Source organism: Streptomyces sp. NPDC026672, from assembly GCF_040638185.1.
GTDB lineage: Bacteria > Actinomycetota > Actinomycetes > Streptomycetales > Streptomycetaceae > Streptomyces.
Map to the genome: position 1 here is coordinate 103705 of NZ_JBEZXS010000014.1, position 55392 is coordinate 159096.

General features: G+C 74.0%; 53 protein-coding genes (1 of these 53 only partly in view). 22 read left to right on the forward strand and 31 right to left on the reverse strand.

Translation table 11 applies throughout. The features are described from left to right. Positions 1–123 precede the first annotated feature (123 nt). Positions 124–2265 carry a SpoIIE family protein phosphatase gene (locus AB0F77_RS18500; protein ID WP_361949156.1) on the reverse strand — a complete coding sequence of 714 codons (2142 nt, stop codon included), beginning with the start codon at positions 2263–2265 and terminating at the stop codon, positions 124–126. Between the two features lie 181 nt (positions 2266–2446). On the opposite strand from AB0F77_RS18500, the gene AB0F77_RS18505 reads away from it, so the two are divergent. Both AB0F77_RS18505 and AB0F77_RS18510 read left to right on the forward strand, forming a co-directional pair. Continuing rightward, positions 2447–4879 carry a SpoIIE family protein phosphatase gene (locus tag AB0F77_RS18505; RefSeq protein WP_361949159.1) on the forward strand — a complete coding sequence of 811 codons (2433 nt, stop codon included), beginning with the start codon at positions 2447–2449 and terminating at the stop codon, positions 4877–4879. Between the two features lie 79 nt (positions 4880–4958). Continuing rightward, the gene (locus tag AB0F77_RS18510) at positions 4959–5228 is read left to right on the forward strand and encodes a hypothetical protein (protein WP_361949162.1); all 270 of its coding nucleotides are present in this window, start codon (positions 4959–4961) and stop codon (positions 5226–5228) included. Between the two features lie 60 nt (positions 5229–5288). Here the strand turns inward: AB0F77_RS18510 and AB0F77_RS18515 are convergent, their stop codons facing one another. The 3 genes from AB0F77_RS18515 to AB0F77_RS18525 are packed head-to-tail and all read right to left on the reverse strand — an operon-like array spanning position 5289 to position 7737. Next, entirely contained in the window at positions 5289–5873 is a 585-nt protein-coding gene (locus AB0F77_RS18515; RefSeq protein WP_361949165.1) for an isochorismatase family protein, read from the reverse strand. Positions 5874–5878: 5 nt separating this feature from the next. Then, positions 5879–7258, reverse strand: a complete 1380-nt coding sequence (locus tag AB0F77_RS18520; RefSeq protein ID WP_361949389.1) for an MFS transporter — start codon at positions 7256–7258, stop codon at positions 5879–5881. A gap of 41 nt (positions 7259–7299) precedes the next feature. Further along, on the reverse strand, positions 7300–7737 hold the full coding sequence (locus AB0F77_RS18525; protein WP_361949168.1) for a MarR family transcriptional regulator: 438 nt from the start codon (positions 7735–7737) through the stop codon (positions 7300–7302). Between the two features lie 92 nt (positions 7738–7829). On the opposite strand from AB0F77_RS18525, the gene AB0F77_RS18530 reads away from it, so the two are divergent. Then, positions 7830–8324, forward strand: a complete 495-nt coding sequence (locus AB0F77_RS18530; protein WP_361949171.1) for a metallophosphoesterase — start codon at positions 7830–7832, stop codon at positions 8322–8324. Between the two features lie 21 nt (positions 8325–8345). On the opposite strand, the gene AB0F77_RS18535 is transcribed toward AB0F77_RS18530, so the two are convergent. The 9 genes from AB0F77_RS18535 to AB0F77_RS18575 form a co-directional block, all read right to left on the reverse strand. Beyond that, positions 8346–9137: an SRPBCC family protein gene (locus tag AB0F77_RS18535; protein ID WP_361949174.1), complete on the reverse strand. Its 792-nt coding sequence runs from the start codon at positions 9135–9137 to the stop codon at positions 8346–8348. Between the two features lie 36 nt (positions 9138–9173). Then, on the reverse strand, positions 9174–10280 hold the full coding sequence (locus AB0F77_RS18540) for an XdhC/CoxI family protein (protein ID WP_361949177.1): 1107 nt from the start codon (positions 10278–10280) through the stop codon (positions 9174–9176). Then, positions 10273–11403: a VWA domain-containing protein gene (locus tag AB0F77_RS18545; protein ID WP_361949180.1), complete on the reverse strand. Its 1131-nt coding sequence runs from the start codon at positions 11401–11403 to the stop codon at positions 10273–10275. The genes AB0F77_RS18540 and AB0F77_RS18545 overlap by 8 nt, the downstream gene beginning before the upstream one ends. Positions 11404–11502: 99 nt before the next feature. After that, positions 11503–12378, reverse strand: a complete 876-nt coding sequence (locus AB0F77_RS18550) for a MoxR family ATPase (protein ID WP_361949183.1) — start codon at positions 12376–12378, stop codon at positions 11503–11505. Positions 12379–12393: 15 nt separating this feature from the next. Beyond that, positions 12394–13248 (reverse strand): xanthine dehydrogenase family protein subunit M, encoded by an 855-nt coding sequence (locus AB0F77_RS18555; protein ID WP_361949186.1) that lies wholly within the window; start codon positions 13246–13248, stop codon positions 12394–12396. Continuing rightward, positions 13245–15623, reverse strand: coding sequence for a molybdopterin cofactor-binding domain-containing protein (locus tag AB0F77_RS18560; protein ID WP_361949189.1), 2379 nt, complete (start codon positions 15621–15623; stop codon positions 13245–13247). The genes AB0F77_RS18555 and AB0F77_RS18560 overlap by 4 nt, the downstream gene beginning before the upstream one ends. After that, on the reverse strand, positions 15620–16120 hold the full coding sequence (locus tag AB0F77_RS18565; RefSeq protein ID WP_361949192.1) for a (2Fe-2S)-binding protein: 501 nt from the start codon (positions 16118–16120) through the stop codon (positions 15620–15622). The genes AB0F77_RS18560 and AB0F77_RS18565 overlap by 4 nt, the downstream gene beginning before the upstream one ends. Before the next feature lie 221 nt (positions 16121–16341). After that, positions 16342–17589 (reverse strand): YncE family protein, encoded by a 1248-nt coding sequence (locus AB0F77_RS18570; protein ID WP_361949195.1) that lies wholly within the window; start codon positions 17587–17589, stop codon positions 16342–16344. A 194-nt stretch (positions 17590–17783) separates the two neighbouring features. Beyond that, the gene (locus tag AB0F77_RS18575; protein WP_361949198.1) at positions 17784–18149 is read right to left on the reverse strand and encodes a nuclear transport factor 2 family protein; all 366 of its coding nucleotides are present in this window, start codon (positions 18147–18149) and stop codon (positions 17784–17786) included. Positions 18150–18307: 158 nt separating this feature from the next. On the opposite strand from AB0F77_RS18575, the gene AB0F77_RS18580 reads away from it, so the two are divergent. After that, positions 18308–18601: a hypothetical protein gene (locus AB0F77_RS18580; protein ID WP_361949201.1), complete on the forward strand. Its 294-nt coding sequence runs from the start codon at positions 18308–18310 to the stop codon at positions 18599–18601. 70 nt (positions 18602–18671) lie between these two features. Here the strand turns inward: AB0F77_RS18580 and AB0F77_RS18585 are convergent, their stop codons facing one another. Next, entirely contained in the window at positions 18672–20429 is a 1758-nt protein-coding gene (locus tag AB0F77_RS18585; protein WP_361949204.1) for an ABC transporter ATP-binding protein, read from the reverse strand. 54 nt (positions 20430–20483) lie between these two features. On the opposite strand from AB0F77_RS18585, the gene AB0F77_RS18590 reads away from it, so the two are divergent. From AB0F77_RS18590 to AB0F77_RS18615, 6 genes are all read left to right on the forward strand, one after another. After that, positions 20484–20750 carry a metal-sensitive transcriptional regulator gene (locus AB0F77_RS18590; protein ID WP_361949207.1) on the forward strand — a complete coding sequence of 89 codons (267 nt, stop codon included), beginning with the start codon at positions 20484–20486 and terminating at the stop codon, positions 20748–20750. 119 nt (positions 20751–20869) lie between these two features. Further along, positions 20870–21955, forward strand: coding sequence for an S-(hydroxymethyl)mycothiol dehydrogenase (locus AB0F77_RS18595; RefSeq protein ID WP_361949210.1), 1086 nt, complete (start codon positions 20870–20872; stop codon positions 21953–21955). Continuing rightward, positions 21955–22584, forward strand: a complete 630-nt coding sequence (locus AB0F77_RS18600) for an MBL fold metallo-hydrolase (protein ID WP_361949213.1) — start codon at positions 21955–21957, stop codon at positions 22582–22584. Before AB0F77_RS18595 ends, AB0F77_RS18600 begins: the two co-directional genes overlap by 1 nt. A gap of 76 nt (positions 22585–22660) precedes the next feature. Then, positions 22661–23029: a DUF4180 domain-containing protein gene (locus tag AB0F77_RS18605; protein ID WP_361949216.1), complete on the forward strand. Its 369-nt coding sequence runs from the start codon at positions 22661–22663 to the stop codon at positions 23027–23029. Positions 23030–23104: 75 nt separating this feature from the next. Next, a complete protein-coding gene (locus tag AB0F77_RS18610) occupies positions 23105–24019 on the forward strand; it encodes an SDR family oxidoreductase (protein WP_361949219.1) in 915 nt (304 codons plus the stop codon). Positions 24020–24070: 51 nt separating this feature from the next. Next, positions 24071–24868 carry an SDR family NAD(P)-dependent oxidoreductase gene (locus tag AB0F77_RS18615; RefSeq protein WP_361949221.1) on the forward strand — a complete coding sequence of 266 codons (798 nt, stop codon included), beginning with the start codon at positions 24071–24073 and terminating at the stop codon, positions 24866–24868. Here AB0F77_RS18615 and AB0F77_RS18620 read toward each other — a convergent pair. Beyond that, entirely contained in the window at positions 24835–26247 is a 1413-nt protein-coding gene (locus AB0F77_RS18620; protein ID WP_361949224.1) for a pyridoxal-dependent decarboxylase, read from the reverse strand. The two genes, AB0F77_RS18615 and AB0F77_RS18620, sit on opposite strands and share 34 nt — an antisense overlap. A 194-nt stretch (positions 26248–26441) precedes the next feature. Here AB0F77_RS18620 and AB0F77_RS18625 point away from each other — a divergent pair, with 194 nt between their 5' ends. Next, positions 26442–27137: a L,D-transpeptidase family protein gene (locus AB0F77_RS18625; protein ID WP_361949227.1), complete on the forward strand. Its 696-nt coding sequence runs from the start codon at positions 26442–26444 to the stop codon at positions 27135–27137. Positions 27138–27166: 29 nt separating this feature from the next. On the opposite strand, the gene AB0F77_RS18630 is transcribed toward AB0F77_RS18625, so the two are convergent. After that, positions 27167–28369 carry a Gfo/Idh/MocA family oxidoreductase gene (locus AB0F77_RS18630; protein ID WP_361949230.1) on the reverse strand — a complete coding sequence of 401 codons (1203 nt, stop codon included), beginning with the start codon at positions 28367–28369 and terminating at the stop codon, positions 27167–27169. Between the two features lie 176 nt (positions 28370–28545). Between AB0F77_RS18630 and AB0F77_RS18635 the strand changes: the two genes are divergently transcribed. Together AB0F77_RS18635 and AB0F77_RS18640 are read left to right on the forward strand one after the other, a co-directional pair. Further along, entirely contained in the window at positions 28546–29703 is a 1158-nt protein-coding gene (locus AB0F77_RS18635) for an ROK family transcriptional regulator (RefSeq protein ID WP_361949233.1), read from the forward strand. Between the two features lie 100 nt (positions 29704–29803). Further along, on the forward strand, positions 29804–29989 hold the full coding sequence (locus tag AB0F77_RS18640; RefSeq protein ID WP_361949236.1) for a hypothetical protein: 186 nt from the start codon (positions 29804–29806) through the stop codon (positions 29987–29989). A 12-nt stretch (positions 29990–30001) separates the two neighbouring features. On the opposite strand, the gene AB0F77_RS18645 is transcribed toward AB0F77_RS18640, so the two are convergent. From AB0F77_RS18645 to AB0F77_RS18660, 4 genes are all read right to left on the reverse strand, one after another. Next, positions 30002–30688, reverse strand: a complete 687-nt coding sequence (locus AB0F77_RS18645) for a methyltransferase domain-containing protein (RefSeq protein WP_361949239.1) — start codon at positions 30686–30688, stop codon at positions 30002–30004. A 107-nt stretch (positions 30689–30795) separates the two neighbouring features. Next, positions 30796–32169, reverse strand: a complete 1374-nt coding sequence (locus tag AB0F77_RS18650; RefSeq protein ID WP_361949242.1) for a S1 family peptidase — start codon at positions 32167–32169, stop codon at positions 30796–30798. A gap of 134 nt (positions 32170–32303) precedes the next feature. Beyond that, entirely contained in the window at positions 32304–33134 is an 831-nt protein-coding gene (locus tag AB0F77_RS18655) for an SAM-dependent methyltransferase (RefSeq protein WP_361949245.1), read from the reverse strand. 129 nt (positions 33135–33263) lie between these two features. After that, positions 33264–34292 (reverse strand): hypothetical protein, encoded by a 1029-nt coding sequence (locus tag AB0F77_RS18660; RefSeq protein ID WP_361949248.1) that lies wholly within the window; start codon positions 34290–34292, stop codon positions 33264–33266. Positions 34293–34413: 121 nt separating this feature from the next. Between AB0F77_RS18660 and AB0F77_RS18665 the strand changes: the two genes are divergently transcribed. Beyond that, positions 34414–35172, forward strand: a complete 759-nt coding sequence (locus tag AB0F77_RS18665; RefSeq protein ID WP_361949251.1) for a type 1 glutamine amidotransferase domain-containing protein — start codon at positions 34414–34416, stop codon at positions 35170–35172. 90 nt (positions 35173–35262) lie between these two features. Further along, positions 35263–35649 carry a PPOX class F420-dependent oxidoreductase gene (locus AB0F77_RS18670; RefSeq protein ID WP_361949253.1) on the forward strand — a complete coding sequence of 129 codons (387 nt, stop codon included), beginning with the start codon at positions 35263–35265 and terminating at the stop codon, positions 35647–35649. 41 nt (positions 35650–35690) lie between these two features. Here AB0F77_RS18670 and AB0F77_RS18675 read toward each other — a convergent pair whose 3' ends face one another. Beyond that, entirely contained in the window at positions 35691–36053 is a 363-nt protein-coding gene (locus AB0F77_RS18675; protein ID WP_361949392.1) for an OB-fold domain-containing protein, read from the reverse strand. A 175-nt stretch (positions 36054–36228) separates the two neighbouring features. Further along, positions 36229–36978, reverse strand: a complete 750-nt coding sequence (locus tag AB0F77_RS18680; RefSeq protein ID WP_361949256.1) for a TetR family transcriptional regulator — start codon at positions 36976–36978, stop codon at positions 36229–36231. Between the two features lie 184 nt (positions 36979–37162). Between AB0F77_RS18680 and AB0F77_RS18685 the strand changes: the two genes are divergently transcribed. Further along, a complete protein-coding gene (locus AB0F77_RS18685; protein ID WP_361949259.1) occupies positions 37163–37999 on the forward strand; it encodes a hypothetical protein in 837 nt (278 codons plus the stop codon). A 92-nt stretch (positions 38000–38091) separates the two neighbouring features. Continuing rightward, positions 38092–38889: a peptidoglycan-binding domain-containing protein gene (locus tag AB0F77_RS18690; protein WP_361949262.1), complete on the forward strand. Its 798-nt coding sequence runs from the start codon at positions 38092–38094 to the stop codon at positions 38887–38889. A gap of 290 nt (positions 38890–39179) precedes the next feature. Here AB0F77_RS18690 and AB0F77_RS18695 read toward each other — a convergent pair whose 3' ends face one another. The 3 genes from AB0F77_RS18695 to AB0F77_RS18705 all read right to left on the reverse strand — a co-directional run bounded on the left by AB0F77_RS18695 (position 39180) and on the right by AB0F77_RS18705 (position 42386). Next, positions 39180–39551, reverse strand: coding sequence for a hypothetical protein (locus tag AB0F77_RS18695; RefSeq protein ID WP_361949265.1), 372 nt, complete (start codon positions 39549–39551; stop codon positions 39180–39182). 115 nt (positions 39552–39666) lie between these two features. Next, positions 39667–40590 carry a MurR/RpiR family transcriptional regulator gene (locus tag AB0F77_RS18700; RefSeq protein WP_361949395.1) on the reverse strand — a complete coding sequence of 308 codons (924 nt, stop codon included), beginning with the start codon at positions 40588–40590 and terminating at the stop codon, positions 39667–39669. A gap of 89 nt (positions 40591–40679) precedes the next feature. Then, positions 40680–42386 (reverse strand): phospholipid carrier-dependent glycosyltransferase, encoded by a 1707-nt coding sequence (locus AB0F77_RS18705; RefSeq protein WP_361949398.1) that lies wholly within the window; start codon positions 42384–42386, stop codon positions 40680–40682. Between the two features lie 277 nt (positions 42387–42663). On the opposite strand from AB0F77_RS18705, the gene AB0F77_RS18710 reads away from it, so the two are divergent. Both AB0F77_RS18710 and AB0F77_RS18715 read left to right on the forward strand, forming a co-directional pair. Continuing rightward, positions 42664–43404, forward strand: coding sequence for a beta-phosphoglucomutase family hydrolase (locus AB0F77_RS18710; protein ID WP_361949268.1), 741 nt, complete (start codon positions 42664–42666; stop codon positions 43402–43404). Next, a complete protein-coding gene (locus AB0F77_RS18715; protein ID WP_361949271.1) occupies positions 43401–45743 on the forward strand; it encodes a glycosyl hydrolase family 65 protein in 2343 nt (780 codons plus the stop codon). The genes AB0F77_RS18710 and AB0F77_RS18715 overlap by 4 nt, the downstream gene beginning before the upstream one ends. A gap of 40 nt (positions 45744–45783) precedes the next feature. Here AB0F77_RS18715 and AB0F77_RS18720 read toward each other — a convergent pair whose 3' ends face one another. Continuing rightward, on the reverse strand, positions 45784–46164 hold the full coding sequence (locus tag AB0F77_RS18720; RefSeq protein WP_361949275.1) for a BlaI/MecI/CopY family transcriptional regulator: 381 nt from the start codon (positions 46162–46164) through the stop codon (positions 45784–45786). A 166-nt stretch (positions 46165–46330) separates the two neighbouring features. On the opposite strand from AB0F77_RS18720, the gene AB0F77_RS18725 reads away from it, so the two are divergent. Beyond that, positions 46331–47809, forward strand: coding sequence for a hypothetical protein (locus tag AB0F77_RS18725; protein ID WP_361949278.1), 1479 nt, complete (start codon positions 46331–46333; stop codon positions 47807–47809). On the opposite strand, the gene AB0F77_RS18730 is transcribed toward AB0F77_RS18725, so the two are convergent. Beyond that, the gene (locus AB0F77_RS18730) at positions 47787–48479 is read right to left on the reverse strand and encodes a phosphatase PAP2 family protein (RefSeq protein ID WP_361949281.1); all 693 of its coding nucleotides are present in this window, start codon (positions 48477–48479) and stop codon (positions 47787–47789) included. The two genes, AB0F77_RS18725 and AB0F77_RS18730, sit on opposite strands and share 23 nt — an antisense overlap. Positions 48480–48752: 273 nt before the next feature. Here AB0F77_RS18730 and AB0F77_RS18735 point away from each other — a divergent pair, with 273 nt between their 5' ends. Next, positions 48753–49907, forward strand: coding sequence for a HoxN/HupN/NixA family nickel/cobalt transporter (locus tag AB0F77_RS18735; protein ID WP_361949284.1), 1155 nt, complete (start codon positions 48753–48755; stop codon positions 49905–49907). A gap of 47 nt (positions 49908–49954) precedes the next feature. On the opposite strand, the gene AB0F77_RS18740 is transcribed toward AB0F77_RS18735, so the two are convergent. The 4 genes from AB0F77_RS18740 to AB0F77_RS18755 form a co-directional block, all read right to left on the reverse strand. Beyond that, positions 49955–50914, reverse strand: coding sequence for a hypothetical protein (locus AB0F77_RS18740; protein WP_361949287.1), 960 nt, complete (start codon positions 50912–50914; stop codon positions 49955–49957). Positions 50915–50932: 18 nt separating this feature from the next. Next, positions 50933–52405: an APC family permease gene (locus AB0F77_RS18745; protein ID WP_361949290.1), complete on the reverse strand. Its 1473-nt coding sequence runs from the start codon at positions 52403–52405 to the stop codon at positions 50933–50935. Positions 52406–52743: 338 nt separating this feature from the next. Further along, positions 52744–54153, reverse strand: a complete 1410-nt coding sequence (sthA, locus tag AB0F77_RS18750) for a Si-specific NAD(P)(+) transhydrogenase (protein ID WP_361949293.1) — start codon at positions 54151–54153, stop codon at positions 52744–52746. A gap of 160 nt (positions 54154–54313) precedes the next feature. Continuing rightward, positions 54314–54523, reverse strand: a complete 210-nt coding sequence (locus AB0F77_RS18755) for a hypothetical protein (protein WP_361949296.1) — start codon at positions 54521–54523, stop codon at positions 54314–54316. A 178-nt stretch (positions 54524–54701) separates the two neighbouring features. Between AB0F77_RS18755 and AB0F77_RS18760 the strand changes: the two genes are divergently transcribed. Beyond that, positions 54702–55392 carry the start of a glycoside hydrolase family 15 protein gene (locus tag AB0F77_RS18760; protein ID WP_361949299.1) on the forward strand. 1157 nt of this gene lie beyond the right edge of the window, so only the first 691 of its 1848 coding nucleotides appear in the window; the start codon lies at positions 54702–54704; the stop codon falls past the right edge of the window.

Sequence of the window (55392 nt, forward strand, 5' to 3'; positions counted from 1 at the left end):
CCGCACCGGCGTCCCGGGGCCGTCGGCGGCTTCATGCCCCGTGTCGGGGTCGCAGCAGCAGGACGGCACCGGTGTCCCGTGCTGTCGGGGACCTCACGTCGCATGGCCGGGCCGGCGGCGGCCTCATGTCTCCGTGTGTGCCCGCAGTAGCAGGACCGCCACGTCGTCGACGCGGGCCCGTGCCGCCGCGCTGTGCCGGACCAGTTCGTCGGCCAGGTACTCCAGCGGCTGGTCCCCCATCGCCGTGAGCAGTTCGCCCAGGTCGGCCAGCGCGTCCTCGATGTCGACCCCGGGCGACTCCACGAGACCGTCGGTGTAGAGGGCCAGCACGGAACCGGGCGTGAACTCGACCTCCGTGGTCGGGTACACCGCCTCCGCGTCGATGCCCAGCAGGGGACCGCCGGCCAGGTCCAGGACCCGTACCCGCCCGTCCGGCCGGCGCAGCAGCGGCGGCGGATGCCCGGCCCGCGCCATCACGGCCCGCCCCCGCTCCGGGTCCAGCCGCAGATACAGACAGCTCGCGAACAGTTCGGCGCCCAGGTCCACGAGCAGCCGGTTGGTGCTGCTCATCACCTGCTCCGGCGCCTGCCCACCGGTCGTGAACGCCCGTACCCCGGTACGGATCTGGCCCATCAGCCCGGCCGCCGTCACGTTGTGCCCCTGCACGTCCCCGATCACCGCCGCCGGCAGCGGTCTGGTCGGCACCAGGTCGTAGAAGTCGCCGCCGATCTCCATGCCCTGAGTGGCCGGCAGATAGCGGGCGGCCGCGTCGATGCCGCGCAGCGGCGGCAGCGAGTGCGGCAGCAGCGCCGCCTGGAGCCCGTGCGCCAGCTGGGTCTTGGCGTCGTACAGCAGTGCCCGCTCCAGCGCCTGCGCGATCAGCCCGCCCAGACTCGTCAGCACCGCCCGCTCGTCCGCCGGGAAGACGTGCGGCTCCGCGTAGGCGAGCACACAGGTGCCCACCGGCCGCCCCGACGCGATCAGCGGCAGATACGCCCAGGCCGCGAAGCCGCTCGGCCGCTCGGAGCGCTCCGGGTACAGCCGCTGCAACTGCTGGAGCGAGTCGAAGAACGCCGGCACCCCGGTGGTCAGCACGTGCGTCCCCGGCGTCCGCTCGGTCAGCGGCAGCCCGTCGTACTGCTCCACGGCGTGCGGATCGGCGTACCCGCGGTGTCCCAGCACGTGCAGCCGGCCCGCCCGGGTCCCCAGCAGCACCAGCGCCCGGCTGCCGACGGCCGGGCACACCTCGTCCGCCACCAGCTGCACCACGTCCTGCACCCCGACCGCCTCGGTCAGTGCCCCCGCCAGGCTCAGCACCTGCGAGATCGTGACCAGCCGGGAGGCGCCCGAGCCGGTCTGCGGCGCCGTGCGGCCCATCTCCGCCACCGACCGCGCCCGGGTCACGCGCACGCTCAGCCCGGTCGGGCTCGGGTACAGCCGGAACGACAGCCAGTCCCCGGGCGGGCGCAGCGCCACGAACGACGTCACGTGCTGGCTCATCAGCGCCGCCCGGTACCGGTCCTCGTACATCGGGTCGTTCAGCCACGGCACCGACGCCCACAGCCGGGTGCCGAGCAGTTCGCCCGTCGCCGTGTCCAGCAGTTCGGCCGCCGCCGGGTTCACGAAGGCGACCCGGCCGTGCAGATCGAGGGAGACCAGTCCGTACGGCAGCCGCGCCACCATCCGCACCGCCTCCAGGGTGCCGAACGTGCCCGACACCTCCGGCACCGGCACGACCGGCAGATCGGGCTCCTGGCGCGGCGCGCGCGGGTCCTGTCCCTCCTGCTCCAGGCGCAGTGCCAGCCGGTGGCAGGCCGCCGTCAGCCGCGACCGCTCACGGTCCGCCAGCTCCGGCGGGTGCGAGCCCGGCCAGGTCACGAAGACCGCCCCGAACACCGTGTCCGCGGTGGCCACGGGGAGCGCGGCCAGTGCGAAGGGGTACGGCAGGACGACCGCGATGCGCGGGAAGCGGCGGGCCATCTCCTCCTCGCCGGCCACCCAGACCAGCCGCCGCTCGCGCAGCGCCGCCGCGACCGGGATCGGCGCGCTCAGCCCCACCCGCTCCCACGGCTGCACGAACTCCCGCGGCAGCCCGGCCGTCACCGCGAGCTCCAGCACCGGCTCGCCGGGCACCAGCAGGTACACCGCGCCGGAGTGCGCGTGCACGTCCTCCATCATCGCGGCCAGCGCCAGCGACAGCAGCGGCCGGCCGGCGCGGGCCCGCCCGGCGTTCGGCGCCCCGCCGGAGGACAGTCCGTCGGACATGCCGACCACCTCCTCGCCCGGCCGCGCCTCGCGCCCCAGGCCACAAGGCTCCCTCCCCGCGCCCCGGGCCGCACGGCGAGCGGTCCGGGGCAACCGGGCACCAAGGTCCGGAACGTCCGTACGGCACGCCGGTTCCACGGAATGGTCACAGGGGCTGCGTTTACGTCCCATAAGCGCTGTAATGGCGGACGTGGTCACAGAGGGCGCTGCGGTACGCGGAACACGAACGGAGCGTGCCGAAATCGCCCTCGAAACGCTCATGTCCGAGCCGTACGCGCCCGACCGGCCGCGCCGCGTCCTCGAACAGGCCCTCGTCCTCGCCGGTGCCTCCTTCGCCGGCTTCTACGGCCCGGACGACGACGGCACCCGGCTGAGCCTCACCCAGTCGGCCGGGCTCCCGCGCACCCTCTACGGCCTCCAGGAGGGCTACCCCGCGTCCGGCCGGTCCGCGCCCGCCGAGGCCCTGCGCGCCGGGGAGCCCCGGTGGCTCGGCCCCGACCGGGCCGCCGACCGCCCCGGGACCTGCCCGGACTTCTTCGTCGCCGCCCTCCCCGTGAGCCGGGGCGAGGGCTGTCTCGTCGCCGTCACCGAGAACCCGGCCGGTTTCGGCCCCGAGGACCGCCACTGCCTGGCCCTCGTCGCCGAGGCGCTCACCCGGCCCGCGCCCGCCGAGACCGGCGAGCCGGCCGCGGACGCCTTCAACCTCGCCATGGACACCGGCCGCATCACGGTCGGCGCCGACATCCTGGACCTGTTCGGGATCGGCCGCGACGCGTTCGACGGCAGGGTCGAGACCCTGCTCGGCCGCGCCGTGCCCGAGGACCTGCCCTCCCTGATGTCCGTCGTCGAGGCCGACCACATGTCCATCGGCGACCGCGAGCTGGAGTTCCGCATCGTCCAGCCCGGCGGCTCCCCGAAGTGGATCAGGCTGCGCGGCCGGCTGCTGCCCGGCGGCGAGGGCCGGCCCGACCGCCTCGTCGGCACGGTCGCCGACGTCTCCACGCTCCGCTCCGACGTCACCGACGTGGCCCGCGTCCAGCGCCTCGCCGCCGCGCTCGCCACCGCGGGCACCGTCAAGGACGTCAGCCAGGCCGTCGTCGCCGCCCTGCGCGAGCCCCTCCGGGCCGACCGTTTCGCCCTGGCCGAACTGGAGAACGAACGGCTCGTGGTCACCGTCCTCGACCCGCCGGAACCCGAGGCGTGGCCCGAGCTGTGGCGCACGGAGTGGCGCTCCGAGTGGCCCGACGCGCCCGTGCGGTCCATGCCCACCCTCGCCGCCGTCCTGCGTGAGGGCCGTGCCCGGATCTGGGCCGCCGGCACCGCCGCCCTCGAACCCGCCCTCGGCGAGGTCGGTCCCGGCGGCCTCGCCGTCCTGCCCCTGCCCGCGGGCGGCGGCATGGCCGGCGCCTGCCTGATCGGCTGGGACCACCCGCACGACTTCGGACCCGATGAGCGGGCCCTGCTCACCGCCGCCGCCGGCCTCGCCGGACAGGCCCTGATGCGCGCCCACGCCTTCGACGCCGAGCACGAACTCGTCGGCATGCTCCAGCGCACCCTGCTGCCCCGCCGGCTGCCCCGGCTGGCCGGGGGCGTCGCCGTCGCCCGCTATCTGCCGACCACCGCGGGACTGGAGGTCGGCGGCGACTGGTACGACGTGATCCCGCTGCCCGACCACCACGTCGCCCTCGTCATCGGCGACGTCCAGGGCCACAACGCGGGCGCCGCCACCCTGATGGGCCAGATGCGCACCGCCCTGCGCGCCTACGCCGCCGAGGGCCACCCGCCCGACGTGGTCGTCTCGCACGCCAACCGGCTGCTCATGGAGATGGAGACCGACCTCTTCGCCACCTGCTGCTACGTCGACGTCGACATGGAGGAGGGCACCGCCTGGTGCGTGCGCGCAGGCCACCCCCAACCGGTGCTGCGTCACCCGGACGGCGGCAGCGAGGTCGTCGAGACCGAGGGCGGCCCCCCGCTCGGTGTGGTCCTCCAGGCGGAGTTCCCCATGACGCCGCTGCGCCTCCAGCCCGGCGCCGTGCTCGCCCTCACCACGGACGGCCTCGTCGAGTCCGCCGGGTCCGACCTCGACGAGGGCATGGTACGGCTCGCCCGCGACCTGTCCGCCGCCGACCCCGCCGACCTCGGCCTGGTCGCCGACGCGCTGCTCACCGGCGCCCACCGCGGCGACGACGTCGCCCTCCTGCTCATGCGCTACGACGGCATGGCCGTCCGCCCGCTGCGCGAGAGCTGGACGGTGTGGCGGGTCCCGGAGGCCGTACGGCACGCCCGCCGTTTCACCCGCCGCACCCTGCGCTCCTGGGGCGTGCCCGAGGAGCACTCGGACGCCGTCCAGCTCGTCGTCTCCGAACTGGTCACCAACGCCCTCGTGCACACCGACGGCCAGGTCCGCCTGGACCTCACCCTGGTCAACCACCGCTTCCGGGTCGCCGTCGCCGACACCTCGCCCCGCAGTCCCGTCAAGCCGGCCAGCATCGGCTGGGAGGCCACCGGCGGCCGGGGCATCCTCCTCGTGGAGGCGATGTCGGCGACCTGGGGAACGGTGCCGGTCAGTGGCGGCAAGCAGGTCTGGGCCGACATCGTGCTCGGCGACTGACCGCCACTCGGGTGCGGGTGCGGCGGCCCTCCGGCAGGTCGAGCGGGAGCGCACCGCCACCGTGCCTAGGGTCCTTTCCGTGTCCCACACCATGGAAGAGCTCGTCGCCAAGCAGCACGCGGCGGACGCGGCCCACGCCCAGGTCCAGGAACTGCGCGACGCCTACGGCCCCCCGGCCGAGGCCCCGCTGACCGCCGCCCAGCGGGAGACCTACGAGACCGCCCTGCGCGCCTGGCGGGACCTGGACCGTGACCTCGGCTCCGCGCTCAGCGAGTACGCCCGCGACGAGGGTGTCTCCCGCACGGAGGTGGAGGCGGACGTGCGCCGGGCGGCGGCCGACGACGACTGACCCGACGGCGACGGCCCCCTCCGCGGAGTCCGTCCGTGGAGGGGGCCGTCGTCGAGCGGGTCAGGCGTGGGTCTTGGCGAGGAGTTCGAGGATCTCGGCGGTGGTACCGGTCTCGCCGAGCCGGGGGAAGATCCGGTCGACGCTGTTGGCGTGCGGTTCGGGCGCGAGGTCCGAGACCGCGTCGGTGGCCACGGTGACGTGGTAGCCGTGCTCGTGGGCGGCGCGGGCGGTGGACTCGACGCCGATGCTCGTGGCGATGCCCGTCAGGACGATCTGGGTGACACCGCGGCGGCGCAGCTGGACGTCGAGGTCGGTGCCGTGGAAGGCGCCCCAGTTGTGCTTGGTCACGTGGATGTCGCCCGGGTGGCCGGAGAGTTCGTCGACGATGACGTCCCAGCCCTCGGGGTAGGCGCCGCCGGCGCCCTCGTGCTCGGTGCGGCCCGGGACGCGGTCGGCCCAGTCGGGCGCGAAGGAGACGCGGACGAGGACGACGGGCAGGTCGCGGGCGCGGAAGGCGTCGGCCAGCGCCACGGAGCGGGCGACCACGTCGGCACCGCTGTGGGGCTGGGTGGGCGCCCCGGCGATGCCGTTCTGGAGGTCGATCACGACGAGGGCGGTACGGGGGTCGAGGGCGGTGAGCGCCATGGGGGTCAGGCCTTTCCAGGGGTGTTTCGGGAGGTGCTCCGGGCCGGGGCCCGGACGGTCGCCGGGGTGGTGTCCCGGGAGGTGGGCGAACCGAGGGAACGGTCCGGGAGGGTGGTCGCCAGCAGCAGGACCGAGCCGGCCGCCATGAACAGGGCCAGGCCGTGCAGCCCGGCCGTGTCGGCGCGGTGCGGGTAGAACGCGGCGGTGGCCGCGGAGGCGCCCAGCGCGCCGAGGTACATGAAGGTGCGCAGCAGCCCGGCGGCGGAGGCGATGCGCTCGGGCTCGGCCTGCCGGTACAGCGCGGTCTGGGTGGCGAGGCCGACGAGGCCCTGCGGGAGACCGGCGACGGCGCCCACCACGAGCAGCACCCACAGCGGACTCGCGGAGTCGACGAGCAGCAGCACGGCGCAGCCCGCCAGTTGCAGCAGGGAGCCGGCGACGAGCTTGCCGCGCACCGCCTCCCGGCGCCCGGTGAGCGCGGAGACGGTGAGCGCGCTCACCGACAGGGGGACCAGGACGAGCCCGGCGGTGGAGGCGTTCAGACCGCGTCCCTCCTCCAGCCACTGCGTGTACCCGTACATGAACGCGTAGGCGGTCGTGTAGGCGAGGAGCTGACGCAGATACGTGGCGAGGAGCGGGACGTTGCCGCCGAGCACCCGCAGGTCGACGAACGGGTCCGGCACCCGCAGCTCGCACGCGGCGAAGGCGGCGGCCGCGAGGACGGTGAGCACCGGCAGGTACCAGCGGTCGGCCCGGGGGCCCATGAGGAACAGCATCAGCGTGACGAGCACGGCCGTGAACAGCGCCATCCCGGGCAGGTCCACACCGCGCCCGCGGGCCGCCTCCCGCGGGGCGCCGCGCGGCAGCCACAGGGCGCCGAGGACCAGACAGGCCGCCGACAGGGGGACGTTGACGGTGAACACCGCGCGCCAGCCGCCGACGCCGATCAGCAGTCCGCCGAGCGCCGGGCCGACCACGGACACCGTCTGGCTCGCCACGGCCAGCGCGGTCAGCACGCCCGCCGGGCTGTCCCGGCCGGTGCGCTCGGCCTCGCTGCGGGTGAGCCGCATCGCCGCCGGATACGCGGCGGAGGTGCCGAGGCCGAGCAGCACCCGGGCCGCGATCAGCAGACCGAGGGAGGGGGCGAGCGCGCCCATGACGCCCGCGACGCCCACGAGCGCCGTACCGGCGAGGTAGAGCCTGCGCGGCCCGTACATGTCGACGAGCCGTCCGACGACGGGCTGGCCCACGGCGGTGGCGAGGTAGAGCGCCGACACCAGCCAGACCGTCTCGGCGGGCGGCGCCCCGAACGCCAGGCCGATGGGGACCAGGGCCACGGCGATCATCGAGGAGTTGACGGGGTTCAGCACGGAGCCGAGGACCATCGGCGCGATCAGCCGCCGGTCGAAGGCCGCGGGAGGGGACGTCACTGCTGCGACAGCCGTTCCATGAGCGCCAGTGCCCTGCGCACCGTCTCGCGCTCGTCCTCCGTGAAGCGGTCCTGGAAGGCGCGGGCCAGCCACTCCTCGCGGGCCTGCCGGTTGCCCTCGACGCGGGCCCGGCCGGCCTCGGTCAGGGTGACGAGCTGGCGGCGGCCGTCCTCGGGGTCCGGGGCGCGGCGGATGAGGCCGTGCTGGTCGAGGGCGGCGAGCGTGGTGGCCATCGACTGCGGGCGCACGCCCTCGGCGGAGGCCAGGGCGCTGGCCGTGGCGGCGCCGTGCTTGCCGACCAGGGTGAGGGCCGACTCCTGGGACGGGGTGAGGTCGGTGTCCTGCGACACCTCCCGTATGCGCCGCCGCAGCCTGCTGAACACGACCCGCAGATCGCGTGCGGCGCGGGCGGCGGAGTCGGATATCTCGTCCATGGCCGCCACCCTAGAACCCGCAGTCCAAACTGTCCAGTCCAGACTGATGAAGTTCACGGGCCGCACGGTGCCGCCTCCCCTACGCTGAACCCGTGCGCCTGCTGCTGACGTCCGACACCCACGTGCCCCGGCGCGCGAAGACGCTGCCCGCCCCGCTGCTCGCCGAACTCCCGCACGCCGACGTGGTGTTCCACGCCGGCGACTGGGTGGACACCGCCACCCTCGACCTGCTGGCGGAGCGCAGCCGCCGCCTGATCGCGGTGTACGGCAACAACGACGGCCCCGAGCTGCGCGCCCGCCTGCCCGAGGTGGCCCGCGCCGAGCTCGACGGGGTGCGCTTCGGCGTCGTCCACGAGACCGGGCCCGCCGGGGGACGCGAGGCCCGCTGCGCCGCCCGCTTCCCCGACCTCGACGTCCTGGTGTTCGGCCACAGCCACGTCCCCTGGGACACCACCGCGCCCGGCGGCCTGCGCCTGCTCAACCCCGGCTCCCCGACGGACCGCCGCCGCGAACCGCACCGCACCTACCTCACGGCGACCCTCACCGCCGGCCGGCTCACCGAGGTCACCCTCCACCGGCTGCCCTGAGCCGGGCCGCGCGCCGGGGTGCTACCGGCGCGAGCGGTGGTGGCCCGTCCTGCCGCGCCCCGTTCTCCCGCAGCCCGTCCACCCGTGGCCCGTCCGCCGGTGCCGCCTGGCCCGGGTGAACAGCAGGACCAGGACCGCCGCCGCTGCCGCCACGCCCGCCGCCCGCTTGGCCACCGGGACGCCGGCCGCCCGCAGCAGGTTCAGGGGCTCGGCCTCCGACGGCGCGGACGACACAGCCCCGGCCGCTCTCGCCCCGGCCGCCCCCGCACCTGCCGCCGCGGCTCCCGCCGTCCCGGCGCCCTGCGCCCCGGCCGCCCCCGCACCTGCCGCCTGCGCCCCGATCCCCTCCGCCCCGGCGTCCCGCGCCGCGGGTTCGGCCAGCCGCTCGGCCAGGCACGCCGCGAACTGCCCGATCAGCCGGTCGCCGACCTCGGCGATCACCCCGCGCCCGAACTGCGCCGGTCGCCCGGTCACCGTCAGGTCCGTGCGCACCGACACCGCCGTACCGCCGTCGCGTCCGGCCAGCGTGGCGGTGACCGTGGCACGGGCGGTGCCCTGGCCGCGCGTCTCCCGGCCGTTGGCGGCCAGCACCATCCGGTGCGCCGCCTCGTCCTGCTCCTCGAAGACCGCCGTGCCCCGGTAGGTCACGGTCACCGGCCCGACCTTCACCTTCACCGAACCGGTCACGGTCTTCCCGTCGAACTCCTCCACCGTCGCCCCCGGCAGACACGGCGCGACGCGCTCGATGTCGAGGAGCGCGGGCCAGGCGTCCTCCACCGGGACGGGGACGGTGAACTCGTGGTGCAGCTCCATGACGTGCTCCTCGTGGTGCTCGTGGTGCTCGGGGACTCAGGAAACGCCCGCCGGGTGGATGGCGCCGGCGGTCGCGGTGAGCGGTGCCCCGCTGCCTCCCCAGCGCAGGGCGACGATCTCGGCGGCCACCGACACGGCGACCTCCTCGGGCGTACGGGCGCCGAGGTCCAGCCCGAGCGGCGAGCGCAGCCGGGCCAGCTCGTCCTCGGTCAGCCCGGCCTCGGCCAGCCGCTCGCGGCGTTCGTCGTGGGTGCGCCGGCTGCCCATCGCCCCGATGTAGGCGGCGGGCCGGCGCAGCGCCTCCTCCAGCAGCGGCACGTCGAACTTCGGGTCGTGGGTGAGGACGCAGATCACCGTGCGTCCGTCGGTCGGGGTGCCCGCGAGATAGCGGTGCGGCCACTCGACGACGACCTCCGTGCCCGGCGGGAAGCGCTTCGGCGTGGTGAACACCGGGCGGGCGTCGCACACCGTCACCCGGTAGCCGAGGAAGCCGCCGATGCGGGCCACCGCGGCCGCGTAGTCGATCGCGCCGAACACCAGCATGCGCGGCGGCGGCGCGAAGGAGTGCAGGAACACGGTCACCGCGTCCTCCCGGCGCTCGCCGCGCGGGCCGTAGTGCCGCAGACCCGTGGCGCCCAGGGCGAGTTCGCCGCGCGCGTCGGCGGTGACCGCCGCGTCGAGGCCCGCCGTGCCGAGCGTCCCGGACACCCGCTCCGGCCACGCCGCGAGGCTCGCGCCGCGCGGCGCCGGACCGTCCACGACCGTCGCCACGGTCACCGGCTCGCCCGCCGCCACCGACGCCGCGACCGCGCCGAACGCGGGGTCCGCGCCCCGGGTGACCGGCCGCACCAGCACCGTGATCTCGCCGCCGCAGGTCAGCCCGACCGCGAACGCGTCCTCGTCGCTGTACCCGAACGTCTCGAGACGGGCTTCGCCGCTGTCCACGACCTCCCGCGCCAGCTCGAACACCGCGCCCTCGACGCAGCCCCCGGACACGCTCCCCAGCACCTCGTCGCCCGGCCCCACCGCCATCGCCGCGCCCGGCCCGCGCGGCGCGCTGCGGCTCACCGCGACGACCGTCGCCAGACCGAAGGGGTCACCGGCCGTGTACCAGCGATCGAGTCCCGGCAGGATCTCACGCACGTTCCGCTCCTTCCGTACCGGCGGCCACGGCTCCCGTGGCCCCGCGGACCACCGCCGCCAGCCGCTCCAGGGCCGCCAGGCTGTGTCCCTCGACGAACGCGTCCACGTACGGCAGCGCCGCCGCCATCCCCGCGGCCACCGGCGCGTAACCCGGCCGGGCCTTGCGGGGGTTGGACCACACCACCCGGTGCGCCAGGCCGTGCAGCCGGCGCATCTGGGCCGCGAGCAGCGCGGGGTCGCCGCGCTCCCAGCCGTCCGAGAGCAGCACCACCACCGCGCCGCGCGCCATGCCCCGCTGGCCCCACCGGTTCAGGAACTCCCGCAGCAGCTCCCCCAGCCGGGTGCCGCCGCGCCAGTCCGGTACGGCGGCGGCCAGCGCGGTCATCGCGAGGTCCGGGTCGCGTCGCGCCAGCTCACTTGTCACCCGGGTCAGCCGGGTGCCGACCGTGAACACCTCCGTACGGCCCGCCCGCGCGGCCGCGTGGGCGAACCGCAGCAGCGCGTCGGCGTACGGCGCCATGGAGCCGCTCACGTCGACGAGCAGCACCACCCGGCGCGGCGACTCCACCCGCGCCTGCCGCAGCAGCCGGGACGGCTCACCACCGCGCCGCAGCACCTCCCGCACGGTGCGCCGCGGATCGACCTCGCCGCGCCGGGCCGGACGGCGGCGGGCCGAACGCCGGGTCTGCCCGCGCAGCGCGAACGCGGCCAGCAGCCGGTTCAGCTGGTCCCGTTCGACCGCGTCCAGCTCCGCCACGTCCCGGTGGCGCAGCACCTCGGCGGTGCTGGCGAGCGAGGCCGTGGGGGGTCGCGGCGGCTCGTCCGCACCCGGGGTGGGCGTCCCGGCGGGCGCGTCCCGGGAGACCAGCCGCAGCCGGGGCGGGGGAGCGGCGGCCGGCGGCCTGCGGCGGGGTCCGGCCGTCGTTCCGAAGTAGGCGGTGAACACCCGGTCGTAGCGCTCCAGGTCGTCGTGCCCGCCGCACAGCGTGGCCCGCCCCGCCCAGTACACGTCCCCGCGCACCCCCGGGCGCAGCACGTCCACGGCCCGCAGGAACGCGTGCGCCCGCTCACTGCTCGCGTCGACCCCGGCCGCCCGCACCGCCCGCACGAACCCGACCAGCACACCGACCCCACCGACCCCGTCACCATGGACACGGCCGCCCCCGCCACCTGCCCCGCCCCCACCGCCCCCCTGTGCCGAACGGTCCGGGAGTGTCACGGTTCACGCCCCCCGGGCTGCCAGGATCGTGGCCAGGTCGAGGCCCCGGGCGCGGTCGGTGTCCTCGCGGTACTTGAGGACCGAGCCCAGGGTCGCCACCGCCAGCTCCGCGTCCACCTCGGTCGCGCCCAGCGCGTCCAGGGCCTGCGCCCAGTCGATCGTCTCGGCCACCCCGGGCGGCTTGACCAGGTCCGCCGCCCGCAGCGCCTGCACGAGCGCGGTGACCTGCTCGGCCAGCCGCTGCGACACCTCCGGCAGCCGGCGCCGCACGATGGCGAGTTCACGCCCGAAGGAGGGGTGGTCGAACCAGTGGTAGAGGCACCGCCGCTTCAGCGCGTCGTGCACCTCCCGGGTCCGGTTGGAGGTGAGGACGACCACCGGCGGCACCTCCGCCCGCAGCGTCCCCAGCTCCGGGATCGTCACCGAGTACTCCGACAGCAGCTCCAGCAGGAACGCCTCGAACTCGTCGTCGGCCCGGTCGATCTCGTCCACCAGCAGCACCGCAGGCCGCGTCTGCAGCGCCCGCAGCAGCGGCCGGGCGATGAGGAAGCGCCGGTCGTACAGCTCGCTCTCGAGACGGTCCGCGTCCGTCACCCCCGCGGCCTCGGCGGCCCGCAGGTGCAGCAGCTGGCGCGGGAAGTCCCAGTCGTACAGGGCCTGCGCCGCGTCGATGCCCTCGTGGCACTGCAGCCGGATCAGCGGGGCGCCGAGCGCCTCGGCGAGGGCGGTCGCGAGCGCGGTCTTGCCCACGCCCGCGTCGCCCTCGCAGAAGAGCGGCCGGTGCAGTCTCAGTGCCAGGAAGCAGGAGACGGCCAGTCCGTCGTCGACGAGGTACCCCGTCTCCTCCAGCCGGGCCCGCACCCGCTCCGGGTCGTCCATACCGGTGATCGGCGCTCACCCCATCCCGGCGGCGGACAGCACCGCCCGCCTGGTCAGCACCCGGGCCAGATGCGCCCGGTACTCCGGGGAGCCCGACATGTCCTGTCCCGGCCGGGTGCCCTCCGCGGCCTGTTCGCAGGCGTGCGCCACGGCCCGCGCGTCCCCGGCGCCGGCCAGCGCGCCCTCGGCCGCCGGGGCCCGCAGCGGGACCGCGCCCATGTTGGTGAGGCCGATCCGCGCCTCGGCGACGTGCCCGTTCTCGCGCCGCACGAGCGCGGCCACCCCGACCACCGCCCACGCCTGGGCGGCCCGCTGGAACTTCTCGTAGTGGAAGCCCCAGCCGTCCTTCTTCGGCAGCCGGACCTCCACCAGGAGCTCGTCGGGCGCCAGCGCGGTCTGGAGGTAGTCGACGAAGAACTCGCGCGCCGGGATCGTCCGCCGTCCGCCGGGCCCTGCCGCTACCAGCTCGCCGTCCAGGGCGAGCACCACGGCGGGCAGGTCCCCGGCCGGGTCGGCATGCGCGAGCGAGCCCGCGAGGGTGCCCCGGTGCCGCACGGCCGGGTCGGCGACCGTCTCGGTGGCCGCGGCCAGCAGCCCGGCGTACCGGCGCACCAGCGGGTCGTGGATCACGTCGTGGTGCGTGGTCAGCGCGCCGACGACAAGTGCGTCGCCCTCCTCGCGCACCCCGCGCAGCCCCTCGACCCGGCCGATGTCCACGACGAGTTCGGGGAAGGCCAGCCTGAGCCGCAGCAGCGGCAGCAGGCTCTGCCCGCCGGCCAGCACCTTGGCGTCCTCGCCCGCGTCCGCGAGCGCGCGCACCGCCTCGTCGACGGTGGCGGGACGGACGTAGTCGAATGCGGCGGGGATCATGCCGGGGCCTCCTCACCGGACCCGGCGGACCGCACGGCCCGCCAGACCCGCTCGGGCGTACAGGGCATCCGCACGTCGTGCACGCCCAGCGGCCTGAGCGCGTCCACGACGGCGTTCACCACGGCGGGCGTCGAGGCGATCGTGCCCGACTCGCCGACCCCCTTCACGCCCAGCGAGTTCGCGGCGGGCGTCTCGGTCCGGTCGGTCACGAAGTGCGGCAGGTCCGCCGCCGACGGCACGAGGTAGTCGGCCATGGTGCCGGAGACCAGGTTGCCCTCGTCGTCGTAGACGGCCTCCTCGTACAGCGCCTGGGCGATGCCCTGGGCGAGCCCGCCGTGCACCTGGCCCTCGACGATCATCGGGTTGACGACCCGGCCGACGTCGTCGACGCAGACGTACGACCTGATGCGCGTGGCCCCGGTCTCGGTGTCGACCTCGACGGCGCACAGGTGGGTCCCGTGCGGATAGGAGAAGTTCTCCGGGTCGACGACCTGTTCGGCGTTGATGGTGGGTTCCATGCCGTCGGGCAGGTCGTGCGAGGAGAACGCCTCGAACGCGATCTCCTGGATGGTCCTGCGCGCCTCGGGCGAGCCCTTCACGGAGAACACGCCGTCCGTGAACTCCAGGTCCTGCTCGCTCGCCTCCAGCAGGTGCGCGGCGACCTTCCGCGCCTTCTCGACCACCTTGCGCGCCGCCCGGTGCACGGCCTCGCCGCCCACGACCAGCGACCGCGAGCCGTAGGTGTCCATGCCCTGCGGGGACGAGCGGGTGTCACCGTGGACCACCTCGACGTCCTCGAACGGAACGCCCAGCGCGTCGGCGGCGATCTGGCTCCAGCAGGTCACGTGGCCCTGCCCGTGCGGGCTGGTGCCGGTGACCACCTCGACCTTGCCGGTGGGCAGCATGCGGATGCTCGCCGCCTCCCAGCCGCCCGCCGCGTACCTGAGGTCGCGCAGCACCCGGCTCGGTGCCAGACCGCACATCTCCGTGTACGTCGACACGCCGATACCGAGGCGCACGGTGTCCCCGCGCTCGTTGCGCCCCCGCTGCTCGGCGCGCAGGTCGTCGTAGCCGAACAGGGCGAGGGCCTTCTCGGTGGCCGCCTCGTAGTTGCCGCTGTCGTAGGTCAGCCCGGCGATCGAGGTGTACGGGAACTCCTCGTGCCCGATCCAGTTGCGGCGCCGCAACTCCACCGGGTCCAGGCCGAGTTCGGCGGCCAGTTCGTCCATGACGCGCTCGATGGCGTACGTCGCCTCGGGGCGTCCGGCGCCGCGGTAGGCGTCGGTGGGCGTGCGGGTGGTGAAGACGCCGGTGCAGTTGAACTCGTAGGCGTCCATCTTGTAGATCGCCGGGTACATGAAGGCGCCGAGGATGGGGATGCCCGGTGTGACGAGCATCAGGTACGCGCCCATGTCCGCGATCAGGTCCACCTTCAGGCCGAGCAGCCTGCCCTCGCGGGTGGCGGCGACCTCGATGTCCTGGATCATGCCGCGGCCGTGGTGGGTGGCGAGGTAGCCCTCGGAGCGGGACTCGGTCCACTTCACCGGGCGGCCGAGCCTGCGCGCGACGGTGAGGGCGATGGCCTCCTCGCCGTACACCTGGAGTTTGGAGCCGAAGCCGCCGCCCACGTCCGGGGCGATCACCCGCAGCTTGTGCTCGGGGACGCCGGTCACCGTGGCCAGCATGATCCGCAGGATGTGCGGGATCTGGGTGGCCGAGTAGACGGTGTACTCGCCGGAGGCGGCGAGCGGGGTGACGACGACCGCGCGGGGCTCCATGGCGTTCGGGATCAGCCGCTGCTGGTGGTAGCGCCGCTTGACCGTGACGTCCGCGCGCTCGCGCACCGTGTCGAAGCCCTCGCCGGTCGCCAGCGGCCACACGTAGCTGCGGTTGGTGCCCTTGTCGGAGTGGACCAGCGGGGCGTCGTCGGCGAGCGCGGCCTCCAGGTCGAGGACCGGGGGCAGCGGCTCGTAGTCGACCTCGATCGCCTCCAGGGCGTCGGCCGCCGCGTACCGGTCGCGGGCCACGACCACGGCGACCGGGTCGCCGGCGTAGCGCACCTCGTCGACGGCGATCGGCGGGTGGTCGGGCAGCACGATGTCCTCGGTCACCGGCCAGGCGCAGGGCAGCGACCCCATGCCGTCGGCGAGGTCGGCGCCGCTGAACGCCGCGACGACACCGGGGAGTGCGAGGGCCGGGGAGACGTCCACCCGGGTGACGCGGGCGTGGGCCATGGGGCTGCGCAGGATCGCCAGGTGCAGCAGCCCGGTGACCTGGATGTTGTCGGTCCAGTTGGTCTGTCCGGTGACGAGCCGGGCGTCCTCCTTGCGCAGCCGGGCGCGTCCGACCTCGCGTTCGACGGCCTGATCGGTCATGCCGTGACCTCCTCGGCGGCCGCGGGGGCCTCCTGCCCCTCCTGGCCGGAGGCGGCGAGGACCGCGCGCACGATGTTCTGGTAGCCGGTGCAGCGGCAGAGGTTGCCCTCCAGGGCGTGCCGCACCTCGTCGGAGGTCGGACGGGGGTTCTCGCGCAGCAGATCGCGCGCGGCCATGATCATCCCGGGGGTGCAGTAACCGCACTGGAGCGCGTGCCGCTCGTGGAAGGCGCGCTGGAGCGGCGACCACGCGCCGTCCCGGGCCAGCCCCTGGACGGTGGTCACCTCGGTGCCGTCCGCCTGGACGGCGAGGACGGAGCAGCTCTTGACGGTCGCGCCGTCGAGGTCGACGGTGCAGGCACCGCAACTGGAGGTGTCGCAGCCGATCGGGGTGCCGGTCAGACCGAGGCGGTCGCGCAGGTAGTGGGCCAGCAGGAGACGGGGTTCCACGTCGTCCTCGTACGTCGTGCCGTCCACGTTCACCTTGATACGGGTCATGTGCCCTCCAGACCGTGCGGGCGTGAGCGAGGGGAAAACAGCGACCGATCGTGATGTAGGTCACTCTATGACTCCACTCTGACGACGGCGAGTGCTGCGACATGGGTTCGTTGACGATTGACCCATCGCTGTCGGAAGCCCTCGAAACCCCGCCGGGAACGGTCCCCGAGGTGGGGGCGGGGCCGCTCCGGGTCGTCCGGGAGCGGCCCCGCACCCTGGGCTCAGCGCGCGGCCGGCGCGGTCCAGTCGGTGCGCACGTGGCCGAGGCGGACGCGTTGCGGGTGGTCGCCGACCGGGACCGACGCGACCTTGCGGCCGGTCGCGAAGTCGATGGCCGTGACCTGGTCGGCGCCGCTCTCCGAGACGACGCAGTCCTTGCCGTCGCCGCTGACCGTCGCCCAGTACGGCTTCGACGCGGGGACGAGCGGGCCCTCCTGGAGGGTGGCGCGGTCGACGACGGTGGCGTAGTCGTCCATGGTCCCCGCGACGCAGAGCTTCGCGCCGTCCGGGCTCATCGAGATCCCGTGGTGGCGCGAGTCGTTCACCCAGGTGGTGCGGTCCTCGCTGGTCGCCGGGTTCTTCGGCAGCGTCTTCGCCCGGGTGATCCGGTCGGTGGCGACGTCGTACTCCAGGAAGCCGTTGAAGAACGACACCTGGAAGTACAGCTTCGACTCGTCCGGGGAGAAGGCGGCCGGGCGCACCGCGTCCGAGAAGTCCCGCAGCCCGAACGCGTCCAGCCGGGCGCGCATGTCGATGACCTTGACCTGCCGGTACGTCGTCGCGTCCACGACCGTGATGCGCCGGTCGCCCTTGGTCCAGTCCCAGAACGGGTCGTCCAGCGCGGTGTTGACGTCGCCGATGGACATGTTCCAGATGTAGCGGCCGTCCTTGGTGAACACGTTCTCGTGCGGCTTGTCGCCGGTGGCGAACGAACCGAGCTGCCGCCCCGTGGTGATGTCCAGCACGTGCACGGTGTTGGAGGTCGAGGCGGAGACCGCGACCCGGGTGCCGTCCGGGGAGACGGCCATGTGGTCGGCGCGGTGACCGGACACCGGGAACCGCCAGTTGACGCGGCCGGTGGCCAGGTCGAGGGAGACGACGTCGGCGAAGCTCGGCCGGGAGACGACCACCGAGCGGCCGTCCGGCGTGGCGTACATGTCGTCCACGAACTGGTCGTGGCCCTCGCCGACGCTGTCGCGGATGGCCATGAAGTAGATCCACTTGATGGGGTCGGCGTTGATCTCGGCCATCCGCTGTTCCTTGTCCGGGACGACGTCGATCCGGCCGACCTTCGCGAAGTCGCCGGAGGACGCGATCACGTCGGCGGTGCCGTCCCAGTTGTTGCCGACGAACAGCACCTCGCGCAGGGCGGGGTCGGACGGGGCGGCGGTGGCGGTCGCGGGGGCGGCGACGGTCAGGACGAGGGCGGCGGCCACGGAGCGGAGGTGCCTGGTTCCGAGGGCAGGCATGACGGGCTCTCTCCTCTGGGGTGGGGTGTGGGCGAAAGCACGTGCCGGTGCAGCCGGGAACTCTGAACACGCTTGTGTTCAGAGGAACTTACTGAAAAGTAAGGAGAGAGAGCCTGCTCCACAAGACCGCGCGCACCACAAAATCGGCGGCCCGCGTCACCCGGAGGCGACCCGGACCGCCGCGGTCCCTCCCGTCATTCGTCCCAGGCCTGGATCATGATCTGCTCGGCGATCCTGCCGTCGCGCAACGTGATCATGGATTCGGCCAGCACCCGGACGCCGTCCGCGTACTCGCAGGACTCGCTGTACGCGGCCCGGTCGCCCTGGACGACGCACCGTTCCAGCTTGTGCGTCATGTCGCGGCTGTAGACGTCGTCCAGCATCGCCGCGATCTCCGGCCGGCCGTGCAGCACCTTCGGGTGACTGGGCTGGGTGTTGCGGTCGACGATGCGGATCTCCGCGTCGTCCGCGTAGAGCGACAGAAGGGTGTTCCCGGTGTTCCCCTCTATGCCCCGGCGCAGGGTCTCGATGGTGAAGGCGGAGCCCGTCGCGCTGCCCATGGTGACCTCCTTCGGGGCGCGCGGCCCGTCGGGGAGCGGACCGTGTCGGCCCCTGATTCGAGCCTCCTCCGGCCCGGCCGCCCCGGCAAACGCAGCCGGACGGGTGAGCGGCGCCGCCCGCCCGTGTCCCGCCGGCCCTCCGCGCCGTTGCTGAGGGCATGATCTCAACTCGACGTATCGTCGCCGCCGTGGGTCTCGCCGCGGGTGTCACCGGCCTCGCCGCCCCGCCGGCGAGCGCGGCCCCGGTCCAGCAGGGGGAGACCGGGAAGATCAGCCCGATCGCCGCGCTGGACTCGCTCGCCGCCAGTGACATCCCCGCGGAGCACCGCGGTGCGGTCCCGCGCGTATCCCAGCAGTTGCAGGGCCTCGGCGGCCTCCAGGAACTCGGTCGGCTGCACCAGCTGACCGACCTCGCCGCGCCCGCCACCCAGCTGCTGCCCGCCGTGCAGTGACCGGCGCGGACACCCGTCGCGCGAGGGCCGCCCGGAAGCCGGGCGGCCCTCGTCGTACGCCCCGCGGGCGTCAGCCCGCCGTCGCCAGGAACTGCGTCGCCGCCAACTCGGCGTACAGCGGGTCGTCGTGCACCAGCTCCCGGTGCGTGCCCACCGCCCGCACCCGGCCCGCGTCCATGACCACGATCCGGTCGGCCATCGTCACCGTGGACAGCCGGTGCGCCACCACCAGCACCGTCGTGGAACGGGCGACGTCCGCCACCGTGTCCCGCAGCGCCGCCTCGTTCACCGCGTCCAGCTGGGACGTCGCCTCGTCCAGGAGCAGCAGCCGGGGCCTGCGCAGCAGCGCGCGGGCGATCGCCACCCGCTGACGCTCACCGCCCGACAGCTTGGTCCCGCGATGCCCCACCAGCGTGTCCAGGCCCTGCGGCAGCCGGGCCACCAGCCCGTCCAGCCGGGTCGTCGCCACCACCCGCGTCACCGTGTCCTCGTCCGCCTCCGGGTTGCCGAGCAGCAGGTTGTCCCGCAACGAGCCCGACAGCACCGGGGCGTCCTGCTCCACGTACCCGATCGCCGCGCGCAGCCGGGGCAGTTCCCAGTCGGACAGCGGGCGGCCGTCGACCGTGATCACGCCGGAGTCGGGGTCGTAGAACCGCTCGATCAGCGAGAACACGGTCGTCTTGCCCGCCCCGGACGGGCCGACGAACGCCGTCATGCCGCGCGCCGGCACGTCGAAGCTGACCCCGTGGTGCACGTACGGCAGGTCGTCGGCGTACCGGAAGCGCACGTCCGCGAAGGCCAGCGCGGCCGGTTCGGCGTCGGCGGCGGGCAACGGCGCCGGATCGGCCGGGGGTTCGGCCGGCAGCCGCAGCGCCTCCTGGATGCGGGCCAGCGCGCCGGCGCCGGTCTGGTACTGGGTGAGCGCGCCGACGACCTGCTGGATCGGCGACATCAGATAGAACACGTACAGCAGGAACGCCACCAGCGTGCCGACGTCGATCGCGCCGGTCGCCACCCGCGCCCCGCCCACCGCGAGCACGGTGATGAACGCGATCTGCATGGCGAGACCGGCCGTATTGCCCGCCGCCGCCGACCACTTGGCGGCGCTCACGCTCTGCCGCCACGACTCCTCGGCCGCCTCGTGCAGTGTCCGCTCCTCGCGGTGCTCGGCGCCGGACGCCTTCACCGTGCGCAGCGCCCCGAGGATCCGCTCCAGCGAGGCGCCCATCACGCCGACCGCGTCCTGCGCCCGCCTGCTGGCCCGGTTGATGCGCGGCACGATCGCCCCGAACACCGTGCCCGCGCCCGCGATCACCGCCAGGGTGACCGCGAGGAGCACCGGATCGACCACACCCATCAGCACCACCGTGGCCACCAGCGTGAGCCCGCCCGTGCCGAGGGCCACCAGCGAGTCCGTGGTGACCTCGCGCAGCAGCGTGGTGTCCGAGGTGATCCGCGCCATCAGGTCACCGGGCTCGCTGCGGTCCACCGCCGTGATCTTCAGCCGCAGCAGATACGAGGACAGGTCCCGCCGGGCGCCGAGCACCACCGACTCCGCGGTGCGCCGCAGGACGTACGAACCCAGCGCGCCCACACCCGCGTTGGCGACCATCAGGCCCGCCATGACCAGCAGCGGCCCGGTGATCGACCGGTCGTGCGAGAGGTCCCCGATGAGCCGGCGGGCCACCAGCGGCAGCAGCAGCCCCGTCGCCCCGGTGAGCAGGGAGAGCAGCGCGCCCGTGAACAGGGCCGTGCGGTGCGGCCGTACGTATCCGAGGAACAGCCGCCACACGGGCGGTTCCGGTCTTTCCTTCGTCGCGTTGCCCACGGTGCTCCCAGTCCGTCCGTTACGATACCCCCGAGGGTATAGGGAGGAGTGGGCGTGGAGTTGCGGTTCGAGGGTGATGATCTCAGGTCCGTCCTGAACCGGCTGCGCCGGGCCCAGGGGCAGATCTCCGGCGTGATCAGGATGATCGAGGAGGGCCGCGACTGCGAGGACGTCGTCACCCAGCTCGCCGCCGCCTCCCGCGCCCTGGACCGGGCCGGATTCGCCATCATCGCCACCGGTCTCCAGCAGTGCCTGGTCGAGGGCGAGGACACGGACGCGATGAAGGCCCGTCTGGAGAAGCTCTTCCTGTCCCTGGCGTAGCCCGTCGGCGCCGCGGGCGCGCGGGGCGAAAGATCCACGACCTTCGCCGCGCTCCGTGCCGTCACCGCCCGCTCCCGCGTAGGGTCGGACGGCAGGCACAACGAGGAAGGGGCCAGGGTATGGCGCAGGAAGTACGCGGCGTGATCGCACCGGGCAAGGACCAGCAGGTACGCATCGAGACGATCGTCGTGCCGGATCCCGGGCCCGGAGAGGCCGTCGTCCAGGTCCAGGCCTGCGGCGTCTGCCACACCGACCTGCACTACAAGCAGGGCGGCATCACCGACGAGTTCCCCTTCCTGCTCGGCCACGAGGCCGCCGGCGTCGTGGAGTCCGTCGGCGAGGGCGTCACCGACGTCGCGCCCGGCGACTTCGTCATCCTCAACTGGCGTGCCGTGTGCGGGAACTGCCGCGCCTGTCTGCGCGGGCGCCCGTGGTACTGCTTCAACACCCACAACGCCCGGCAGAAGATGACGTTGACCGACGGTACGGTGCTCTCCCCGGCGCTCGGCATCGGCGCCTTCGCGGAGAAGACCCTCGTCGCCGCCGGCCAGTGCACCAAGGTCGACCCGGCCGCCTCGCCCGCCGTCGCGGGTCTGCTCGGCTGCGGGGTGATGGCCGGCATCGGCGCCGCGATCAACACCGGCAACGTCGGCCGCGGCGACTCCGTCGCCGTCATCGGCTGCGGCGGCGTCGGCGACGCGGCCATCGCCGGGTCGAACCTCGCGGGCGCGGCGAAGATCATCGCCATCGACATCGACGACCGCAAACTGGAGACCGCCCGCAAGATGGGCGCCACCCACACCGTCAACTCCCGGGAGACCGACCCGGTCGAGGCCGTGCGCGAACTGACCGGCGGCTTCGGCGCCGACGTCGTCATCGAGGCGGTCGGCCGCCCCGAGACGTACCACCAGGCGTTCTACGCCCGTGACCTCGCCGGCACCGTCGTCCTCGTCGGAGTCCCCACCCCCGAGATGAAGCTCGAACTCCCGCTGCTCGACGTCTTCGGCCGCGGTGGCTCCCTCAAGTCGTCCTGGTACGGCGACTGCCTGCCCTCCCGCGACTTCCCCCTGCTGATCGACCTGTACCTCCAGGGCCGCCTGGACCTCGGCGCGTTCGTCACCGAGACCATCCGGCTCGACGAGGTGGAGCAGGCCTTCGAGCGGATGCACCACGGCGACGTGCTGCGCTCGGTGGTGGTGCTCTGATGACCGCCCGCATCGAACGCCTCGTCACCTCGGGGCAGTTCACGCTCGACGGCGGCACCTGGGACGTCGACAACAACGTGTGGATCGTCGGCGACGACCACGAGGCCGTCGTCATCGACGCCGCCCACGACGCCGACGCCATCGCCGAGGCCGTCGGGGACCGCCGCCTCACGGCCATCGTGTGCACCCACGCCCACAACGACCACATCGACGCCGCGCCCGCGCTCGCCGACCGCACCGGCGCCACCATCTGGCTCCACCCCGACGACCTGCCGCTGTGGCGGCTCACCCACCCGGACCGCGACCCCGACCGCCATCTGACCGACGGACAGGTCATCGAGGCCGCCGGCTGCGACCTCACCGTCCTGCACACCCCGGGACACGCCCCCGGCGCCGTCTGCCTCTACGACCCGGGCCTCGCCACCGTCTTCACCGGCGACACCCTCTTCCAGGGCGGCCCCGGCGCCACCGGACGCTCCTACTCCCACTTCCCGACCATCGTCGACTCGATCCGCGACCGGCTGCTGACCCTGCCGCCCGGCACCAAGGTGCTCACCGGCCACGGCGACTCCACCACCATCGGCGCGGAGGCCCCCCACCTGGAGGAGTGGATCGCCCGCGGCCACTGAGCCGGAAGGATCCCGCGGCCACCGGGCCGGGAAAATGACGGGAGACCGTGCGGCCGTGCGCCTACGCTCTCCCGTCATGACCACGCACACCCTCGTGACCCTGCGGGACGTACGCGTCCTGCGCTGCGCCCCCGACGGCCCGCCGCTCGACGGCGAGAGCGCCGCCCTCGATCTGATCGGCGAGGCCCTCGGCGGGGAGGCACGGCTCGTCGCGGTGCCCGTGGAACGCCTCCCGGACGCCTTCTTCGAGCTGCGTTCCGGCGTCGCGGGCGCCGTCGTCCAGAAGTTCGCCACCTACCGGGTGCGCCTCGCCGTCCTCGGCGACATCTCCCGCCACACCGCCGCCAGTTCGGCGCTGCGCGACTTCGTGTACGAGTCCGACCGCGGCGACCAGCTCTGGTTCCTCGCCGGCATCGACGACCTGGAACGGCGACTCGCCGGATAAAGGCGACGGAAGACGTCCGGTTTTCCCGTCAGCCTGGACCCGACAGCACTGGGCGAGGGAAACGGGAGGCCGGACATGCCGGGTCCGCTGGAGGGCAGGGTCGCACTGGTCGCGGGGGCGACACGCGGCGCGGGACGAGGGATCGCGGTGGAGCTCGGCGCGGCCGGCGCCACCGTCTACGTCACCGGGCGCACCACCCGCGAGCGCCGCTCCGAGTACGACCGCCCCGAGACCGTCGAGGACACCGCCGACCTCGTCACCGCCGCCGGCGGCCGGGGGATCGCCGTCCCGACCGACCACCTCGACCCCGCCGCCGTACGGGCCCTCGTGGACCGGATCGCCGGCGAACAGGACCGGCTGGACGTCCTGGTGAACGACATCTGGGGCGCCGAGCACCTCTTCGCCTGGGACACCCCCGTCTGGGAGCACGACCTCGACGACGGGCTGCGGCTGCTGCGGCTCGCCGTCGAGACCCACGCGATCACCAGCCACCACGCGCTGCCCCTGCTGCTGCGCCGGCCCGGCGGGCTCGTCGTGGAGGTCACCGACGGCACCGCCGAGTACAACCGCGACACCTACCGCGTGAACTTCTTCTACGACCTCGCCAAGGCGTCCGTGCTGCGCATGGCGTTCGCCCTCGGCCACGAACTCGGTCCGCGCGGCGCCACCGCCGTCGCCCTCACCCCGGGCTGGCTGCGCTCCGAGATCATGCTCGACGCCTTCGGGGTGCGCGAGGACAACTGGCGCGACGCCCTGGTCGAGGTCCCCCACTTCGCGATCTCGGAGACCCCGCGCTACGTCGGCCGCGCGGTCGCCGCCCTCGCCGCCGACCCCGGCGTCGCCCGCCTCAACGGCACCTCCCTCTCCAGCGGCGGCCTCGCCCGTACGTACGGCTTCACGGATCTGGACGGCAGCCGCCCCGACGCCTGGCGCTACCTCGTCGAGGTGCAGGACGCGGGCCGGCCGGCGGACACGACCGGCTACCGGTGACGGCCGCACGGGACCTGTCGCGGTGATCGCCGCGGCCCTACCGTCGCTGCCATGACCGATCTCAAGCGCTTCGAAGGACACGGCGTGCTCGTCACCGGCGGCGCACGCGGCATCGGCGCGGCCGTCTCCCGGCGGCTCGCCGAGGAGGGCGGCCGGGTGCTGCTGACCGACCGGGACCCGGACGAGGCCGAGCGGACCGCGGCCCGCCTGCGCGAACGGGGGCTCGCGGTACGGGCGTTCGTGTGCGACGTGGCCGACGACTCCTCCGTGCGGGCGGCCGTCGCCGAGGCGATCGCCCGCCTCGGCTCGCTCGACGTGCTCGTCAGCGGCGCGGCCCACTGCACCCCCGACGCGCCCCTGTTCGAGGACGAGTCCGACGAGGCGTGGGCCCGCGACCTCGACGTCACCCTCACCGGCGCCCACCGCTGCTGCCGCGCAGCCCTGCCGCACCTCGCCGCCTCCGGCCGGGGCGCGATCGTCTGCGTCGGCTCGGTCAACGGCCTCCAGGACTTCGGCAACCACGCCTACAGCGCCGCCAAGGCCGGCCTCGGCTCCCTCACCCGCACCCTCGCCGGGCACGCCGCGGCCCGCGGGGTCCGGGTCAACCTGGTCGCGCCGGGCACGGTCCGCACCTCGGCCTGGGAGGGCAGGGAGGCGGAACTCGACGCCGTGCGCCCGCTCTACCCCCTCGGCCGGGTCGGCGAACCCGAGGACGTCGCGGCGGCCGTCGCCTTCCTCGCCTCCCGCGACGCCGCCTGGATCACCGGCACCACCCTGTGCGTGGACGGCGGGCTCACGGCGGTCAACACCGGCTTTCACTCCGCCCTGCGCGCCGCCACGGAGGTCTGAGCCGCCGCGAGCGCGTCCCGCACCCGCCGGACGTCGGCCGCGGTGGTGCGCCAGTTGCTGAACGCCGCCCGCAGCGCGGGCACCCCGCCGAACACGGTCGGCGTGAGGAACGCCTCCCCGGACCCGGCGACGGCCCGCGCGAGGGCGGCCACCCGCTCGGGCGTCGGGTCCTCGGCGAGCGTGAAGCAGACGACGTCCAGCCGGACCGGCGCCAGCAGCCGCAGCCCCGGCAGCGCGGCCACCTCCGCGCCGAGGCTCCGCGCCAGCTCCACGTTCCGCTCGACGATCTCGCGGTGCCCGTCCCGCCCGTACGCGACGAGCGAGAACCACGCCGGCAGCGCCCGCAGCCGGCGCGAGTTCTCCGGGGTGAGGTGCAGGAAGTCCGGCTCGCCCCCGGGCAGGCCCAGGTACGGGGACGCGTTGTGGAACACCGCCACCTGGAGATCGCGGCGGCGGGTGAACTGCACGGCCGCGTCGTACGGCACGTTGAGCCACTTGTGCAGGTCGACGCAGACCGAGTCGGCCGCGTCAAGACCGGCCACCTGATGGGCGTGGGCGGGGGAGAGGGCGGCGAAGGCACCGAACGCGGCGTCCACGTGGAGCCAGAAGCCGTACCGCTCCCGGAGCGCCGCGATCGCCCGCAGGTCGTCGAAGTCGACCGTGTTGACCGTGCCCGCGTTGGCCACCACGATCGCCGGCCGGCCCGCGAGGGAGGCGAGCGCCCGGTCGAGCGCGGCCACGTCCACGGCCTCGCGGCCGTCCGGCAGCAGCGGCACCTGCCGCAGCCGGTCGCGGCCCATGCCGAGGACCGACATGGCCTTGGTCACGGAGGAGTGCGGGCTGCCCGACAGCACCTCCACCGGGCCCAGCGCGGCGGCGCCCTCGCGGGAGACGTCCACGCCCAGCCGCTCGCCCAGCCACTCCCTGGCGACGGCCAGGCCCACGGTGTTGGACATGGTCGCGCCGGTCACGAACGCCCCGTGGTGCTCCTCGCCCAGCCCGAACAGCTCCCGCAGCCAGGCCACCGTCTCGCGCTCCAGCTGCGCCGCCCACGAGCCCTGGTCCCCGGACGCGTTCTGGTCCCAGGCCGCGGTCAGCCAGTCCCCGGCGACCGCCGCGGGGGTGGCGCCGCCCGTGACGAAGCCGAGGTAGCGCGGCCCGGCCGAGGCGGAGAAGCCCGGCGCCCAGCGCTCGGCGAACGCGGCCAGCGCGCCCTCGCCGCCGGTGCCGGCCGCCGGGAGCGGCGCCCGTCGGGGCGGTTCGTCCAGCCGCACCACGGGCCGCTCGGCGAGGGCGCCGAGCTGCCCGGCGGCGAGGTCACGGGTGGACTGGAGGAGGTCGGGGAGCCGGGAGAGATCGTCGGCGAGAGCGGGGTGCATGGGCGCAGCGTACGGAGCGGGGAACGGCCGCCGCCCGGTCCAATCGGCCGTGACCGGACCGCTCCGGCCGCCCCCCGGTACGGCCGGTTCCCGTTCCGTGCCCGATGCTCCTGCAACCGTCGGGCCCGCCCGGATGTCTAGGTCTGCGGCAGCGCGGCACGCGCGTGTGCGGACAGCAGGGGAGAGGGACCGGCATGGGGGACATACGGAGAAGGGGCGTCGTCGCGCTCGGCGTCACGGGACTGGTCGCGCCGCTCACGCTGGCGCTCGGCGCGGCGCCGGCCCAGGCGGCGAGCTGCACCACGCAGACCGGGCCGTACCAGAAGAAGGTGGAGAAGTTCCTCGGCCGCCCGGTCGACGGCAGGCAGTCCGCCGCCGACTGCAAGGCCGTCCGCGCCTTCCAGACCAAGCACGGCATCACGCCGAACATCGGCTACGCGGGGCCCGTCACCTGGGGCGTGATGGACCTCATGAACAAGCAGAAGGCCGTGGGCAAGAACCCGAACAAGGCCGGCAGGTGCCCGGTGAACAAGGGCCGCATCGCCTGCGTCGACCTCACGCTCCAGCTCAGCTGGATCCAGGACGGCAAGAAGCTCGTGTACGGCCCGGTCCCGGTGCGCACCGGACGCGACGGCTACGAGACCCGCACCGGCCTGAAGAAGATCTACTGGCGGCACATCGACCACGTCTCCACGATCTACGACGTGAAGATGCCCTACAGCCAGTTCTTCGACGGCGGCCAGGCGTTCCACTCCGTCGGCGTGAGCATGTGGAACCCGCCCGGCTCGCACGGCTGCGTCAACATGACCACGACCGACGCCAAGAAGTACTGGTCGCTGCTGAAGAACGGCGACGACGTCTACGTGTACGGCCGCAAGCCGGGCACCTGATCCGCACGGGCGCCCGGCCCGCCGCCGACTCACGCCGTGGGCGCGTCCCCGAGGTCGGGGATCTCCAGACGCGCCCCGCCCTGCCGCGCGGACTCGTGCGCGACGATGCCCGGCAGGGTGTAGCGGGCCGCGACCCAGGCGTTCACGGGCGGCAGCGAACGGGAGTTGACGGCCGTCACGAAGTCGTCCGCGAGGAAGTGGTGGCTGCCCTCGTGCCCGTTGTGCAGCAGGTCGAACTCCCGCGGCAGCCGGGCCCGGTCGTGCACCGGGGCCGAGCCGGAGGTGAACGCGGCCCGCAGCTCCGGCGCGACGTCCCGGAGCGAGGGGTCGTCCGGGGCCGTCGTGGGCTTGGGCTCCAGGAGCTCGCTGATGTCCTCCACCCCGTTCTTGTCCTGCCACAGGGCGACGGTGGCGAGCTGTTCCATGCTCGCCTCCGTGCCGAAGAACCGGAACCGGGACTCACGGATGTGCGAGGGGTAGCCGACCCGGCGGAACTCGTTCGTGCGGAACGACCCGCCGCCCGCGACCTCGAACAGCGCGGTCGCGTTGGAGACGTCGTTGTCGAACCGGCTGACCGAGCGGTCGAAGACCCCGTCGCCGCGTTCGTCGACCACACCGAGCGCGGACACGCTCACGGCGTGCGTCCGCCACGCCCCGAGCACCCCGCCGACCGAGTGCGTCGGGTACAGCAGCGGGGGATAGCTCGCGGTGGCCTTCCAGTCGGCGCCGCCGCTGTAGCGGTACGCGTCGTAGAAGCCGAGGTCCATGTCGTGGACGTAGTCGCCCTCGGCGTAGAAGAGGCGGCCGAAGGCGCCCTCGGCGATCCGGTTGCGGGCGTGGACGGTCGCCGGGTTGTACTCGCTGGTCTCGCCCATCATGTACGTCAGTCCCGTCCTGCGGACCGCGTCGACGATCGCCTCGATCTCCTCGACGGTGATCGCCATGGGGACGGCGGAGTAGACGTGCTTGCCCGCGTCGAGCCCCCGCAGGACGAGCGGACCGTGGGTCCAGCGCTGGGTGAAGATCGCGACCGCGTCCACCGCCGGCGACTCCAGCATCGCCTCGTACGACGGGAAGGTGCCGGTGAGGCCCTGCTCGGCGGCGAGCCGCTCGGCGCGCTCCGGGAGCAGGTCGGTGACGTAGACGTCGCGGACGCCGGGGTGGGCCTGGAACAGCGTGGCGAACCGGCCGGAGAACTGCCCGGCGCCGACGATGCCGAGGGAGAACGTCATGGGGTGCGTGCCCTTCACTGACCGGGGATGAGAGTGCTCTGCGGAATGACCAGCACTTACTTTTGTTGCGAAAGAATCAAACCGTCAAGAGGGGCGTGCGGATCTTTTCCACGGGAAGATCGCGCCCTAGAGTCGTCTCGATTAGTTCCGGAACGAAAAGAAAGAGGGCAGACGCCATGCCCCCACGTGCCGCCAGCTGGCTGCCGCTGAGCCAGCAGGAGCGCTCCGTGGCCATCGAGGTCCTCGTGGGCGGCCCGCTGTCGCGCACCGAGCTGGCCCGGCGCCTCGCCCTGTCCGCGGGCAGCCTCACCCGGCTCACTAAACCGCTGATCGAGTCCGGACTGCTGGTAGAGGTCCCCGAGGTGGGTGGCGCCGGAGCCCGTCAGGGGCGCCCCTCGCTGCCCCTCGACGTGGTCGCCGAGTCCCGCTCCTTCCTCGGCTTCAAGATCACCGGCGACACGGTCTACGCCGTGGTCACCACCCTGCGCAGCGACATCGTCGCCCGTCTGGAGCGGCCGCTGCCCGGCCGTGACCCGGGCCGGGTCGCCGACCTGCTGGCGGAGATGGCCGCCCTCCTCGCCGCCCGTTTCCCCGCCCTCGCGGGCATCGGCATCGGCGTGGGCGGTCTGGTGCGGGAGCGCTCCGTGGTCGGCGACTCGCCGTTCCTGGAGTGGCACGACGTCCCGCTGGCCGCGCTGGTGGAGGAGCGCACCGGGCTCCCGGTGGTCGTGGAGAACGACGTGGCCGCGCTCGTGGAGGCCGAGACCTGGTTCGGCGCCGGACGGGGTCTGGAGCGCTTCGTCGTCCTCACCATCGGCGCCGGGCTCGGCTACGGGCTGGTGCTCGGCGGCCGGCGCGTCCCCTACGCCGAACAGGACCGCGGCTTCGGACGCCACTGGATCATCGACCCCGGGGGGCCGCTCACCCCGGACGGGCGGCGGGGCAGCGCCGTGTCCCTGCTCACCATCCCGAGCATCCGCTACCAGGTCCGCGCGGCCACCGGGCGGGACGCGACGTACGAGGAGATCCTGGCCGGGGCCGCGGCGGGCGAGCCCATGGCCGCGCGGGTGATCGGCGAGGCGGCGCGGGCGCTGGGCACGCTGGTCGCCCAGATCGCCAACCTCGCGATGCCGCAGAAGATCCTGCTGGCCGGGGAGGGCGTCGGCCTGATGGACGTGGCGGGCCCGGCGGTGGACGAGACGATCAGGGCGCACCGGCATCCGCTCGCGGCGCCGGTGGGCCTGGAGACCAAGGTCTCGGACTTCCACGACTGGGCCCGCGGAGCGGCCGTCCTGGCCATCCAGGTGCTGGTCCTCGGCGGTGTGCAGGGGTGAACTCCCCTTGGCCGCGGGTGGCTTGACGTGATGAGCAACACGGTCCGTTATGACCGAGTTGTTCTATCTTTACTCACCTCGCCTTCACGCCGGCGGGCATATGCTTCACACCATGTCCACCAGTGTTGAAACCGCCTCCGAGCGATCGGCCGCGGAGGTCAACGAGGAGATCAGGGCCCTGTGGCTCCGATCCGGCGGGACACTGAGCGTCGAGCAGCGCGAGGAGTACCAGCGGCTCGTCCTCGAGTGGGCCGCCGCGGCCCCGGAGAGCTCCGAGGCCGCCTGACCGCCTCCCCCGTCACGCCTCCGGCCCCCGCCGGCAGCGCAGGAAGATCTGTTCCTCCGGCTGCACATCGGCGCTGGCCGGGGCGTATCCGTACGAGTCCTCGTCCACGATGTCAAAACCGGCCTCCTCGACCGCCTCGCGCAACTCGTCCCGCAGATAACCGGAGACGCGGATCGTCGTCCCGATGAACGGGATGGCGAAGTCGTCCAGATCCGCCTCCACCATCGACAGCACGAACAGCCCACCGGGCGCGAGCAGCCCGTGCACGGTCGCGAGCGCCAGGGGGATCTCGGCGCGCGGCAGCATCAGCAGCGAGAAGAACGCGGTGACCCCGTCGAAGCGGCCCAGCTCGCCCGGCCCGCCCGGCCGCAGGTCCGCGATGTCCATACGGTGGAACTCGGCCTCCGGCACGTTCGCACGCGCGAGCGCGACCATCCGGGTCGACAGATCGACACCGATGACCTCCAGACCGCCGTCCACCAGCTGACGCGCGGTGGGAAGACCGGTGCCGCACCCCAGGTCCAGGACCCGGGAGCCGGCAGGCAGCGACTCGACGAGCCAGGCGGCGGCCGCGACCTGCCCCTCCTTGTGCGGGAAGGCGTCGTCGTAGCGGTCGCCGATGGCGTCGAACGCCTCGGCCTGGCCGGTGCGGTCGAGCGCCAGGTCTCCGTAGCCGGGTCTGCCGGTGGGGCTGTTCACGGGTGATCTCCCTCTGGAGCGGCCGGTGATGGGGTTCCGGGGCCGTACGGCCGGGGACGGCAAGGCTAGTCCCACCGGCGGCCGGTGCCGTGTCCGGGGCGGTGTGCTCACCCCCAAGTGGCCGAGTAGTAGCGCTGGTACGCCTTGCGCTCCTGCTCCGCGCGGATGTAGCGGGCGCCGATCAGCGCGATCAGACTGCCCGCGATCACCAGGAGCCCCGGGGCGACGGTGCCGGTGTCGGTGAGCCGCGACAGCAGGGCCGCGCCCTCCGACCCGCCGCCGACGGGGGCCGAGGAGCCCGGTGCCGCCGCGCTCGGGGCGACCGCACCCTGCTGCGCCGACGGTGCCTGGGAGGGACCGCCGGCCGCGCCGCCGGCGTTCTGCGCGGACACGATCAGCCGTACGCCGAGCGTGGTGAGCGCCTTGGTCACCGGCTGGAAGAACGTCGTCCCGCCGGACTTGCAGTCGCCGCTGCCGCCCGAGGTGACACCGAGCGCGACCCCCTCGGAGAACAGCGGCCCGCCGCTGTCGCCGGGCTCCGCGCACACATTGGTCTCGATGAGTCCGGTGACCGTGCCCTCCGGGTAGTTGACGGTCGCGTTGAGCCCCGTCACCTGCCCGTCGTGCAGCCCGCTGGTGCTGCCGCTGCGGAACACCCGCTGTCCCACCGCCGGATCGGCCGCCCCGGTGATCCGCACCCCCTTGCCGCCGCCCACGGCGACGACGTCGGCGCCCGCGCCGGCGCTGCCCGACGCGTACTGGACGAGCGAGAAGTCGCTGCCCGGGAAGGTGGTGTTGACCGATGTGCCGAGCTGCTGGTTGCCCCGGTCGTCCGCGAACCACACCGTGCCGGAGGGCCCGCAGTGCCCCGCCGTGAGGATGAAGTCCCGCTGTCCGTCGGTGACGTTGAAGCCCGCCGAGCAGCGCCCGGCGGTCGACAGGATGGGCTGCGCCCCGTTGAGCCGGGTGGTGAACGTGCCCTGGGTGCGCTCCATGTGCACAAAACCGCCGATGGCCGAGGCGACCCCGGACATCCGCGACCAGTCGCCCGCCGAGACGGTCCGGTCGGCCTGCACCACGATCCGGTTGGAGCGGTAGTCCATCGTCCAGGCGGTGCCCGGTACGCGGGGCGCCGAACGCAGCGCGTCCGTCGCGGACTTGAGGTCGTCCATGCTGTACGGCACGACCTTCGCCTCGGCGCCCGCCGCCCGTACGGCCTTCGCCGCCGCCTCGTCCGTCACCGCGACGACCGGACGCCCGTCGGCACCGATCCAGCTGCCCGCCGTACGGGACGCGCCGAGCCGGTCCACCAGCCCCGCGGCCGTGTCCGCGACCCCCCGTGCCGAACTGAGCGGGGCGGCGGACGTGCCGGGAGTCTCGCTCGCCATGGCCGTGGTGACCATCGCGCCTCCCAGCAGGAGTCCGCCGACCGCCGCCAGCCGTACCGTCCGCCGGACGACCCGTTGTCGTGCGTGCCTCATGCCCTGGCTCCCGAAACCCCGATCGCGCGGCGTCGACACCGCGGGGCCCTCCGGTCGTCGAGGGCCCTGCCCTCCATACGCGCCCGGGCGGCGGGGCGTTCACCCGCACGGAGATCCGCTCGGGGCTCGCGCGCTCAGGGCTTGCGCGCCACCCCGCCGAACATCGCGACCTCCTCGGGCTCCTCGCCGTCGCCGCCCTCGGGGCGCCAGCGCGAGCAGGACACCACGCCCGGTTCGAGGAGCTCCAGGCCCTCGAAGAACCGTGCCACGTCGCCCGGGGTGCGCTGGGTGAGCCGCGGTGTGCCGTGCTCGTTCCAGAAGGCGACCGCCTCGTCCACGTCGGGCATCGCCGGGCTGGTGACGGTGTGCGACAGCACCAGGTGGCTCCCGGACGGCAGCCGGTCGGTCAGCCGCCGCACCAGCCCGTACGGGTCCTCGTCGTCGCCGACGAAGATGACCACGCCGAGCAGCATGAGGGCGACCGGCTGCCCGAAGTCCAGGGTCCGCGAGGCGTGTTCGAGGACGGCGTCGACGTGGCGCAGGTCCTCGTCGAGATAGTCGGTGCGCCCCTCGGGGGTGCTGGTGAGCAGGGCGCGCGCGTGCGCGAGGACCAGCGGGTCGTTGTCGACGTACACGATCCGCGCGTCCGGTGCCAGCCGCTGGGCGACCTCGTGGGTGTTGTCGGCGGTGGGCAGCCCGGTGCCGATGTCCAGGAACTGCCGGATGCCCGCCTCGCCGACCAGGTGCCGTACCGCCCGGCCCAGGAACAGCCGGTCCGCGCGGGCGTAGTCGCCGATGCCCGGGTGCAGTTGTCTGATCCGGTCACCGGCGGTCCGGTCGACCTCGTAGTTGTCCTTGCCGCCGAGCCAGTAGTTCCAGATCCGGGCGGTGTGCGGCCGGTTGGTGTTGATGCGGGCGCGCAGGGTCGCGGCGACGTCGTTCGTCGCTGCCGGGCGGTCGGTCACGGGAGTTCAGCTCCTGGGCCTGATGACGGGCACGATGCCGGGGTGGGGCGGGCGGGGGTGGTGACGAGGTGGGACGGCGGGGGTGGTGACAGGATCGGGACGACCCAACCACAGGTCGTGACGGGCGAGCTAGAGTCCGGTGCCGACGCCCGGTGCCGGTACGGTCACGGTGGCGCCCGCGCCGAGCCGCGACCGGCTCCCGTCGTCGCCCCAGACCGACCCGGCGCCGACGTACGGGCGCAGCAGCCCGGTGAGGACCGCGTCCCCGCGGCCGTTCAGCTCGTCCGAGGCGATCTTGCGGGCGATCCCGGCGAGGAAGTCGGCGATCTGCACCCGCGCGTCCCGCCGCGACTCCACGAGACGCACACCGGTCAGCGCGATCCCCTCCCGCCGGGCGCTCTCCTCGATCCAGGCGATCCGCTCCGGGGTGAGCATGTTCTGCCGGTCGTGCACCAGGGACACCCGGGCGCCGCCCGCGCTCCAGTGCGCGGCCGTGCGGACGACCGCCGGGAGCAGCGGATTGAGCGGGGGGACGAGGACGGGGGACTCCGTCACGCGCGCCCGGTAGGCGTCCGCGCGGTCACGCCGTTCCGCGAGCCGTTCCAGCACCTCGGTGGCCGGTGTCCGGGGCCGGGCCGGGCGCAGCTCGTCCACGGTCCGGAAGAAGGCGTCCACCGGCGAGCCGGCGGAGCTGTTCCTGACGCGCAGCAGACGGTTGGACGCGGCCAGGAACTCCCGCCACCGGTCGGGGCCGAACGCCGCGGGGCCCGTCCGGTACAGGGCCGTCGCGTCCGTGGCCGCGCCGTCGCCCCCGTCCTCGGTCAGCAGCAGGCCCACGGTCTGTTCGACCACGAAGTACGCCTTCTCGGTCAGATGGACGTGGGCGTGGCCGTGGACCGGCCCGGCGGGGGCCAGCAGCCATTCGAGGACCGCCCGGTGCTTCTCGCGCAGCAGGTGGTTCGCCTTGTACTCCTCGGCGGGGGAGCGGATCCGCCCGCGGATCTCCCGCAGGCACCCGGCGGCGGCGTCCTGGGGCAGGCACACGCTCGCGTGCGCGAAGACGTCCGTGTTCCCGCCGGTGAGGTTCTCGCCGTCCGACCCCGACTCGTCGCAGGCGACCTCCACCGTCCGTGTGCCGTCCACCCCGTTCGCGGTCACCGCATCAGCCCCCGTTCGTGAGTCCCACGACCAGCATCCCGCACGACCGGCCGGACGAGCGGGCCGCCGCGGACGCCACCGCTCTGTCATGGACACAGGCACCGGCTGTCATGATGGGACCGTGCGTGTGCTGATGCCGCTCCCCGACCGGGACTTCGACGTGACCGAGGTGGCCGTGCCCTGGCGGCTGCTCACCGACGCCGGACACGAGGTCCACCTCGCCACCGAGCGCGCCGGGACCCGGCCCGCGGCGGACCCCCGGCTGCTCACCGGTGTGCTCCTCGGCAGGCTCGGCGCGGCCGACGAGCCCAAGCGGTTCTACGGACAGCTCACCGCCGCACCGGAGTTCACCCGAACCGCCGCCTGGGCCGACCTGGACGTGAGCACGTACGACGGACTCCTGCTGCCCGGCGGGCACGCGCCCGGCATGCGGCAGTACCTCGGCTCCGAGGTCCTGCGCGACCAGGTCGCCCGGTTCTGGGCGCTCGGCCGCCCGGTCGGCGCGATCTGCCACGGTGTGCTCGTCCTGGCCCGCACCCACGACCCCGCGACCGGCCGCGGCCTCCTGGCCGGACGGCGCACCACCTGTCTGCCCAAGTACCTCGAACGCTCCGCCTACCTGAGCACGGCCTGGCGCCTGGGCCGCTACTACCGCACCTATCCGGCGTACGTCGAGGACGAGGTGCGCGGCGGGCTCGCCGACCCGGCCGCCCAGTTCGTCCGCGGACCCCGGGTGTTCACCCGGCGCGGCACGGCCGACGACGACACCCACGCCTTCGTCGTCGAGGACGGGACCTATGTGTCGGCGCGCTGGCCCGGAGACTCCTACCTCTTCGCCCGCGCCTTCCTGACCCTGCTGGAACGGGCCCGCGGGTCCTAGTGCCCCGGCAGGCGACGTTCGCCCCGCCGCGACGCCCGGCACGCACTCTCGCCGGGCGAACGTCGCCTGCCGGAGCACTAGACTTCGGGCATGACTGACTCGCCGCTGGACCGGCTGGGCTCGGGCAAGTATCTGTTGGTCACCAGCTACCGAAAGAACGGCACCGCGGTCGCCACCCCGGTCTGGGTGGTGCGGGACGGGGACACGCTCGGGGTGTGGACGGCCGCCGACTCCGGGAAGGTCAAGCGGATCCGCAACCGGGGCGAGATCCTCGTCGGTCCCTGCGACGTACGGGGGCGGCCGACCGGCGGCCAGGTCCCGGCCACGGCCGAGCTCTGCGACGAGGCCACCACCACCCGCTACCGCGGCCTCATCAACCGCAAGTACGGCGTCCTGGGCCGGCTCACCCTGCTCGGCAGCCGGCTGCGCCGGGGCGGGGCGGGCAGCGTCGGCATCCGCGTGACCCTGGACGCCTGAGCGGGTCACCCCGCCCGAGCGGGTCGGCCTGGCGCCGGGGGTCAGCTCCAGGCACCGAACGGGTCGTCGAGGAGTTGGAAGACCGGCTCGCCGCGCACCGGGTCCCGGACCGTGGAGAGCCGGACCCGGTCCCCGCTGTGCACACCCAGGGGCGAGCCCATGACCCGGCCGCGCACCACGAACCCCTCGGCCAGCTCGACCATGGAGACGTTGCGCGCCGCGGGGGTGTTGCGGTGCACCACCGTGGAGTGGCGGACCGTGCCGGTGCCCGCGCTGCGTTCCGTGCGCAGCTCGCTGCCCCGGCACACCGGGCACAGCACCCGGTGGTACATCGCCGTGCCGCACCAGGCGCAGCGCTGGAAGACGAGGCCGTCCCCGGACCGCTCGGGCCCGGTGTCGAGCAGGTCCGTCGTGCCGCCGGCGACCGTGCGATCGGTGCTTGCTGAGTGGTGGTACACGGCTGTCAACTCCCCGCGCTCGGCCGGAATCCCGTGTGACAGAGTATGGCACTCAGTGCCACCCGTAAAGGTACTGCGTATCGGTGAATCTCCCGGACGCCGGTCGTCGGCCGCGGCGCGGTCAGCCGCGGCCGAGCGCCGACTCCAGCTCCTGCACCACCCGCCACAGCGGTGCGTCGCGCCGCGAGACGAGCACCACCACGTCCTCCGGGCGCTCCGCTGAGTCCCGCGACTCCCCCTCGGCCGCGGCCCGTTCGTGCTCGCGGGGCCCCTCGGCGGGCCCGGCGTAGGTGGCCTGGACGTAGCCCAGCGCGTGGTCAACCGCCTCGCCCGCGTCGCCCTCGCCGTCCGCACGCAGCCAGGAGCGCAGGGCGTTGTTGTGCGCGGCGACGACCGCGGCGGCGATCACGTCGGCGCGCAGGATGCCGTCGGGGCGGTCCGCGAAGCGCTCGCGCAGATGACCGGCGAGGGCGCGCTCGTAGCGCCACACCACGGACAGCTCGTAGGCGCGCAGCCCCGGGACCCGGCGGGTGAGCCGGTAGCGCTGCACGGAGAACGTCGGGTTCTCGGCGTACATCCGCAGCACCAGCCGGGCCGCGTCGCACACGCGCCGCACCGGTTCGTGCTTCGGGCCGCTCGCGGCGAGGAACGCCGTCATGTCGGCCAGACAGCGCTCGTGGTCGGGGAAGACCACGTCCTCCTTGGACGGGAAGTACCGGAAGAACGAGCGCCGTCCGACGCCGGCGAGGGCCACGATGTCGTCGACGGTGGTCTGTTCGTAGCCGCGTTCCAGGAAGAGCCGGAAGGCCGCCGCGACCAGCGCGTCACGCATCGGCGGCTTCGCGGCCGGCGCCGCGCTGCGGGAGCTCATGGACGCGAACGTAGCACCCGGCCCCCTCCCATGGCACTCAGTGCTGCACCTGGAGGGAACCGAGTTCCCCGGACGGTCCCGGACGGACGGCTCCCGGTCCCGCCCCGGGCCCCGCGGCCCGGCCGCGTACCCTTTCCCCACCCCGTTCCCACCCCGATCCGCCCGCAGGCCCGAGGAGCCCCTTATGCCCGCCGTCCGCCCCCGCCTGCTCTACGTCACCGACCTGGCGTACCCGGCCCGCGGGCGCCGCTACGGCGACGAGGACGTCTTCCTGACCTCCCGGCTGCGCGCCGACTTCGACCTCGCCCTGTGCCATCCGCGGGACGCGGCCGCGCTCATGGACGCCTTCGACGCCGTGGTCGTCCGCAACAGCGGCCCGGTGCTGGCCCACCAGGACGCCTACCACGCCTTCCGCGACCGGGCCCTGCGCGACGGCGTCCGCGTCTACAACCCGCTCACCGGCCGGGCGGACATGGCCGGCAAGCAGTATCTGCTCGACCTGAGCGCGGCAGGCTTCCCCGTCGTCCCCACCGTCGGCCGCGCGGAGGACCTGCCCCTGCTGCCCGCCGCCGAGCGGTACGTCGTCAAGCCGAGGCTCGGGGCGGACTCGATCGGCCTGGAGGTCCTGCCCGCCGCCCGGGTCGAGGGCCGGCTGCGGGACGCGCCCGCCGGTTCCCTCCTCGCGCAGCCGTACGTGGACTTCGTGTACGAGGTGTCCTTCTACTTCGTCGACCACGACCTCCAGTACGCCCTCCACGCCTCCGACCCCGCGCGGCGCTGGCGGCTGGAGCCCTACGAACCGACGGACGCCGACCGGGAGTTCGCCCGGCGCTTCGTGGAGTGGAACGGCCTCGGGCACGGCATCCAGCGCGTCGACGCCTGCCGCGCCCCCGACGGCCGTCTGCTCCTGGTCGAGCTGGAGGACCTCAACCCCTATCTGTCCCTCGACGCCCTGACCGAGGGGGCCCGGGAGTCCTTCGTCGCCGCGTTCACCGCGTCCCTGCACCGCTTCCTCGCCTGAACCGGCGGGCCGCCGCGCCCGTATCCCCTCGCGAACCCGCAACGGGCCCCGCCCCCCGGGGCCTTGGGGGAATCGCGCGGAAGGAGAGCAGCGTGCCGACACCGCCCGACCCGGACGAGCCGCGCCCCGGTCCCGGTCCCGTCCTCGAACCCGTACGCGTCCTGCGCCCGCGCCGCTTCGACGCCCTCGCGGAGCTGATGCGCGAGATGCGGCAGGGCGCCGGGGACGAGGACTACGAGCCGGTCCCGCCGGCCCCGGGCGCCGAGGACGCCACCCAGGAACTCCCGCGCGTACCGGCCGACGGCGCCCGCACCGGCCCACAGCGCCGTGACGCAGCGCCCCACACCCCGACGCCCCGCAGCGCAGCGCCCCACACCCCGACGGGCCGCAGCGCAGCGCCCCGCACCGGGACGCGCCGCGCCGCCGTGGCGCTCGCCGTGGCGGCCGCGGCCCTCGTCGGCTTCGGCTGCGCCCTGCTGCTGACCGGCCACGACGGAAGGGCGGTCTCCGGCGCCCCTGCGGCCTCCGGAACCTCTGCGGCCTCCGGAACCTCCACGGCCCCCGCCGCCCCCGCGTCCCCGGCCACCCCCGAGGCGCCCTCCGGACCGGCCCCCGCCGCGTCGGACGGCGCGGACCCCGACGGCCCCGGCACCCTGCGCGAGGGCGACAGCGGGCCCGAGGTCCTGGACCTCCAGGAGCGTCTGCTGCGCATCCCCGACGTCTACCGCGACGGCCCGGCCGACGGCCGCTACGGCACCGTGCTCACCGAGGCGGTGGCCCGTTTCCAGCTCTGGTACGGCATCCAGGGCGACGAGACCGGCGTGTACGGGGACGACACGCGCCGGGCGCTGGAGTCGCGCACCACCCCCGGCGCCGGCCGCGCTCCCTGAAATCCCGGAATTCTGCCGCCACTCGGGTGAGAGACCTGGTCGCAGCCCTGGTCGGGGGCGCTGTCACGCGTCACCATGGGCGGGCGACCCGCGCCCCGCTGCCGACGGCGTCCGCGCCCCGGCGGCCGCGCACCCGAGAACGAAGGCCCTGCCCATGAGTGGCTCCCGCGTCCCCGGCCTGGTGCTGCCCGCCGTGTTCCTGCTGGCCGTCGTGGTCGGCGTGTGCTGGTACTGGTTCCACCGGCACGACGACTGACCCGGCATGCACGGGAGTTCGGGCGCACCGGAGTTCAGCGGCCGGTGCCGTGTCCGGCCAGCGCCTCGGCGACCACGCGCACGCTGCGGGCGATGTGCTGGAGCTGGAGCAACTCGCCCGCGTACAGCTTGATGGTGTGCTCGATGACCGACTCCGGCAGTCCCAGGACGGGCAGTTCGGTCCGCGCGGTCTGAAGTGCCGTGCGGGCCACGCGGATCTCCTGCTGCACCTGGATCTGCGCGTGCCGGGCGAGCAGCACGGGGTGGCGGATCAGTGCGGGATAGCCGGCGTAGCGGGCCGGCACCAGCTCGCGCAGCCAGCGGACCGCCGAGCGTTCCCAGTCGTAGCTGCCGGGTGTCTTGACCTGGCGGGGCCAGTCCGGGCTCAGGCGCGTGGTCAGGTGCATACCGAGAAGTATTTATATATGCCATCTGCTTGGCAAGAAGTATGAAAACTTTCACGCGGTTTATGCGTGAATGATCCACAAATGCCGGGGTGCGCCGGTCCGTCGGGGTGCCGCTTCATTCCTTCAGGAAGAAGTGGTGCTCATCGGCGACCTGTTCGTACTCCTCCAGCCGGGCCTGGGTGCGTTCCGGGTCGGCGTCCGTCATCGCCTGGAGCAGCGCGGCCGACATCAGACCGGGCGCGGCGTAGGAGTCGAAGACCAGGCGGGAGCCGGTGCCGGTGGCGAAGGTCTCGTCCGCCTCGGCGGCCAGCGGCCCGAGCGCCAGGTCGGTGACAAGTGCGACGCTCAGCCCCGCCCCGCGCGCCACCCGGATCGCCGTGAGCGTCTCCTGCGCGTGCCGGGGCATCCCGAAGGCGATCACCCAGGTGCCGCCGGCCTCGCGGGACTGGAGCAGCGCGTCGTAGGCGACGCTGCCGCCCCGGGTCACCAGCCGGACGTCGGGGTGGATACGGCGGGCGGCGTAGGCGAAGTACTCGGCGAGCGACACGGAGATGCGCAGTCCGAGGACGGTCAGCGGGGTCGACCGGGACAGCTCGCGGCCGACGCGGATGACCCGGTCGGGGTCGGCGAAGTCGCGGCGCAGGTTCTCCAGGTTCTGGATCTCCGCGTCCACGGCCGCCTGGAGTTCGTTGGCCCGGTTCTCCTCGGCCGTCCCGGGCCCGCCGGCCAGCGTGCCGAGCGCGAGGGACTGGAGCCGCTCGCGCAGCGCCGGGTACCCGCTGAAGCCGACGGCCGCCGCGAAACGGGTCACCGAGGGCTGGCTGACGCCCACCCGCTCGGCGAGATCGGTGATCGACAGGAAGGCCGCCTCGGGGAGGTGTTCGATGAGGTACTGCGCGATGCGCCGCTGCCCGGGAGACAGCCCGTGGGCGTCGAACAGTTCCCTGAGCCGGGAGGTCGGCGCGGGCTCCGCCTCCGGCGCGGCCTTGCCGGAGGTGATCGCGGATGCCTGTGCGCGTGCCTGCTGCGGCGACGGCACCGGGGCGCCTCGTTTCTCTCCCACGAACACTCAACATAGCTCACGGAGCGTGCCGGTCAGGGGGTGTGCGGGGGCGTCCCGGCGGGGGCTCAGCGCCGGTAGAGGGTGATGGAGTGGCCGACCTCGTCGACCGGTCTGCTGCTGTCGATCAGCTCGGCCAGCCGGCCGCGCGCCTTGGCCGCCGCGGAGTCCGAGACGACCAGCAGCCCGTGCACCCGGTCCACCGGGACCGTGCGCGGGTCGGACGCGTGGATGCCGTAGTACGCGGGGACACCGCTGCCCTTGTAGACGAGCCAGATCCGCTCGCCCCGGTGGCGGGACTCCAGCCGGTCGGCGAGCCTGCCGAGGTCCTGGCCCCAGTCGACGTTGGAGTCGTGCAGCCGCAGGTGCGTCTTCGCCGGGCCGCCGAACGCCTCGTTGGAGTACGGCAGGTAGTAGGGGAACGTCCGCACCGAGCTGACCGCCGTGAACAGCACGAGCGCCGCCGTCGCCACGACCGCCCACCGCCGCCGCACGGCCGGGACACAACCCGCGGCGACCGCCAGGAACAGCGGCACGAACACGGCGTACCGGGTGCCGAAGTCCCGTGCGCCGTCCATCGCCACCGCGAGGAGCAGGGCGGGCGGCAGCAGCACGTACGGCGCGGCCGGGCGCAGCCGCCGTACGGCCACGACCGCGACGGCGCCCGCCGCCCACAGCGCCAGCGCGCCCAGCGGCGACTTCACCAGCAGGGCGGCCGGCAGGTAGTACCAGAGCGAACCGGTGTAGAGGCGCCCGAAGAGATAGCCCTGCCACGGGTGGTCCTCCAGCCCGAACTGCATCCGCATCCCGGCCCGGTACGCCTCCGGGAACGGCAGCAGGCCGACCAGCCGCCCGCGCAGCCCGTGCAGCGCGGGCACCGCCTCGGCAGGTGAGAACCGCAGCCGGGGGTCGACCGCGAGATAGGACGCCCAGACCACGGCGACCGCGCCCGCCGCCACGACGACCGCGCCGGCGAGGCCCAGCAGCAGGGCGCGGCGGCGCGCGGCGCGGTCCTCGGGGCGCAGCGCGTGCCACACGGACACCAGCGCGAGCGGCGGCAGCACGGCGAGGGCGGGCAGCGCGCTCATCTTCGTCGCCACGGCCGCCCCGAGCGCCGCCCCGGCGAGCGGCAGGTACGTCCGGGGCCGCCGCCGGGCCCGCCACACCAGCCAGGCCGACGTCAGCACGAACCCCGCCGACGGCACGTCCAGCGTGGCGAGCGAGCCGTGCGCGACGACGTCGGGCGTGAAGGCGTACAGCGCGAGCGCGGCCAGGCCGCCCACCGTCCCCGCGACCTCGCGGGCGAAGGCGAACACGACCAGCCCGAACAGCAGCGTCAGCACGATCACCGGCAGCCGGGCCCACAGCATCAGCCGCCACGGGTCGTTGCCCGACTCGTACAGCAGATGGCGGCCCACCTCGCCCTGGTCCCCGGTGAACGAGGTGTCGTAGCGGGGGTCGGCCACCGCCACCCCGGCCATGATCACGAGCTTGCCGAGCGGCGGGTGCTCGGGGTTGTAGCGCAGCCGGTGCTCGTGGAGGTAGTCGGTGGCGGTGGCCACGTACACCGGCTCGTCGATGGTCGGGGTCTGCCGCACCGCCGTGGTCACCATCGCGGCGGCCAGCTGGGCGAGCAGCAGCGTCACGAGCACGGCCACGAGCGCGCGCCGGCGACGGCGCAGCGCCGCGTGCAGACGCGCGCGGGCGGGCGGGGGAGACGGCACGGCCGCGCCGACGGGCCCGGGGTCGAGCTCCGGCTGCCGGGTGCGCGCCATCAGCCCCGCCGGGAAGCGCGCGCCGCGCGCGGTACCCGTGTCACGCCCCCACTGTCGCACCCCCGCGCCCATCGCTTCCGGCACCGCCCCGTCCGTCGTCCCACCGTCCTCCGGCACACCCATCGGTACGGCCGCCGGCGCTCCACGGTTCACCTCGCCCTCGGCCGGTGCCGGGCGGCGGGGAGGGCACGGCCCGCCGGACCGTTTCCCCAAAAGTCTCCCCGGTTGTGGTCCGGCACACCCCGTGGACGCGGCCGGGCGGGGCACAGTGCTGGGTATGACGGAACTCGGTCTCCCCGACGACATTCGGGCCTGCCTCTTCGACCTCGACGGGGTCGTCACCAAGACGGCCGTCGTGCACGCCGCCGCGTGGAAGGAGACGTTCGACGCGTTCCTGCGCGAGCGCGACGGCGACGACTACCGACCGTTCGACGCCACGTCCGACTACGACGAGTACGTCGACGGCCGCCCCCGCGCCGACGGCGTGCGCTCCTTCCTCGCCTCCCGCGGCATCGAACTGCCCGAGGGCGGCCCCGACGACCCCCCGGACGCCGCGACCGTGCAGGGCCTCGGCAACCGCAAGAACAACCTGCTCCTCGACCGGATCCGCACCGACGGCGTCGAACCGTACGAGGGCACCCTGCGCTACATCGAGGCCGTCCGCGCGCACGGCCTGCGCACCGCCGTCGTCTCCTCCAGCGCCAACACCCGCGACGTCCTGCGCTCGATCGACGCCGAGCACCTCTTCGACGTCCGCGTGGACGGCGTGAGCGCCGCCGAGCGCGGGCTGCCCGGCAAGCCGCACCCGGACACCTTCCTGGCCGCCGCGGGCGACCTCGGCGTGCGCCCGGCGCAGGCCGCCGTCTTCGAGGACGCCCTCGCAGGAATGGACGCGGGCCGTTCCGGTGCTTTCGGTTACGTCGTCGGTGTCGACCGGGTCGGACAGGGCGCCGCCCTGTACGCGCACGGCGCCGACGTCGTCGTACGCGATCTCGCCGAACTGGGAGGCAAGGAGTGATCACCGAGCCGTCGTACGCCGTGGAGCCCTGGGCGGTGCGGGAGACCGCGCTCGACCTGGACGTCCTGGCCCAGAGCGAGTCCGTGTTCGCGCTGTCCAACGGGCACGTCGGCTGGCGCGGCAACCTCGACGAGGGCGAGCCGCACGGGCTGCCCGGCAGCTACCTCAACGGCGTCCACGAACTGCATCCGCTGCCGTACGCCGAGGCGGGCTACGGCTACCCCGAGTCCGGCCAGACCGTCATCAACGTGACCAACGGCAAGGTCCTGCGGCTGCTGGTCGACGACGAGCCCTTCGACCTGCGCTACGGCCGGCTCGTCTCGCACGAGCGGATCCTCGACCTGCGGCGCGGCGTCCTCGAACGGGTCTGCGAGTGGACCTCGCCCGCGGGCTCGACCGTGCGGGTCCGCTCGACCCGGCTGGTCTCCCTGGGCCAGCGGGCGATCGCCGCCGTCGCCTACGAGGTGGAGGCCCTCGACGACCGCACCCGGGTGGTGATCCAGTCGGAGCTGGTCGCCAACGAACAGCTGCCGGAGCCCAACGGCGACCCGCGCACCGCCGTGGCCCTCCACTCGCCCCTGGAGGCCGAGGAGGACTTCGCGGCCGGCCGCAGGCTGCGGCTGGTGCACCGCACCCGGCGCAGCGGACTGCGGGTGGCCGTGGCCGCCGACCACGTGGTGGAGGGCCCCGGCCGGACCACCACGCACAGCGAGAGCAACACCGACGTGGCCCGGCTGACCGTCACCTCGGTGCTGGAGCCCGGCCAGCGGCTGCGCGTGGAGAAACTGGTCGCGCACGGCTGGTCCGGCACCCGCTCCCTGCCCGCGATGAGCGACCAGGTCGACGCCGCGCTCGCGGCCGCCGCCCACGACGGCTGGCAGGGCCTGCTCGACGAACAGCGCGCCTACCTCGACGACTTCTGGGCGCGCGCGGACGTCGAGGTCGACGGCGACGAGGAGATCCAGCAGGCGGTCCGCTTCGCCCTCTTCCACGTCCTCCAGGCCGGCGCGCGCGCCGAGCAGCGGGCGATCCCGGCGAAGGGGCTCACCGGCTCGGGCTACGACGGGCACGCCTTCTGGGACACCGAGATGTTCGTGCTGCCCGTGCTGACGTACACCTCGCCGCAGGCCGTGGCCGAGGCGCTGCGCTGGCGGCACAACACGCTGCCGGCGGCGCGGGAGCGCGCGGCGCAGCTCGGGCTGGCCGGCGCCGCCTTCCCCTGGCGGACCGTCGAGGGCTCGGAGGGGTCCGCGTACTGGCCCGCGGGCACCGCCGCCTTCCACGTCAACGCAGACATCGCGGACGCCGTGGTGCGCTACGTCGCCGTGACCGGGGACGAGCGGTTCGAGCACGACGCGGGTGTGGAGCTGCTGGTGGAGACGGCCCGGCTGTGGCGCTCGCTCGGGCACCACGACCACCACGGCGCCTTCCACATCGACGGCGTCACGGGCCCCGACGAGTACAGCGCGGTCGCGGACGACAACACGTACACGAACCTGATGGCCCGCGCCAACCTGGTGGCCGCGGCCGAAGCCGTGGAACGCCACCCGGAGCAGGGCGCCCGGCTCGGGGTGGACGCCGAGGAGAGCGCCGCCTGGCGGGACGCGGCCGAGGCCATGCACGTTCCGTACAACCACGAGCTCGGGGTGCACGAGCAGCACGCCGGCTTCACCCGCCACCAGCGCTGGGACTTCGCCGGCACCCGGCCCGACCAGTACCCGCTGCTGCTGCACTTCCCCTACTTCGACCTGTACCGCAAGCAGGTCGTCAAGCAGGCCGACCTGGTGCTCGCGATGTACGCCTGCGACGAGTACTTCGACGAGGAGCACATCGCCCGCAACTTCGCCTACTACGAACCGCTCACCGTGCGGGACTCCTCCCTGTCGGCGTGCGTCCAGGCGGTGATCGCCGCCCAGGCCGGCCACCTCCAGCTGGCGTACGCCTACACCTCGGAGGCCGCGCTGATGGACCTGCACGACCTGGAGCACAACACCCGCGACGGACTGCACATCGCCTCGCTCGCCGGCACCTGGATGGCGCTGGTCGCGGGCTTCGGCGGGATGCGGCGGCACGGATCGGGGCTGTGCTTCGCGCCCCGGCTGCCGGAGCGGCTGCGCCGGCTCGCCTTCAGCATCCAACTTCTCGGCCGCAGGCTGCGGGTGGAGATCCAGGCGGACAAGGCGACGTACACGCTGCTCGACGGGCCGCCGCTCACCCTCCGCCACCACGGCGAGGCCCTCACGGTGCGCGTCGACGACCCGGCCATCCGGGCCGTGCCCCCGGTGACGCCCGGACCGGCCCCGGAACAGCCCCCGCACCGCGGCCCCGACGGCCGCTGACCACCCGCGCGGGACGGGGGACCGGCCGGCGGGCCCGCGATCAGGGCCGGTCCCCGTCCAGCAGGTCGCGCAGCGCGCGCTCCCGCTCGGGGCCGAGACCTGAGACGAAGCGGCGCAGCGCGGCCACCGGATCGGGCCCCCGGTCCAGCGCCTCGTGCATGGCCCGGGCGGTCAGCTCGGCCGCGTCCGCCGCGGGGCGGTAGGCCCCGCGCCGCCCGTCCGCGTCCCGCAGGACGAGCCCCTTGTCGTACAGCCGCTTGAGGATCGTGTGCACGGTGTTGTAGGCGAGGCCGTCGCCGAGCGCCGTGCGGACCTCCGCCGGGGTCAGCGGTCGCTCGGTCGCCCAGAGTGAGGCCAGCACCGCGCCCTCCAGCTCCCCCGCGCCACGCCGTGCCCTCCCGCGGGGATCCGTGCCGGCCATGTGCCCACGGTACAGCGGGCGGGGCCGTCAGGCGCATGGCGGAGCCGGCACGACAAACCCCGACCATTATGGGTAGTTTGGCGATGTTTCCTCCAATTATCACCCCGGGTGCTCAGGGCCGACGGGTGTCCGACGCCCTACGAGCCGTGGGGGAAGGGGGCGGACGATGGCCCGCAGCGCGTACGGCACCCCCGCCGGGACCCGCCGCGGCGCCGCGCGCGACCGCTCCGCCGGTCCCCGCCCCGCACGCGAGCGCCTCCCCCTCGCGGCCGTCGCCGCCGCCTTCACCCTGGCCCAACTCCTGCTCGTACGCCCCGGCATGGGCCTCGGCTGGGACGAGACCGTGTACGTCAGCCAGATCGGCTCCCACGCCCCGGCGGCCTTCTTCAGCGCGCCCCGCGCCCGCGGGACCTCCCTGCTCGTCGCCCCCGTCACCGCCTGGTCCTCGTCCACGGTGCTGCTGCGCTGCTTCCTCGCCGTCCTCTCCGGCCTCGCCCTCTTCCTCGCGCTGCGCGCCTGGCGGGGCCTGTTCCCGGCGCGCGTCCTCGCCCTGGCGGGCGCCCTGTTCGCCTCGCTGTGGATCACGCTGTTCTACGGTCCCCAGGCCATGCCCAACTACTGGGTGGCCGTCGGCGCGCTCACCGCCGTCGGCTGCTTCCTGCGCGCGGCCACCGACCGGCGGGCCCTGTGGGGGCTGGCCGCGAGCACGTCGCTGATGGCCTGGATGCGGCCCACCGACGCGGTCTGGACGGTCCTGCCCCTGCTCGCCCTCGCCCTGTGCCGCAGGGCGTGGCGCCACCTGGCCGCGCTGCTCGCCGGGCTCGTCACCGGGGCCGCCGAGTGGGTCGTCGAGGCGTACGTCTCCTTCGGCGGCCCGATGCGGCGGCTGGCCGACGGGGCCGCGATCCAGGGCGGCCTCGACGGACACCTCGCGGTCCTGGACCAGCTGCGCGGCCTGGCCGGACGGACGCTCTGCCGGCCGTGCGCCGGGCCGCTGCCGCACCCGGCGGTCACGCTCTGGTGGTTCGTGCTGCCGGTGCTCGCCGCGACCGGCCTGGCCGTCGCCGTCCGGGCCCGCCGCACCGCGCCCACCCTGCTGCCGCTGGCCTGCGCGGCGACGGCCGCCGTCCCCTACCTGCTGCTCATCGCGTACGCGGCGCCCCGCTTCCTGCTGCCCGCCTACGCGCTGCTCGCCGTGCCCGTGGCCGACGCGCTCACCCACCTCGCCACCCGCACCGCTCCCGTGCCGCGCCCGGTGACGGTCACCCTGCTCGCCCTCGGGCTCGCCGGGCACCTCGCGGTCCAGTTCGCCGTCCTCGTCCACACCGTCGACCGCACCACGGCCGCCCACCGGGCCTGGGCCCGCATCGCCGCCGCCCTGCACGACCGGGGCGTGCGCCCGCCCTGTCTGCTCACCGGGCACGACGCCGTACCCGTCGCCTACTACGCCGGCTGCGCCTCCGGCGCGACCGGCGGCCACAACGCCAACACCACCCCGGCCGAGATCGCCCGCACCGCCCGCCGCACACCGGTCGCGCACCTGGCCGTCCCCGAGGGACGCCCGCCCGGCTACACCCGCGACTGGACCTCCGTACCCCTCGAAGGGCTGCGCCTGTACTACGTCACCCCGGCGGCGGGCCCATGACGTCGCCCGTGGACCTCGTGCGGGAGGCGGGGCGCGGAGAAGGGGCGCGGGTCAGGATCCAGCCGCACAGGCCGAGCCAGCCCAGGGCGAACAGCCAGCCGCCGACCACGTCCGTGAACCAGTGGACGCCGAGGTAGACACGGGTCAGACCGACCAGGACGCCCCAGCAGCCGGCGGCCACACAGAGGGGGCGTCCGCCGCGCGGCCCGCGCAGGGACAGCGCCAGGATCACCAGGCCCGCCGTCAGGGCCGCGGTGGTGGTGTGGCCCGAGGGGAACGACCAGCCCGAGGCGTGCGCCTGCCAGTACGCCCGGTCCGGGCGGGCCCGGTGGATCAGCTCCATCACGCCGTACCGTGCCGCCTGGCCCGCGCCGAGCAGGACGGCGCCGAGCAGCGCCGCCGCGAACCGCCGCCGGGGGGTCCGCCCGGTGGCCGCCCCCGCCGCCAGGACCAGCGCGTACGGGACCACGCCGGTCCCGGTGGCCGTCAGCCCCCGGGCCGCGGCCACCACGGCGTCGGGACGGTGGGCGAGGGACCAGTGCAGCAGCCCGTCGTCCAGGTACAGCGGGGCGCCGTCGCCGCCGACGACCACCATGGCCAGCACCGCGAACGCCGCCCACGCGCCGAGCGCGGCACCGATCGCCAGTTCGGCGGCACTCTCCCGGCTCACGGCACCCCTCACTGCGTTACTGGACGACGGACGACCGGACGGCCGACGACCGGACGGTCGGTCTACATTCCGACTACGCGACTGTAGACCGACTACGCGAGTGTAGACGATCTATGGGTCCGCCGGGCCTCCGGAGCGACTTTCCCCCTGTGTGGGAAAGGTCTGACCCAGGCTTTACCCGGCCTTACTGCGAACGAGTTGCAGGTACGGGAGGATGGCGTGTGGCCGCCGACGCGGCCGGCCCCGCACCACCGCACGGAGGAAAACCCCCACATGACGGCCGCCCCCGACGCCCCCGCCTCCCTCCCCGGCCGGGCCGGCCCGACGCGCTCGGCCTGGCACCGCGTCCGCGGCTCCATGACACGGCAGGAGTGGACCGGCGTCGGCGGCATGGCCGCCTTCGTGCTCGCCCTCCACGTCGTCGGCTGGTTCACCCTCGTCGCGATCGTCGCGCCCGAGCACCACAGCATCGGCACCAAGTCCTTCGGCGTCGGCATCGGCGTCACCGCGTACACCCTGGGCATGCGGCACGCCTTCGACGCCGACCACATCGCGGCCATCGACAACACCACCCGCAAGCTGATGGGCGAGGGCCGGCGGCCGCTCTCCGTCGGCTTCTGGTTCTCCCTCGGCCACTCCAGCGTCGTCTTCGGCCTCGCCCTCCTGCTCTCCCTCGGCGTGAAGGCCCTCGCCGCACCGGTCCGCGACGACGGCTCCCGGCTCCACGACGTCACCGGCCTCGTCGGCACCACGGTCTCCGGGGCCTTCCTCTACCTCATCGCCGTCATCAACCTGGTCGTCCTGGTGGGCATCTGGAAGGTGTTCCGCCGCATGCGCACCGGCCACTTCGACGAGGCCGCCCTGGAGGAGCAGCTCGACAACCGCGGCTTCATGAACCGCCTCCTCGGCCGCGTCACGAGGTCCGTCACCAAGCCCTGGCAGATGTACCCGCTCGGCCTGCTGTTCGGCCTCGGCTTCGACACGGCCACCGAGATCGCCCTGCTGGTGCTCGCCGGATCCGGCGCCGCCTCCGGACTGCCCTGGTACGCGATCCTCTGCCTGCCCGTGCTGTTCGCCGCCGGCATGGCGCTCCTGGACACCGTCGACGGCTCGTTCATGAACTTCGCCTACGGCTGGGCCTTCTCCAAGCCCGTCCGCAAGGTCTACTACAACCTCACCATCACCGGGCTGTCCGTCGCCGTGGCCCTGATCATCGGCACCGTCGAGCTCCTCGGCCTCCTCGCCGACCGCCTCGGCCTGCACGGCGCCTTCTGGGACTGGATCGCCGGACTCGACCTCAACGTCATCGGCTTCGTCATCGTCGGCCTCTTCCTCGCCACCTGGATCGTCGCCCTGCTGGTGTGGAAGCTCGGCCGCATCGAGGAGAAGTGGAGCGCGGGCCTCGCCCGCCCCGCCGAACGGGAATAGCCCCGCCCTCGGTTCCGGGACCCCCGGCGCCCCACCGCCGCACCGCCTCAGCGCCGCAGCCCCAGGTCCCTGCGCCACTTCACGATCTGCTTCTCCGGGTCCCCGGTGTACGACCACGGTGTCCGCGTCGCCCTGCGCCCCAGCGTCCGCAGCAGGGCCGACGCGATGTCCGGGAGCCCCGCCAGACAGGCCGCGTGCGCCAGGCAGTTGAAGTCGCGCAGCTCGCCAGGGGCCACGGCCGCGTTGCCCCGCCCGGTGACCCAGCGGTGCCAGGTGCGCCGCACGTCGCTCACCGCGGCGTCGCCGTCCCAGTGCGCCCCGAGCCCCGTCGCCGACTGCCGCCCCTGCGCGGCGTCCAGCGCGTAGCGGTACTCCTCGACCCGCGCGTACTGCACCAGCACCGGCAGCGCGCAGCCGGGCGGCGCCACCCCCGCCGCGTCGCGCGCGAAGTCGTACATCAGCCCGTGGGTGCCGTGCCAGCGCGCCGAGTAGTAGTGCAGCACCTGGAGGTGGCCCTCCGTGCTGTACGGGTCGCGCCGGTGCAACTCGTCCCACCAGCGCGCCAGTTCCTGCCGCCGCACCCCCGACGGGTACAGCCGCGCCACCGAGATCAGCGAGATCCACGGCGTAGGGTCGTCCGGCCAGGACTCGGTGGCCCGCAGACAGGCGAGCACCGCGGAGTCGATCCGCTCCCGGTCGATCGGCCCGCCCCGGCCCGCGGCGATCGCCAGCGTGAAGGCCCGCGCCGTCTCGGTCGCCGCGCGCAGCACCTGGGCGTCCGCGCTGTTCGGCTCGGCGGCCAGCCAGGACTCCACCGTCGTGCTGTCCGTGCACGCCTGCGCCAGCAGCCGCACCCGGTGCCCCCGCGCCACCCAGTCGGCACCCGTCACCCGCAGCAGGTCCCTGACGCCCTGCCAGCGGCCGATCACGATGTCCTGACGGGCCGAGGTGAGCGGTGCGTCCCCGCAGTCGGGATCGAAGTCGGGGGCGAAGCGGTCGCGCGCCATCGGACTGTCCCCTCCGGATCAGAAATCGGTGGGGAGGCCCTCGTGGACCCGGGAGCGCTCGCTCACGTGCTCGGCGGGGTGGTAGCCCGCCTCGACGGTCCGGCTGGCGTCGAGCCGGGCCGGCCGGTAGTAGCCGCTGCCCAGCCGCCAGTACCAGAACATCGGGACCAGGCCCGCCGCGAGGCCGCCGAGGCCGATGGCGACGGACGCCGCGCTCAGCTCGCCCAGCGACTCGACGAGGATCCAGAACATGAACAGGGCGCCGAACAGCGGCCACACCCCGCCGAGCAGGAAGTTCGCGGGGGACTTCAGCAGCACCTTGCGGTACGCGACCACCACCGCGAGCCCCGCGAGACCGTAGTAGACGGAGATCTGGAGGCCGATCGCCGCGACGGCGTCGGAGACGATGTCGCCCACCGTGCCCAGCGCGTTGGAGGCGATGAACAGCACCATGGCCACCACGCCGACCACGGTGAGCGCCACCCACGGCGTGTTCCAGGTGCGGTGCACCCGGCCCAGCGCCGAGGGCATCGTCCGGTCCCGGCCCATCGCGAACAGCGAGCGCGTGGCCTGGATCAGCGTCGTCTCCAGCGTGGCGATCGTGGACAGCATCACGGCGACGACCATCAGCCGGCCGCCCCAGCCCGGCCACACCTCCTCGCCCAGCACCGCCAGCACGTTGGCCTCGTTCGCCGCGATCTGCCCCGGTGTGAGGACGATGTTCACCGCGATCGTGAACACCTCGAACAGCAGGAACACCACGCCGAGACCGATCAGGCCCGCGAGTCCCGTCGTACGGCGGCTGTTGCGGGTCTCCTCGCTGAGGTTGCTGCTGACGTCCCAGCCCCAGTAGTAGAACGCGGCGATCAGCGCCCCCGAGGCGAACCCGGCCAGCCCGTCGAACCGGCCGAGGCCGAGCCACGACCAGTCGAACGCGCGGCCCTCGCCGCCGTGCACGACCGCGAGCACGGCGAACAGCGCGAGCAGCGCCAACTCGACCCCGGACATCAGCAGTTGCGCGCGCACCGTGAGCCGGGCGCCGCCCAGCACCACGGCGAGCATGAGCAGGAACCACCCGGCGCCGACCACCGTCGACAGGGCGGTGTCGTCGGCCAGGTCCGCGTCGAACAGCGCCAGCGTCATCGACCCGGCGGGCAGCGAACCCGCCACCATGAAGATCGTCGTCGAGACCACCAGCGCCCAGCCGCTGAGGAAGCCGAGGAACGGGTGCAGGGTGCGCCCCACCCAGGAGTAACTGGCGCCCGCGTTCACGTCGATGCGGCCGAGGCGGCTGAACGCCAGGGCGATGCCCAGCATCGGGACCGCGCAGTACAGCAGCGCCGCGGGGCTCGCCAGTCCCACCGCGCCGACCAGCACCGCGGTGGTCGCGGCGAGCGAGTACGCGGGTGCGCTGCCGGCGACGGCCATGACCACCGTGTCGAGCGTCCCGAGGGCACCGGACTGCAGCCCTCTGCCCCTGTTGTTGCTCATAGGTCGCGCTGCTTTCCGGTCATGCACGGCGCACGGGCGGGCCGCCCCGGCGGCGTACGTGTGGGGGGTGCTGCGGGACCGCCTCGAACCCGGAGAGGGATGGCCTCGGGTCAGGAGCCGGCCAGGGTGAAGGTAGGGCGAGGTGCGCGCCGTTCAGCCCTGCGTCGGCGGACGGTCACACCGCGTGTGGGTGCGATGATAGCGGCACCCCGCCCCCGTGCAAGATTGACCAGCGGGAAATCTCCGCTCCCGCAGGCCGGCCCAAGTCCCGGCCGTTTGAACGCTGTTCGAGGGGCCGGTCGACCCGGTCGCCCGGCCCCTCGGCCGCGGTCGGCCGGTCAGTCCTCCATCCGGTCGATCTGGCGCAGCCGGTTGGTGGCGTCGAGCGCGGCCACCTTGTAGGACTCGGCGAGCGTCGGGTAGTTGAAGACGGCGTCCACCAGGTAGTCGACCGTACCGCCGCAGCCCATCACCGACTGGCCGATGTGGATGAGCTCCGTCGCGCCGGAGCCGAAGCAGTGCACCCCGAGCAGCGTGCGGTCCTCGGGGGAGACCAGCAGCTTCAGCATGCCGTGCGAGTCCCCGATGATCTGGCCCCGGGCCAGCTCCCGGTAGCGGGCGATGCCCACCTCGAACGGCACGCTGTCCGCGGTCAGCTGGTCCTCCGTCCGCCCGACGAAGCTGATCTCGGGGATGGTGTAGATGCCGATGGGCTGGAGGTTGTGCATCCGGCCGACCGGCTCCCCGCAGGCGTGGTACGCCGCCGCCCGGCCCTGCTCCATCGAGGTCGCCGCGAGCGCCGGGAAGCCGATGACGTCACCGACGGCGTAGATGTGCGGCACCTCGGTGCGGAAGTGCTCGTCCACGGTGATCCGGCCGCGCCGGTCGGCGGTCAGCCCCGCCCTGTCCAGGTCGAGGCCGTCGGTCAGGCCCTGCCGGCCGGCCGAGTACATCACCGTGTCGGCGGGGATCTTCTTGCCGCTCTCCAGGACGGTGAGCGTGCCGCTCTGGTGGCGCTCGACGGCCGCCACGGTCTCCCCGAAGCGGAACGTCACGGCGAGGTCCCGCAGGTGGTACTTGAGTGACTCGATGACCTCGACGTCGCACATGTCCAGCATGCCCGGACGCTTCTCGACGACGGTCACCTTGCTGCCCAGCGCGGCGAACATGCTGGCGTACTCCATGCCGATCACGCCGGCGCCGACGATCACCATGGAGCGCGGCACCCGCTCCAGCGAGAGCACGTTGTCCGAGTCCATGATGGTCCGCCCGTCGAACTCCACGCTGTCCGGGCGGGCCGGCCGGGTGCCGGTGGCGATGACGACGTGCTCCGCGCTGAGCAGCCGCTCCCGGCCGCTCGCCTCGACCAGGGCGACCGTGTGCGGATCGACGAAGCGGCCCGTGCCGCCGTACAGGGAGACGTGGTTGCGGGACAGCTGGCTGCGGATGACGTCCACCTCGCGGCCGACCACGTGCTGGGTGCGCGCGGTGAGGTCGGCGACGGTGATGTCCTCCTTCAGGCGGTAGCTCTGCCCGTACAGATCGCGCTGGGTGAGACCGGTGAGGTACAGCACCGCCTCGCGCAGGGTCTTGGAGGGGATGGTGCCGGTGTGGATGGAGACCCCGCCGACCATGTCGGGGCGGTCGACGACGGCGACCCGGCGGCCGAGCTTGGCCGCGGCTATGGCGGCCTTCTGGCCACCGGGTCCGGATCCGATGACGAGCATGTCGAAGTCGAAGTCGGGCACCCGCGGAGTCTGTCAGCACCGGGACGCTCCGCGAAAGGGTCAACGGGTGACCATCCCGTGCCACGTCGAAGCGTGACCACTCGCTCGCTCTCCGTGAGGGTGTGCGGGCGGCCCCTGGTGCGGGCGCCGCCCCGGGGCGACTCCCGTGTCCGGCCGGGCTCTAGGGCAGCAGCCGCTCGACCGCGGACGGCCCCTCCGTCTCCAGCTTGCGGCGGGCCCACGCCAGGCTGGCCGGGGTGATGTCCCGGCCCGTGGCGAGGACCAGGTCCTCCGCGGAGACCCCGCCGGGGGCGGTGTGCAGCAGGGCGTCGGGGGTGCAGCGGTCGTCGGCCGCCGACCTGGACGCTTCTTCGGGTTGTGACGTCGCCATGGTGTCTCCTCCTCGGGACCGTGGAGCGGCGGAGGTCCCCGTGCCGCGAGAGCCGGGGCACACTCTCACGATTCCCCGCCGCGGCCCGCCCTGCATCCCGGGGCCTCCCGTGCCGGAGCACGCGGGCGCTCCTAAGCTGGAGGCAGCCCGCACACCCGTCACCGGGGAGGCTGCCGCGATGGACCGGACACCGCGCCCGCAGGACACACCCGGACACACCCGCTACCTGCCGATCGCCGAGCACGGACTCATCGGCGACCTGCGCAGCGTCGCCCTGGTCGGCAGCGACGGCACCATCGACTGGTACTGCTGCCCCTCCTTCGACGACCCCAGCGTCTTCGCGGCGATCCTGGACGCCGAACGCGGCGGCTCCTTCCGGCTCGCCGCCTCCGTCCCGGCCCGCGCGAAGCAGTTCTACTTCCCCGAGACCAACGTCCTGATCACCCGCTTCTTCACCGAGGAGGGCGTCGGCGAGGTCCAGGACTTCATGCCCGTCGTCGGCGAACCCGAGAGCACGGCCGAGGCCGGCCGGCACCGGCTGATCCGCCGGGTGCTGTGCGTCCGCGGCACCGTCCCCTTCCGCGTCGAGGTCGCCCCCCGCTTCAACTACGGCGCCGACCCCCACACCCTGCGCACCACCCCGGACGGCACCGTCGTCTTCGACTCCGCGCAGCGCTCCCTCGCGCTCACCTCGACCGTCGCCCTGGAGTGCGACGACCGGGACGCCCGCGCCGACTTCAAGCTCACCGAGGGCGAGTCCGCCGTGTTCGCCCTCGACCAGGTCGGCGACACCGTGACCCCGCGCGGCTGCGCCCACGCCGAGGCCGAGGCCGAGTTCGCCGCCACGGTCGCCTACTGGCGGCGCTGGC

What these genes read in the sequence shown, in the direction of transcription:
- AB0F77_RS18580 (WP_361949201.1), top strand. Translation starts at nt 18,308, where the DNA reads ATGATCTCAACTCGACGTATCGTCGCCGCCGTGGGTCTCGCCGCGGGT.
- AB0F77_RS18595 (WP_361949210.1), top strand. Translation starts at nt 20,870, where the DNA reads ATGGCGCAGGAAGTACGCGGCGTGATCGCACCGGGCAAGGACCAGCAG.
- AB0F77_RS18755 (WP_361949296.1), bottom strand. Translation starts at nt 54,523, where the DNA reads ATGGCGACGTCACAACCCGAAGAAGCGTCCAGGTCGGCGGCCGACGAC.
- AB0F77_RS18745 (WP_361949290.1), bottom strand. Translation starts at nt 52,405, where the DNA reads ATGAGCAACAACAGGGGCAGAGGGCTGCAGTCCGGTGCCCTCGGGACG.
- AB0F77_RS18610 (WP_361949219.1), top strand. Translation starts at nt 23,105, where the DNA reads ATGCCGGGTCCGCTGGAGGGCAGGGTCGCACTGGTCGCGGGGGCGACA.
- AB0F77_RS18695 (WP_361949265.1), bottom strand. Translation starts at nt 39,551, where the DNA reads ATGCACCTGACCACGCGCCTGAGCCCGGACTGGCCCCGCCAGGTCAAG.
- AB0F77_RS18705 (WP_361949398.1), bottom strand. Translation starts at nt 42,386, where the DNA reads ATGGCGCGCACCCGGCAGCCGGAGCTCGACCCCGGGCCCGTCGGCGCG.
- AB0F77_RS18560 (WP_361949189.1), bottom strand. Translation starts at nt 15,623, where the DNA reads ATGACCGATCAGGCCGTCGAACGCGAGGTCGGACGCGCCCGGCTGCGC.
- AB0F77_RS18515 (WP_361949165.1), bottom strand. Translation starts at nt 5,873, where the DNA reads ATGGCGCTCACCGCCCTCGACCCCCGTACCGCCCTCGTCGTGATCGAC.
- AB0F77_RS18635 (WP_361949233.1), top strand. Translation starts at nt 28,546, where the DNA reads ATGCCCCCACGTGCCGCCAGCTGGCTGCCGCTGAGCCAGCAGGAGCGC.
- AB0F77_RS18670 (WP_361949253.1), top strand. Translation starts at nt 35,263, where the DNA reads ATGACTGACTCGCCGCTGGACCGGCTGGGCTCGGGCAAGTATCTGTTG.
- AB0F77_RS18620 (WP_361949224.1), bottom strand. Translation starts at nt 26,247, where the DNA reads ATGCACCCCGCTCTCGCCGACGATCTCTCCCGGCTCCCCGACCTCCTC.
- AB0F77_RS18570 (WP_361949195.1), bottom strand. Translation starts at nt 17,589, where the DNA reads ATGCCTGCCCTCGGAACCAGGCACCTCCGCTCCGTGGCCGCCGCCCTC.
- AB0F77_RS18535 (WP_361949174.1), bottom strand. Translation starts at nt 9,137, where the DNA reads ATGGAGCTGCACCACGAGTTCACCGTCCCCGTCCCGGTGGAGGACGCC.
- AB0F77_RS18640 (WP_361949236.1), top strand. Translation starts at nt 29,804, where the DNA reads ATGCTTCACACCATGTCCACCAGTGTTGAAACCGCCTCCGAGCGATCG.
- AB0F77_RS18600 (WP_361949213.1), top strand. Translation starts at nt 21,955, where the DNA reads ATGACCGCCCGCATCGAACGCCTCGTCACCTCGGGGCAGTTCACGCTC.
- AB0F77_RS18680 (WP_361949256.1), bottom strand. Translation starts at nt 36,978, where the DNA reads ATGAGCTCCCGCAGCGCGGCGCCGGCCGCGAAGCCGCCGATGCGTGAC.
- AB0F77_RS18520 (WP_361949389.1), bottom strand. Translation starts at nt 7,258, where the DNA reads ATGGTCCTCGGCTCCGTGCTGAACCCCGTCAACTCCTCGATGATCGCC.
- AB0F77_RS18605 (WP_361949216.1), top strand. Translation starts at nt 22,661, where the DNA reads ATGACCACGCACACCCTCGTGACCCTGCGGGACGTACGCGTCCTGCGC.
- AB0F77_RS18710 (WP_361949268.1), top strand. Translation starts at nt 42,664, where the DNA reads ATGACGGAACTCGGTCTCCCCGACGACATTCGGGCCTGCCTCTTCGAC.
- AB0F77_RS18685 (WP_361949259.1), top strand. Translation starts at nt 37,163, where the DNA reads ATGCCCGCCGTCCGCCCCCGCCTGCTCTACGTCACCGACCTGGCGTAC.
- AB0F77_RS18565 (WP_361949192.1), bottom strand. Translation starts at nt 16,120, where the DNA reads ATGACCCGTATCAAGGTGAACGTGGACGGCACGACGTACGAGGACGAC.
- AB0F77_RS18505 (WP_361949159.1), top strand. Translation starts at nt 2,447, where the DNA reads ATGGCGGACGTGGTCACAGAGGGCGCTGCGGTACGCGGAACACGAACG.
- AB0F77_RS18650 (WP_361949242.1), bottom strand. Translation starts at nt 32,169, where the DNA reads ATGAGGCACGCACGACAACGGGTCGTCCGGCGGACGGTACGGCTGGCG.
- AB0F77_RS18615 (WP_361949221.1), top strand. Translation starts at nt 24,071, where the DNA reads ATGACCGATCTCAAGCGCTTCGAAGGACACGGCGTGCTCGTCACCGGC.
- AB0F77_RS18625 (WP_361949227.1), top strand. Translation starts at nt 26,442, where the DNA reads ATGGGGGACATACGGAGAAGGGGCGTCGTCGCGCTCGGCGTCACGGGA.
- AB0F77_RS18725 (WP_361949278.1), top strand. Translation starts at nt 46,331, where the DNA reads ATGGCCCGCAGCGCGTACGGCACCCCCGCCGGGACCCGCCGCGGCGCC.
- AB0F77_RS18555 (WP_361949186.1), bottom strand. Translation starts at nt 13,248, where the DNA reads ATGATCCCCGCCGCATTCGACTACGTCCGTCCCGCCACCGTCGACGAG.
- AB0F77_RS18735 (WP_361949284.1), top strand. Translation starts at nt 48,753, where the DNA reads ATGACGGCCGCCCCCGACGCCCCCGCCTCCCTCCCCGGCCGGGCCGGC.
- AB0F77_RS18720 (WP_361949275.1), bottom strand. Translation starts at nt 46,164, where the DNA reads ATGGCCGGCACGGATCCCCGCGGGAGGGCACGGCGTGGCGCGGGGGAG.
- AB0F77_RS18525 (WP_361949168.1), bottom strand. Translation starts at nt 7,737, where the DNA reads ATGGACGAGATATCCGACTCCGCCGCCCGCGCCGCACGCGATCTGCGG.
- AB0F77_RS18550 (WP_361949183.1), bottom strand. Translation starts at nt 12,378, where the DNA reads ATGGACGACCCGGAGCGGGTGCGGGCCCGGCTGGAGGAGACGGGGTAC.
- AB0F77_RS18630 (WP_361949230.1), bottom strand. Translation starts at nt 28,369, where the DNA reads ATGACGTTCTCCCTCGGCATCGTCGGCGCCGGGCAGTTCTCCGGCCGG.
- AB0F77_RS18500 (WP_361949156.1), bottom strand. Translation starts at nt 2,265, where the DNA reads ATGTCCGACGGACTGTCCTCCGGCGGGGCGCCGAACGCCGGGCGGGCC.
- AB0F77_RS18575 (WP_361949198.1), bottom strand. Translation starts at nt 18,149, where the DNA reads ATGGGCAGCGCGACGGGCTCCGCCTTCACCATCGAGACCCTGCGCCGG.
- AB0F77_RS18740 (WP_361949287.1), bottom strand. Translation starts at nt 50,914, where the DNA reads ATGGCGCGCGACCGCTTCGCCCCCGACTTCGATCCCGACTGCGGGGAC.